50 protein-coding genes (1 of these 50 cut by a window edge) are annotated in these 57671 nt (G+C 62.8%); 33 read left to right on the forward strand and 17 right to left on the reverse strand.

Going from position 1 to position 57671, the window contains the following annotated elements:
• Window positions 1-3026, forward strand: the 3' portion of a protein-coding gene (gene dnaE, locus FYJ85_RS07710; RefSeq protein WP_106052802.1) for a DNA polymerase III subunit alpha. It extends 538 nt beyond the left edge of the window; the window shows 3026 of its 3564 coding nt (coding positions 539-3564); its start codon lies off the left edge, out of view; the stop codon is at window positions 3024-3026.
• 58 nt (window positions 3027-3084) lie between these two features.
• Here the strand turns inward: dnaE and FYJ85_RS07715 are convergent, their stop codons facing one another.
• Together FYJ85_RS07715 and FYJ85_RS07720 are read right to left on the reverse strand one after the other, a co-directional pair.
• Window positions 3085-3231, reverse strand: a complete 147-nt coding sequence (locus FYJ85_RS07715; RefSeq protein ID WP_154417714.1) for a hypothetical protein — start codon at window positions 3229-3231, stop codon at window positions 3085-3087.
• Between the two features lie 14 nt (window positions 3232-3245).
• The gene (locus FYJ85_RS07720) at window positions 3246-8648 is read right to left on the reverse strand and encodes a hypothetical protein (protein WP_154417716.1); all 5403 of its coding nucleotides are present in this window, start codon (window positions 8646-8648) and stop codon (window positions 3246-3248) included.
• A gap of 399 nt (window positions 8649-9047) precedes the next feature.
• Here FYJ85_RS07720 and FYJ85_RS07725 point away from each other — a divergent pair, with 399 nt between their 5' ends.
• Together FYJ85_RS07725 and hydG are read left to right on the forward strand one after the other, a co-directional pair.
• Window positions 9048-9299: a TM1266 family iron-only hydrogenase system putative regulator gene (locus tag FYJ85_RS07725; protein WP_106052800.1), complete on the forward strand. Its 252-nt coding sequence runs from the start codon at window positions 9048-9050 to the stop codon at window positions 9297-9299.
• A 32-nt stretch (window positions 9300-9331) separates the two neighbouring features.
• Complete coding sequence (gene hydG, locus FYJ85_RS07730) at window positions 9332-10750, forward strand: [FeFe] hydrogenase H-cluster radical SAM maturase HydG (RefSeq protein WP_106052799.1); 1419 nt, start codon at window positions 9332-9334, stop codon at window positions 10748-10750.
• 41 nt (window positions 10751-10791) lie between these two features.
• Here hydG and FYJ85_RS07735 read toward each other — a convergent pair whose 3' ends face one another.
• The 10 genes from FYJ85_RS07735 to amrS form a co-directional block, all read right to left on the reverse strand.
• Window positions 10792-14934, reverse strand: a complete 4143-nt coding sequence (locus FYJ85_RS07735; protein ID WP_154417718.1) for a cobaltochelatase subunit CobN — start codon at window positions 14932-14934, stop codon at window positions 10792-10794.
• Window position 14935: 1 nt separating this feature from the next.
• Window positions 14936-15274: a DUF2149 domain-containing protein gene (locus FYJ85_RS07740; protein WP_106052797.1), complete on the reverse strand. Its 339-nt coding sequence runs from the start codon at window positions 15272-15274 to the stop codon at window positions 14936-14938.
• A complete protein-coding gene (locus tag FYJ85_RS07745) occupies window positions 15271-15861 on the reverse strand; it encodes a MotA/TolQ/ExbB proton channel family protein (RefSeq protein WP_106052796.1) in 591 nt (196 codons plus the stop codon). The genes FYJ85_RS07740 and FYJ85_RS07745 overlap by 4 nt, the downstream gene beginning before the upstream one ends.
• Window positions 15836-16546, reverse strand: a complete 711-nt coding sequence (locus tag FYJ85_RS07750) for a hypothetical protein (protein WP_106052795.1) — start codon at window positions 16544-16546, stop codon at window positions 15836-15838. The genes FYJ85_RS07745 and FYJ85_RS07750 overlap by 26 nt, the downstream gene beginning before the upstream one ends.
• A gap of 7 nt (window positions 16547-16553) precedes the next feature.
• Window positions 16554-16979, reverse strand: a complete 426-nt coding sequence (locus FYJ85_RS07755; protein ID WP_154417720.1) for a hypothetical protein — start codon at window positions 16977-16979, stop codon at window positions 16554-16556.
• Between the two features lie 13 nt (window positions 16980-16992).
• Window positions 16993-17808, reverse strand: coding sequence for a type II secretion system protein (locus tag FYJ85_RS07760; protein WP_154417722.1), 816 nt, complete (start codon window positions 17806-17808; stop codon window positions 16993-16995).
• A gap of 25 nt (window positions 17809-17833) precedes the next feature.
• Window positions 17834-18526, reverse strand: a complete 693-nt coding sequence (locus FYJ85_RS07765; RefSeq protein ID WP_106052792.1) for a hypothetical protein — start codon at window positions 18524-18526, stop codon at window positions 17834-17836.
• Entirely contained in the window at window positions 18523-19476 is a 954-nt protein-coding gene (locus tag FYJ85_RS07770) for an FMN-binding protein (protein WP_106052791.1), read from the reverse strand. The genes FYJ85_RS07765 and FYJ85_RS07770 overlap by 4 nt, the downstream gene beginning before the upstream one ends.
• A gap of 133 nt (window positions 19477-19609) precedes the next feature.
• Complete coding sequence (locus FYJ85_RS07775; RefSeq protein WP_206213036.1) at window positions 19610-20320, reverse strand: SanA/YdcF family protein; 711 nt, start codon at window positions 20318-20320, stop codon at window positions 19610-19612.
• A gap of 1 nt (window position 20321) precedes the next feature.
• Window positions 20322-21200, reverse strand: coding sequence for an AmmeMemoRadiSam system radical SAM enzyme (gene amrS / locus FYJ85_RS07780; RefSeq protein ID WP_106052790.1), 879 nt, complete (start codon window positions 21198-21200; stop codon window positions 20322-20324).
• A gap of 196 nt (window positions 21201-21396) precedes the next feature.
• On the opposite strand from amrS, the gene FYJ85_RS07785 reads away from it, so the two are divergent.
• Genes FYJ85_RS07785 through FYJ85_RS07825 form a run of 9 tightly spaced genes read left to right on the forward strand, consistent with a single transcriptional unit; the run spans window position 21397 to window position 28282 of the window.
• The gene (locus FYJ85_RS07785; RefSeq protein WP_106052789.1) at window positions 21397-21660 is read left to right on the forward strand and encodes a phosphoribosyl-ATP diphosphatase; all 264 of its coding nucleotides are present in this window, start codon (window positions 21397-21399) and stop codon (window positions 21658-21660) included.
• 21 nt (window positions 21661-21681) lie between these two features.
• Window positions 21682-22530, forward strand: a complete 849-nt coding sequence (hisG, locus tag FYJ85_RS07790; RefSeq protein ID WP_106052788.1) for an ATP phosphoribosyltransferase — start codon at window positions 21682-21684, stop codon at window positions 22528-22530.
• A 28-nt stretch (window positions 22531-22558) separates the two neighbouring features.
• On the forward strand, window positions 22559-23536 hold the full coding sequence (locus FYJ85_RS07795; protein ID WP_106052787.1) for a KpsF/GutQ family sugar-phosphate isomerase: 978 nt from the start codon (window positions 22559-22561) through the stop codon (window positions 23534-23536).
• A 23-nt stretch (window positions 23537-23559) separates the two neighbouring features.
• Window positions 23560-24663, forward strand: coding sequence for an outer membrane protein assembly factor BamD (gene bamD, locus FYJ85_RS07800; RefSeq protein ID WP_106052786.1), 1104 nt, complete (start codon window positions 23560-23562; stop codon window positions 24661-24663).
• Window positions 24660-25181 (forward strand): LPS assembly lipoprotein LptE, encoded by a 522-nt coding sequence (gene lptE / locus FYJ85_RS07805; RefSeq protein WP_106052785.1) that lies wholly within the window; start codon window positions 24660-24662, stop codon window positions 25179-25181. The genes bamD and lptE overlap by 4 nt, the downstream gene beginning before the upstream one ends.
• 39 nt (window positions 25182-25220) lie before the next feature.
• Entirely contained in the window at window positions 25221-26522 is a 1302-nt protein-coding gene (locus FYJ85_RS07810) for a TrkH family potassium uptake protein (protein ID WP_106052784.1), read from the forward strand.
• An 11-nt stretch (window positions 26523-26533) separates the two neighbouring features.
• Window positions 26534-27190, forward strand: coding sequence for a potassium channel family protein (locus tag FYJ85_RS07815; protein WP_154417724.1), 657 nt, complete (start codon window positions 26534-26536; stop codon window positions 27188-27190).
• A 3-nt stretch (window positions 27191-27193) separates the two neighbouring features.
• Window positions 27194-27625: an HIT family protein gene (locus FYJ85_RS07820; RefSeq protein WP_106052782.1), complete on the forward strand. Its 432-nt coding sequence runs from the start codon at window positions 27194-27196 to the stop codon at window positions 27623-27625.
• 15 nt (window positions 27626-27640) lie between these two features.
• Window positions 27641-28282, forward strand: coding sequence for a hypothetical protein (locus FYJ85_RS07825; protein ID WP_154417726.1), 642 nt, complete (start codon window positions 27641-27643; stop codon window positions 28280-28282).
• Between the two features lie 16 nt (window positions 28283-28298).
• On the opposite strand, the gene FYJ85_RS07830 is transcribed toward FYJ85_RS07825, so the two are convergent.
• From FYJ85_RS07830 to FYJ85_RS07850, 5 genes are all read right to left on the reverse strand, one after another.
• Window positions 28299-28541, reverse strand: a complete 243-nt coding sequence (locus FYJ85_RS07830; RefSeq protein ID WP_106052780.1) for a hypothetical protein — start codon at window positions 28539-28541, stop codon at window positions 28299-28301.
• A gap of 77 nt (window positions 28542-28618) precedes the next feature.
• Window positions 28619-29101: a hypothetical protein gene (locus tag FYJ85_RS07835; RefSeq protein WP_154417728.1), complete on the reverse strand. Its 483-nt coding sequence runs from the start codon at window positions 29099-29101 to the stop codon at window positions 28619-28621.
• The gene (locus FYJ85_RS07840) at window positions 29098-30417 is read right to left on the reverse strand and encodes a tetratricopeptide repeat protein (RefSeq protein WP_154417730.1); all 1320 of its coding nucleotides are present in this window, start codon (window positions 30415-30417) and stop codon (window positions 29098-29100) included. The genes FYJ85_RS07835 and FYJ85_RS07840 overlap by 4 nt, the downstream gene beginning before the upstream one ends.
• 91 nt (window positions 30418-30508) lie before the next feature.
• Window positions 30509-31297: an amidohydrolase family protein gene (locus FYJ85_RS07845; RefSeq protein ID WP_206213037.1), complete on the reverse strand. Its 789-nt coding sequence runs from the start codon at window positions 31295-31297 to the stop codon at window positions 30509-30511.
• A gap of 69 nt (window positions 31298-31366) precedes the next feature.
• On the reverse strand, window positions 31367-32527 hold the full coding sequence (locus FYJ85_RS07850; RefSeq protein ID WP_106052776.1) for an SDR family oxidoreductase: 1161 nt from the start codon (window positions 32525-32527) through the stop codon (window positions 31367-31369).
• A gap of 194 nt (window positions 32528-32721) precedes the next feature.
• Between FYJ85_RS07850 and FYJ85_RS07855 the strand changes: the two genes are divergently transcribed.
• From FYJ85_RS07855 to FYJ85_RS07955, 21 genes are all read left to right on the forward strand, one after another.
• Window positions 32722-33741, forward strand: a complete 1020-nt coding sequence (locus FYJ85_RS07855; RefSeq protein WP_154417734.1) for a metal ABC transporter substrate-binding protein — start codon at window positions 32722-32724, stop codon at window positions 33739-33741.
• A gap of 6 nt (window positions 33742-33747) precedes the next feature.
• Window positions 33748-34542, forward strand: coding sequence for a metal ABC transporter ATP-binding protein (locus FYJ85_RS07860; protein WP_154417736.1), 795 nt, complete (start codon window positions 33748-33750; stop codon window positions 34540-34542).
• Window positions 34539-35378, forward strand: coding sequence for a metal ABC transporter permease (locus tag FYJ85_RS07865; protein WP_106052773.1), 840 nt, complete (start codon window positions 34539-34541; stop codon window positions 35376-35378). The genes FYJ85_RS07860 and FYJ85_RS07865 overlap by 4 nt, the downstream gene beginning before the upstream one ends.
• Before the next feature lie 31 nt (window positions 35379-35409).
• On the forward strand, window positions 35410-36174 hold the full coding sequence (locus FYJ85_RS07870; protein WP_154417738.1) for a tetratricopeptide repeat protein: 765 nt from the start codon (window positions 35410-35412) through the stop codon (window positions 36172-36174).
• A gap of 21 nt (window positions 36175-36195) precedes the next feature.
• A complete protein-coding gene (gene dnaG, locus FYJ85_RS07875; RefSeq protein WP_154417740.1) occupies window positions 36196-38001 on the forward strand; it encodes a DNA primase in 1806 nt (601 codons plus the stop codon).
• 49 nt (window positions 38002-38050) lie between these two features.
• Window positions 38051-38653 (forward strand): lipoprotein, encoded by a 603-nt coding sequence (locus FYJ85_RS07880; protein WP_106052770.1) that lies wholly within the window; start codon window positions 38051-38053, stop codon window positions 38651-38653.
• Window positions 38640-39176 carry an acyltransferase gene (locus FYJ85_RS07885; RefSeq protein WP_106052769.1) on the forward strand — a complete coding sequence of 179 codons (537 nt, stop codon included), beginning with the start codon at window positions 38640-38642 and terminating at the stop codon, window positions 39174-39176. Before FYJ85_RS07880 ends, FYJ85_RS07885 begins: the two co-directional genes overlap by 14 nt.
• A 54-nt stretch (window positions 39177-39230) precedes the next feature.
• Window positions 39231-41345 carry a DUF4962 domain-containing protein gene (locus FYJ85_RS07890; RefSeq protein ID WP_154417742.1) on the forward strand — a complete coding sequence of 705 codons (2115 nt, stop codon included), beginning with the start codon at window positions 39231-39233 and terminating at the stop codon, window positions 41343-41345.
• Window positions 41339-43087, forward strand: a complete 1749-nt coding sequence (locus FYJ85_RS07895) for an ABC1 kinase family protein (protein WP_106052767.1) — start codon at window positions 41339-41341, stop codon at window positions 43085-43087. The genes FYJ85_RS07890 and FYJ85_RS07895 overlap by 7 nt, the downstream gene beginning before the upstream one ends.
• 230 nt (window positions 43088-43317) lie before the next feature.
• Entirely contained in the window at window positions 43318-43635 is a 318-nt protein-coding gene (locus FYJ85_RS07900; RefSeq protein WP_106052766.1) for an NHLP leader peptide family RiPP precursor, read from the forward strand.
• Between the two features lie 16 nt (window positions 43636-43651).
• Window positions 43652-43969, forward strand: coding sequence for a nitrile hydratase (locus FYJ85_RS07905; protein WP_106052765.1), 318 nt, complete (start codon window positions 43652-43654; stop codon window positions 43967-43969).
• An 18-nt stretch (window positions 43970-43987) separates the two neighbouring features.
• The gene (locus FYJ85_RS07910) at window positions 43988-44299 is read left to right on the forward strand and encodes an NHLP leader peptide family RiPP precursor (RefSeq protein WP_106052764.1); all 312 of its coding nucleotides are present in this window, start codon (window positions 43988-43990) and stop codon (window positions 44297-44299) included.
• Between the two features lie 26 nt (window positions 44300-44325).
• Window positions 44326-45621, forward strand: coding sequence for a radical SAM/SPASM domain-containing protein (locus FYJ85_RS07915; RefSeq protein ID WP_154417744.1), 1296 nt, complete (start codon window positions 44326-44328; stop codon window positions 45619-45621).
• Window positions 45593-46645, forward strand: coding sequence for a GNAT family N-acetyltransferase (locus FYJ85_RS07920; protein ID WP_154417746.1), 1053 nt, complete (start codon window positions 45593-45595; stop codon window positions 46643-46645). The genes FYJ85_RS07915 and FYJ85_RS07920 overlap by 29 nt, the downstream gene beginning before the upstream one ends.
• Entirely contained in the window at window positions 46569-46910 is a 342-nt protein-coding gene (locus tag FYJ85_RS07925; protein ID WP_158703841.1) for an NHLP leader peptide family RiPP precursor, read from the forward strand. Before FYJ85_RS07920 ends, FYJ85_RS07925 begins: the two co-directional genes overlap by 77 nt.
• A 19-nt stretch (window positions 46911-46929) precedes the next feature.
• The gene (locus FYJ85_RS07930; protein ID WP_154417750.1) at window positions 46930-48297 is read left to right on the forward strand and encodes a hypothetical protein; all 1368 of its coding nucleotides are present in this window, start codon (window positions 46930-46932) and stop codon (window positions 48295-48297) included.
• Entirely contained in the window at window positions 48270-50201 is a 1932-nt protein-coding gene (locus tag FYJ85_RS07935; RefSeq protein WP_154417752.1) for a RiPP maturation radical SAM C-methyltransferase, read from the forward strand. The genes FYJ85_RS07930 and FYJ85_RS07935 overlap by 28 nt, the downstream gene beginning before the upstream one ends.
• Window positions 50202-50213: 12 nt before the next feature.
• Window positions 50214-51539: an NHLP bacteriocin system secretion protein gene (locus tag FYJ85_RS07940; protein ID WP_154417754.1), complete on the forward strand. Its 1326-nt coding sequence runs from the start codon at window positions 50214-50216 to the stop codon at window positions 51537-51539.
• Window positions 51540-51542: 3 nt separating this feature from the next.
• Entirely contained in the window at window positions 51543-53705 is a 2163-nt protein-coding gene (locus tag FYJ85_RS07945; RefSeq protein WP_154417756.1) for an NHLP family bacteriocin export ABC transporter peptidase/permease/ATPase subunit, read from the forward strand.
• 7 nt (window positions 53706-53712) lie between these two features.
• On the forward strand, window positions 53713-56433 hold the full coding sequence (locus tag FYJ85_RS07950) for an NHLP bacteriocin export ABC transporter permease/ATPase subunit (protein WP_106052756.1): 2721 nt from the start codon (window positions 53713-53715) through the stop codon (window positions 56431-56433).
• Window positions 56430-57659, forward strand: coding sequence for an ABC transporter substrate-binding protein (locus FYJ85_RS07955; RefSeq protein ID WP_154417758.1), 1230 nt, complete (start codon window positions 56430-56432; stop codon window positions 57657-57659). Before FYJ85_RS07950 ends, FYJ85_RS07955 begins: the two co-directional genes overlap by 4 nt.
• Window positions 57660-57671: the final 12 nt, after the last annotated feature.

Consider the following 57671-nt stretch of genomic DNA (forward strand, 5'->3'; position numbering starts at 1 on the left):
ATCACTATATGGACGAGGAACGGCGCTGCAACCGGTTCCTGATCGATCTCGCCCGCCGCAACAATCTCCGGATGATCGCGACCAACGACGTCCACTATATGCGCAAGGAGGACGCTGAGGCGCATGAAATCATGCTCTGCATCCAGACCGGAGCGCGCCTGGCCGAGAAGCATTTCAAATTTTCGGGTCCCGACTACTACTTCAAGACCGAGCAGGAGATGAAGGAGCTGTTCCGGGAAGTTCCCGAGGCGGTCACGAACACCCGGCTCGTCGCCGAGCGCTGCAGCATGAAGTTCCACTATGTTCCGGAGGTCAACCACTATCCGAAGTTCTACATGCCGGACGGCCGCCTGGCGGACCGCAACGACCTGCGCGAGGTCTGTTTCGACAATATGGAGTACCGTTACGGTTTCGACCCGCGCAAGCTCGACAAGCTGACCGACGAGCAGCAGCAGATCATCGACCGCATGGATTACGAGCTCGGCGTCATCGAAAAGACCGGGTTCATCAGCTATTTCTTCGTGGTGTCGGACTTCATCCGCCATGCGAAGGACGAGGACATTCCGGTCGGTCCGGGGCGCGGCTCCGGCGCGGGTTCGCTCGTCGCCTACCTGACGCGGATCACCGACATCGATCCGCTCCGGTTCAACCTCTTCTTCGAACGTTTCCTGAACCCCGAGCGCGTGAGTCCGCCGGACTTCGACATCGACTTCTGTGAAAAACGGCGCGGCGAAGTCATCGACTACGTGCGCGGCCGCTACGGTTTCGACAGCGTCGCCCAGATCTGCACCTACGGTCTGCTGAAGCCGAAGGCGGTTGTGAAGGATGTCGCCCGCGTGCTCGGCCATGATTTCGATTTCGGCAACCGGCTGACCAAGCTGATTCCGGAGGACCCGAAGATGACGCTCGACAAGGCGGTCGAGCAGTCGAAAGAGCTCGCCGCGCTGATCGAGAGCGATCCCGACGTCGCGCGGGTGTTCAAGTTCGCGAAGGTCCTCGAGGGGCTGAACCGGCAGACCGGCATCCACGCCGCGGGCGTCATCATCGGCGACCAGCGGCTCGACAACCTCGTTCCGCTGGCCCGCAGCGCCTCCGACAGCATGGTCGTGCCGTTCCCGGCCCACCCGTGCGAGGAGCAGGGGCTGCTGAAGATGGACTTCCTCGGGCTGCGGACGCTGACCATCATCAAAAACGCGCTGAACATGATCAAGAAGAATCACGGCATCGACATCGACATGATGAAGATTCCGCTCGACGACCCGAAGACCTTCGAGATGCTCCAGCGCGGCGACACGGTGGCGGTGTTCCAGCTGGAATCCGGCGGCATGCAGAATCTCTGCCGCTCGTTCGGCGTGGAGACGCTCGAACATATCATCGCGCTTCTGGCCATCTACCGCCCGGGCCCGATGCAGTTCATCCCGGACTTCATCGCCCGCAAGAAGGGCGAGGCGCAGATCATTTACGACCACCCGCTGATGGAGGACTGCCTGAAGGAGACTTACGGCATCATGCTCTATCAGGAACAGATCATGCAGGTCGTGCAGGTGCTGGCCGGCTTTACGCTCGGCGGCGCGGACATCCTGCGACGGGCCATCGGCAAGAAGAAGGTCGATGTGCTGGCCAAGCAGAAGGAGAAGTTCTTCAAGGGATGCAAGGAGACGAACAACATCGACGAGGCGCTCGCCGACCAGATCTGGGAGAAGATCAAGTTGTTCGCCGGTTACGGCTTCAACAAATCGCACTCGGCGGCTTACGGCTTCGTCTGCTACCAGACCGCCTACCTGAAGGCGAATTATCCGGTCGAATTCATGGCGGCGGTGCTGACGAGCGAGCTCGAGTCGGCCGACCAGATCGCATTCCTGATCAACGCCTGCAAGGAGATGGGGATCAAGGTGCTGCCTCCGGACGTGAATTCGTCGGACATCAGCTTTTCGGTCGACTCGGGCTGCATCCGTTTCGGGCTCGGCGCGATCAAGGGGGTCGGCGAGGTCGCGGCATCGAAGATCATCGAGAGCCGCCGGAACGACGGCCGGTTCGAAAGTTTCCTCGATTTCTGCGAGCGGTGCGGAACCGACGTGAATTCGCGCATGCTCGAACACCTGACCCGGGCCGGGGCGCTCGACACGCTCGGGCTGCGGCGGAGCCAGATCCTCGCGATCGCCGAGCCGATGATGACCTTCGCGGCCGGGCGCGCGAAGGACAAGGCGGCCGGGCAGGGGTCGCTGTTCGACCTGCTCGGGGAAGAGGATGCGAGCGAGGCGTGTTCGGTGCCGATCCCGGATATCCCGGAGTTCGATCAGGAAGAGATTCTCAAGAGCGAGAAGGAGCTGCTCGGTTTCTACGTGACCGGTCACCCGCTCGACCCGTATGCGGAGCTGGTCAAGACCTATTCAAGCTGCCCGATCCGCCGGATCGACGAGCTCTCCGACAATTCGCAGATCCGCATCGCCGGCATGGTCGGCAGCTTCACGAGCAAATTCAGCAAGAAGAGCGGCAAGCCGTTCGGAATCATGCTGCTTGAGGATCTCGATTCGTCGGTCGAGTGCATGCTTTACGAGCGGGCGCTGAGTGATCTCGCCCAGCAGGAGATCGAGCTGGTTCCGGGCATGGCGATTCTGGCCAACGTGACCGTGAGCAAGCGCGACGAAGCCGAAAAACCGCGCGTCATCGTGGACAGGATCGTGCCGCTGGCCGATGCTCCGGCCGAGCTGACCGAGGAGCTGCACATCCATCTTTATGCCGACAAGCTCGGACCGGACGCTCTGAAGCGGGTTTCCGAGGCGTGTTTCCGGATTCCGGGCCGCGCGATGGTCGTGCTCTGCCTGGTCGGGCTGGACGACTCGGTGACCTTTATTGAGGCGCGGAAGAGCAAGATCACCGTGACCCGCGAGCTGCTGAACGAGCTTGACGCGATCCTGACCCCGGGCCACTGGCGGCTCAAGGCGACTCCGTATGCGCCGCCGCCGCGCCGCTCCTGGAACCGCGATAAAGAGAAGGAGAAGGAGCCCGCCGCCGCTTCGAATTGATCAAGGGCGCAGAAAACGGTTCCGCGGGCTGCGGCAGTCTGCGGAACCGTTTTGTCTGTTACGCCGGTTCTCCGCCTCCGCCTCCGCCGTCGTCGCCGTCGCCGCCCGGATTGTACGGCCCGGAGTCTCCCTCTGTTCCGAAGGCGATGCCGCTGCCGATGTAGGATTCGAGCTCCGGGGGTTCATACGAAAATCGGTCGTCCATGATGAGTTGTCTCCTTATGCCGGAAGAACGGCGAGGGAACCGCCGCTGCGTTTCAGTTCTTCGCTTTCGGACAGGTAAGCCGCCGCGGCCGGCGGGGCTTCGGTGTCCGCCGGCTGCCAGTGCAGCGAGAGCTGCCCGTTGTCGATGCCGAGTTTCCATTCGCGGTCCCGGAACGCGGTCCAGCTCGCCGCCCCGGCGAACAGGGTGTCGGACTCGGCGCTGTAACGGAGGGTGAAGCCGCCGTCGTCCGCGAAATTCAGCAGTTCCGGCGTCGCGTCCACGAGGAGGAGGCTGCCGCTGCCGGTGAACAGGGCGCCGTCTCCGAGGTCGATGATGCGGGCGGCCGAGGCTCCCGTGAAGTTCCAGCTGCCCGACAGCCGGGAGACCATGGCGGTCGACAGCTCCGAGGAATTCCGGCCGGAGAGGTTGAAGGTGTAGCTGTTGACCGCCGCATCCGCTTCCCGCTTGGTCAGCGTTACCGACGTGCCGCCGCTGAACTCGATCGCGTCGAAGTTCCGGACGGCGGCGTTGAAGTCGCCGGTGTAGTCCGTAAAGGCGAGCGTGCTGATTCCCGCGACGACGGCGGAGGCGTTTCCGCCGCTGCTGCGGCCGGTGCCGTAGAGATTGCCGTCGAAGGTCAGGTTCGCGCCGCTGCCGGTGAAGGTGACGCGGGCGCCGCCGGAGACGTCGGCGTTTGCGCCGTCGAGCGCGTATCCCCCCGCATAGACGGCGTCGAGGAAGGTCGTCCGGTCCTGCGACGTGTCGACCGTGATCGAAACGTCGCCGAGCACCTGCGCCGTGCTGCCGGATGAATTCGCGAAGCCGCCCCCGTGCAGCCGTTTGCGGAAAATCCCGCCGGAGATGGAGATGTTTGCGCCGCCGGCGTTGGCCGTGCCGCCTTTTTCGGCGCGGCCGCCGCCGAGGACATAGTTGAGGTCCGAGCCGCCGGAGATGTTGACCGAGCAGGTTCCGCCGACATAATCCTGCGCTCCCGCGCCGTTGGCGAAACCGCCGCCGAACAGCCAGCCGGTCGAGCCGGCCTGATGGGTGGCGCCGCTCACATTGATCGTGATGTCGTTGGTCACCCGCGAGACGAGCGCGGCGACCGACGAGTTGTAGCTGCCGCCGTGTACGAGTCCGAACAGCGAAGCGCCGGTGAGGTTCATCGTGATGCTGCCGGTGACGGTTGATCCGGTTCCGGCGGCGGTGACGGCCGCCTGTCCGCCCTTCGTGCTGTTCAGCGCTCCGGTATAGCCGTTCAGCGTGCCGCCGTAGATGTTCGGCCGGGCGGAGAAATCGACTCCGCTGCCGATGTTCAGGACGATGTCGCCGGTCACGCTGCCGATGCCGCCGCCGTAGAGGACGCTGGTGATGCCGCCGCCGGAGAGATCCAGCGAGATATTGCCGGTCACGTCTCCCTCCGCGCCGCCGCCGAACAGCTTCCAGACGCTGCCGGAGCGCATGGCGATCCCGATGTCGCCGTTCACATTGCCGCGGAGACCGCCGCCGTACAGGTAGTTGACGTTCCCGTCGCGGAATTCGAGGTTTACCGCTCCGGTCGAGGCGTTGTCGCCGCCGCCGAAGAGATTGTAGATGCGGGTTCCGGCTTCGGCTGTCAGATTGACCGTGCCGGTCATGGCGCGGTTGTCGCCGCCGCCGAACATGGTTCCGGCCTCGTGTTTCAGGACGAGCCAGACGTTTCCGGCGAAGTCTCCGGTTCCGGGGCCGCCGTGCAGGACCTTTCCGGCATACGAGGCGTCGCAGACCACGCTGACGTTGCCGTCGGCGATAAAGCCGCCGTGGTCGGCCAGCGAACTTACGTCCGCTCCGGTGGAAAGCAGCGAAACGATGGTCGCGGAGCCCCAGTCGGCCGGGGGGACATATGCCGCCGAAACCGTCAGCACGAGTTCGTCTGCGGCATTGCGGGCGAGATCGTAATAGTTTCCGGCCGCATCGGCCAGTGTATTGTACCCGGTTCCGTTCCAGACGAAGTTTCCCGAAAGGAAGGAGGCGGCCGTGACCGTTCCGGTGAAGTCCGCCGCGTTCCCGGCGAGTTTGTAGGAGCCGAAAGCGGGCGTCGCTCCGGCGGCCAGCGTCAGGGACGCACCGGTAATCGCCGCGAGGTTGTCGATCATGACGGTGTCCGTGTCGGCGGCATAGCCGGAGACGTCGATGGAGAGGACTCCTCCGGCCGTCATGGTGACGGCGCCGAGCACCTTCATGGTTCCGCCGGTCAGGAACACCGTGTTGAGCCGGGTGCGTTCCCCCATCATGATCGTGCCGCCCGCTTCGGCGGTGAGACCGGTCGCCGTGACTGCGGACTGGACCATGATCTGGTCGAACCGGTTCTGCACCGCGGCTCCGACGGTCTGGCCGCTTTGGGCGGTCTTGACGAAACTGAGCGTCATATCCCGGTTTTTATCGCTGCAGATGCCGTAACCGTAGTCGAAGTCGATGTACAGAATCCGGTCGGTCAGCGCGACGCTCCCGCCGCCCCGGTTGATGGGCGCCTTGAGCGTCATGACCGGAATTTCCTGATTCAGAGTTCTGGCCGCCAGGCGGTAGACGCCCGCCGCCTGATTGTAGGAGGTCCGGATTTCATAACTTCCCCCGGTGATATAGCCGAGCCCCGTCAGCATCGGCTGCTGATACTGGGAATTCGGAGCGAGAGTGCGCAAATCAAAACTGATCACACCGTTCTCGGCGACGGTCGCGCCCGTTCCGGTGACGGTCATCCTGCCGGCGATCTCGGTTCGGCCGCTCAGAACCGTATTGCTGTAATAGATATTCATGATGCCGCCGGATTCGATGACGGTATCGGTTGCGGTCGTTACCGGAGAAGTGCCGGAAACGTATGAGTTGTCGAGGATCATCATGCCGCTGTTCCGGATGATTGTTCCCACGGCAGTACCGCCGGCCCTCACCGTCTGCTGGGTTCCGCGGCCGCTGAGGACAGTGCCGACGGCGGTTTGTCCCGATGAAACAAGCTGATAGGATTTCCCCCCACACAGATGCAGGTTGTAGCTGTTCGATGTCGTTTCATAGGAAAAGGCCGAACCATTGCTGGTTCCGGCGATCTGCGTGTTGAAATCGAGTCCCCATATTGCGCCGTTTTCCAGATTGACTCCGGTCATGGCTGCCCCGGAACCGGCCATGAACATGCCGCCCGAGGCGACTTCCGTTCCGTCTGCGATTCCTTGGAGATATTGATAACCGCCGGAAAGAATGCGGGTGTTGCTGACCGTGCCGCCGGAACTTATGAGCATGGTTCCGCCCGCGGCGATCTCGGTTCCGTCTGCGGTTCCGCCGGAGTAGACGTTTACGACGCCGCCTTCCGTGATCCGGTTGCCTGAGCCGTGTTCGCCATTGCCGAAATAGTGGTTCATGGTGTCTCCGCCGCTGCCGATGACCAGATCGCTGAAGCTGTCCCGCAGCGTGAAGACCAGCGTCGAATTCTGGTTTTTCAGCAGGTAAACCGATGACCCCTCGGAACCCGCATGCCGGAACACGGCGGTGTAGCCGCCCAATTGCCGTTCGTCCCAGACGAATGACTGCAGCTGCCGGGTTCCGAGATAGAGGTCGATCTGCCCGGTATAGCCGTCCGCGCCGTCCGCGATCCGGAAGGAGCCGCCCGCCGCAATCATGCTTTCGGTGACGGTGATGCGAAGCCCGCCGGAGGTCGCGGCAGTGATGTTGCCGATCGAATTGATTATCGAAGAGGCCGCCGGGCTCCTGCCTTCCAGCTGGAGGTCGATTCTGCCGCCCGACTGCACGGTGACGGCTCCGTGGGCGGCCAGAAAGCCGGCGACCCGGATTACGCCGCCGAGCTCCGCTCCGGACGCAAGCGAGAGAAGCGCATGGTTGCTGATGCTTCCGTCCCGGAGAAGCCCGCCCGACTGAATATTCAGGGAACCCTTGTTGAGCGTGGTGTTCGAAGCGATTCCGCCGTTCTCGACGACTTGCACTCCATGGTCGATGACCGTATTGACCGCGCTCCCGCCGGAGGAGACGATCTGCGTGCCGCCGGAGAGCCGGGTGTCGGATACGGCGATCCCGCTTGAGACGAACTGCGTGCCGCCGGAGAGGACTGCTCCGTTTTCCGCCGCCCCGGCGAGGATCTGGCTGCCGCCTCGCAGGATCGTCCCGGTGGCAACCGCTCCTTCGAGCAGCACCATGCTGCCGCCTTCGACGATGGTGTCGAACGCTCCGTTGCCGCTGCCGCTGATATTGCGGAGATTGAGGACTCCGTCCTGAAGAACCGTGTCGCGGAGTGCGGTCCGGCTCTCGATCAGCGCGGTGCCGCCGGAGATGGTCATCCGATGGAAATCGGTCTGCTCGACATGGAAGATGCTGACGTTGCCGCCGAGCAGTTTCGTGTCGTACAGCGTTCCGGCGCCGATGGTTCCGGTGCCGCCGGAGTGGATGGTCAGGTTATGGATTTCGGCATTGCCGGTTTCGACTCTTCCGCCCGATACGGTAACGCCGTCCGCAATGCAGCCGGTCCGGAACCAGACATAGCCGCTGTGAAGCGTCATATCTTGTACGGTGCCGAAAATCTGGCCGCTGCCGTCGTGGATGACGGCGCCTGAGATCGCTCCGCCGTATGCGGACAGAAATCCGCCGGAAACGATGGTGCCGTATGCGGTCCCGCCGGAGGCGGCGCATTGACTGCCGCCGCTCTGCACAAGAGTGCCTGAGGCCACTCCGCCGGACTGGATGTATTCAAAGCCGCGATAACCGACAACCGTGTTCGATGCGGTTCCTCCTGAGACGTTCTGAGTGGCGGTTTCGCTGTCGAAGAAGCCGCCGGAGAGTATGGTGTTCTGCGCAGTTCCGCCGATTCCCACGACGATCGTGCCGCCGGATTCGACCCGGTTGCCGTGGCCGGTCACGCCGTCCGGAATGGTCAGCGTCGCGCCGCTCAGGACGGTCTGGTTGTCGTATTCGGAGTTGTCGAGGGCGTAATCGAAGAGGGTGCCGTTCGTCTCGGCGTGGGCGTCGCCGACCAGGTGGCCGGTTTCGTGGCCGATCGCGTCGAAAAGCTCGTCATCGCTGCTCGTGCCGTCGAGGAGCACGAACGCGTTGTCGTTCCGGTTGCGGTTGCCGGTGTCGACGGTTTCGGAGAGCCCGGTGAAGTTGCCGAACGGAGTGAACGCATCCGTTTTTCCGACATGGATCGTCGAATAGGCGTCCAGCTCCGGGCGGTTTGTGACGAAACGGATTCCGCGCGCGGAGAATGCGGAATTCAGCCGTTTGACCAGACGGTCGATCCGTCCGGCGGAGAGCCCGGAACTTTCGATGCTGATGCCGTCGAGCGAAAGAAGTTCGCCGCGGTAGGAGAGATTGTCGCCGCCGTTGAACTCAAGATAGATGAGCTGCTCGGACGACAGAGGACCGCTTCCTGGTGATTCGTTCATTTTCCCTGTATCCTTTTTCTGGTGCTGCAGGTGATCCCGCTTTGCGGTATGATACTTTGAGCGCGTATTAATTATACTGGATTTTATGGAAAAAATGAAATTTTTTTTGGATTTTTTTTATACCGATATCTTTTTTTCATCATTTACGAATGAAATTTTGTCGCTTTAATGAGAACCATTCTTGAAAACTTCGGAAATCATGCTATATTCGAAAATGAAAGTCCGATTCCAAAGGCGCCGCCTGCGGTTGAGGATTGCAAGGTTGAATGTGTCGTTCTGAATGCGAGGGTTCGTCCCGGGCGGAAGAGGCAGGTTTCGGCGGTCGGTTTGCAGGGAAGGTTTGCATATCCTCCGTGTTTCCCCCCCCTTTTGGGCCCGGGAAGCACGGAGGATTTTTTTATGGATGCGGAGAGCCGGATTGCGATCGTCAGCATGATCGTCGAGGATACGGAAATGAGTGCGGAAATCAACCGGATTCTGCACGAGTACCGCGACTGGCTGGTCGGCCGCATGGGAATTCCCTACAAGCAGCAGAACGTGGCCGTCATCTGTGTCGTGGTGGATGCCCCCGCCAACGTCACAAGTTCGCTCTCCGGCAAGCTCGGCATGCTGCCCGGCATCAGCGTCAAGACGGTTTACTCGAAGAAATAATTCCAACTGGAATCATCTGGAGAACTTTGAAAATGTACGATCCGAAATCCCCCAAAGCCGAGGAGTTCATCGATGACGATGAAATCCAGGCGACCATCCGCTTCGCGCGGGAGAACCGCGGCAACCGCGAACTCATCGAAGCCGTCCTCGAGAAGGCGAAGGAGTGCAAAGGGCTGAACCACCGCGACGCCCTGCTGCTGCTCGAGTGCGACCAGCCCGACCTGAATGAGAAGATTTTCGCCCTGGCGCGGGAGATCAAGCAGAAATTCTACGGCAACCGCATCGTCATGTTCGCGCCGCTCTATCTGTCGAATTACTGCGTCAACGGCTGCACCTACTGCCCGTACCACCACCAGAACAAGCATATCCGGCGCAAGAAGCTGACCCAGGACGAAATCCGCGCCGAGGTCATCGCGCTGCAGGACATGGGCCATAAGCGCCTTGCACTCGAAACCGGCGAGGACCCGGTCAACAATCCGATCGAATATGTGCTTGAGAGCATCAGGACCATCTACTCGATCAGGCATAAGAACGGTGCGATCCGGCGGGTCAACGTGAATATCGCGGCGACTACGGTCGAGAACTACCGCAAACTCAAGGACGCCGGGATCGGCACGTATATCCTGTTTCAGGAGACCTACAACAAAAAGGCGTACGAGGAGCTGCACCCGACCGGGCCGAAGCACAACTACGCCTACCATACCGAGGCGATGGACCGCGCGATGGAGGGCGGCATCGACGATGTCGGCTGCGGCGTACTTTTCGGGCTGAACCTCTACCGCTACGATTTCGTCGGGCTCCTGATGCACGCCGAACACCTCGAAGCGGCGAAGGGAGTCGGCCCGCACACGATCAGCGTGCCGCGCATCCGCCCGGCGGACGACATCGACGCCGGGGCGTTTTCGAATGCGATTTCGGACGATATCTTCGAGAAGATCGTCGCGGTGCTCCGCATCGCGGTGCCGTATACCGGGATCATCATTTCGACCCGCGAATCCCAGGCGGCGCGCGAGCGTGTGCTGCGGCTCGGCGTGTCGCAGATTTCGGGCGGTTCCCGCACCAGCGTCGGCGGCTATGTGCAGGAAGAGACCGAGGAGGAGAATTCCGCGCAGTTCGACGTCAGCGATACGCGCACGCTCGACGAAGTCGTGAACTGGCTGCTCGGGCTCGGCTACATCCCGAGTTTCTGCACCGCCTGCTACCGGGAGGGGCGCACCGGGGACCGTTTCATGTCGCTCGTGAAGAGCGGGCAGATCGCGAACTGCTGTCTGCCGAACGCACTGATGACCCTGAAGGAGTATCTCGAGGATTACGCTTCGGACGACACGAAGAAGAAAGGCGAGGCCGTGATCAGGCGGGAGCTCGGCCATATCACGAATCCCAAAGTGCATGCCGTCGCCGCCGAGCATCTGCGGGAACTGCACGACGGCAAGCGGGATTTCCGTTTCTGATTCCGGAATCGGCGCCCTCCGGAGGGAGGACGCCGGCCGGTTCAGAGTGATGATTTCCGGCGCCGGTGGCCGAGGATGACGGCGAGCAGCGCGACGATGATGATTCCGAGAATCACGCGCAGCGCGGCACGGTTGCTGCCCTCGTCCTGCTTCGGCTGTTCGACGGTCTGCTCCTTCAGCTTCCGGCCGCTGACCTCTTCCGCCTTCTTCCGTTCCTCGGCCAGCCGGCGCTGCTGCTCGAGAGTTTTGGCGATCTGCCGCTCATACTCCCTGCGCAGTTCGGGGTCCCTGAGCTGCTCCCTGATCATTTCACGCAGCTTTTCGTTGCGGGTCGGCGGTAGGTCGAACTTCTTCATGAGTTCGACGTGGGTTTCGGCGATCTGGCGGACGGTTTCGGCGTCGGCCTTCCAATATCCTTTGCGGACGGTTTCGAGCATGACGGCGGTCATCTCCTGAAGCGCCGCGGGATTGTTCTCCTCGAAGTATTTTCGTATTTCGAGATTCAGCTTGTCGTCAACGTAGACCTCCTTGTACTCCTGCCAGAGATGGTCTTCAAGCATATCGGGCTTCATGACCTCCCAGCCGAAGCTGTTGTGGAAGGTCTCCACGAAACTGCCGGTCGCGGCGGCGCCCTCCTTCATCATCTCTTTGATGTACTTCGGATTCAGCACCGTGCTGCGCGCCTCGACCATGGCGGCTTCGCCGGCCTCCTGCACTTTCGGGCGGCCGGGGGTGCGCAGGTCGTTGAAGTAGGCGCCGGGGTCTTTTCCGGTCACGTGCCGCGCCGCGAGGCTGAGCCCGCCGGTGAATTCATAGACGTGGTCGAGCGACAGCGGCCCCCAGCTGTTGGAGGAGCGGGACTGCACGACCGTATCGGTGTTGACGAGCGCCGCCTTGAACACCCCCTCGACATGTTCGCCCCAGTGGTCTTCGGTATAGAGCGCGCCCATGTTGTTCAGGTAGGTTTCGGCGATTCCCTTCGTATCTTCCCAGCTGCCGCTGTTCTGCACCATGCCGGTGACGCCGGTGCCGAAGTTGCCGTTGACGCCGCCGAAAAGGCGGGCGTTGCTGAGCGACTTGGCCTGTTCGGCGGACATGCCGCCGGCGATCAGCGCCTTGATGATTTCAAGCGAGCCTTCGCGGACGAAGTTGCCGAATTCTCCGTCCGGATCGGTCGCGGCCAGGCGCACCGCCTTGTCGATGAGCCGCATGCGGCTGGTCGCGGCTCCCCGGAACTGGCCGGAGGTCTGGATGACGACGTCGATGCGCGGACGCTTGAGTTCCGAAGCCGGAATCAGCTTCACATCCTGCACCCGGCCGCGCGAATCCCAGACCGGTTCGACGCCGAGCAGATAGAAGATTTCACCGATGTTCGTTCCCTGGGTCCGGATGAATTCGCCGCCCCAGAGCGAGAAGCCGACTTTCTTCGGATACTCGCCGGTCGATTTGAGCTTGGCCTGGATCAGCGCCTCGGCGAGCTGTCTGCCGACGGCGTAGCTCTCTCTGGTCGGCGTGCGCTCCGGGTCGATGCCGTAGAGGTTTTTGCCGGTCGGGACGGTATCGGGATTCAGCACCGGGTCGCCGCCGGGCGACGGGTAGAGGTAGCCGCCGTTGAACGCATTCACGATGGAAGCCAATTCCGCTTCGGTGGATTTGAGCAGGTCCGCCTTGGCCCGGAAGGTGATCTCCTCGGGAGCCGGTTCCGGTTTCGGCGCCCGCTGCTGCATACGATCCGGCATTCCCATCCCGCGCGGCGGGCCGGCGGGACGCGGCTGCTTCATCTGGCCGGCCATCTGCTGCATCGCGGCGGCCATCTCCGGCGGAATCGCGCGGCCGTCGGGCAGCTTGCCGGACCCCATCATCTTGCGCATATCGTCAGCGGAAGCGGACATCCCCTGCGGATGGCCCTGCGGACGCGCCGGAGCGTCCTGCTTCTTTTTGAACTTCTCCGGGTTGACCAGCGCCTCCTTCGCCCGGGCGTGCGCTTTGGAGAGGTAGTTCTCGGTGAAGAAATGGAGGTCTTCACGCTGCTCCTCTTTCACCTTGCCCGCTTCGAGATCGGCTTTGAACAAGGCGTCGGCGATGGCGTCGACGGTCATCAGCCGGGCGGTTTCGTTCGCCTCGTCCTCGGAATAGGGGCGGCCGATCACATACAGTCCGCGGTTGACCTTCGAATCCTGGATTTCATGCAGGAAGTTATGCAGCTTCCCGAGGTCCTCTTCGTTGAGCTTGCCCGCCGCAAAGTCGGGCGAGAGCTTGAGGTCGCGGTCGTAATGCTCCTTCGTCGCGATTTCGACAATCGTCCTGGCGTATTCGGACTTTAGCATCGGATTTTCCGCCGCTTCATAGTTCTCCAGCTTTTCGTGAAGCTGGGTGAGCGCGCCGTAGCCGTCCGCCTGCATGAAGGGGGCGGTCAGGTGGCTGACCATCGTGGCGTAGCTGCGGCGCTTGGCGATCTGTGCTTCGCCGACGTTGTTGATGATGTAGAGATAGTAGTGCGGCATCTCGCCGACCAGCACGTCCGGCCAGTCGTAACTCGACAGCGCGACCTGCTTCCACGGGGTGAATTCGAGGCTGCCGTGGGTGCCGAAGTGCATCATCGCGTCCGCCTTGAAACCGTGGCGCAAGTAGAGGTAAGTCGCGATATAGGTGTGCGGCGGGGCCATCTTGACGCCGTGGACGAGTTTGTTCTCGTCGCTCCCTTCGCCGGGGAGGGACTGCGGCATCAGGATGACGTTGCCGAACTGAATCCGGCCGATGGCCATATTGCCCTCCGGCGTGCGGAAGGATCTGCCGGGGAATTCGCCGTAACGCTCCGTCACCGTCCGGTAGAGGTCGGCGGGCATGCTCTTTTCGACCCATGCGTGGTATTCGCCGGGAGTGATGGTGACGGTCTGCACGCGCGGCACGGCTTTTTCGCCCGCGCTGTTGCCCGCGTTGGTGCCGAAGGCGGCGTTGTTCGCTTCGATCTCCTCATTCAGCTGTTCCGCCGTTTCGGGGAGCGGGCCGGTCGTGTAGCCGGCCTTCTGCAGACGCTTGAGCACGTTGAGGATGGATTCCGAGACACCGAGCCCGCCGGTGGCGGCCTCCCTGCCGATGGAGCCGTAATAGATGATCGCGATCTTCTTTTCGGAATTCGGCTTGCGCTTCAGGTCCGTCGTCTTTCTGACCAGTTCGGCGAAGCGCTCGAGACGGTCGGGAATCGTGCGGAATTCGAGCAGCCCGCGGTTGTTGCGGTAGAGCGCCGAGAGCACGAAGGGGACCGCTCCGCCGTCGAGTTCCGGCATGGTGACGCTCTGGCTCAGCATGCCGCCGGTCATGCCGCGCTGGTCGCGCAGGTACTCCCCGTACGGCTGGCTGACCTTGATCGGGCAGAAGAGCGGGACGTTGTATTTCTTCAGGAGTTCGACCGCCTTTTCGCCGAGACGGCCGTGCGGCTGGTAGACGACCAGGTCCGGCCTGACCTCCTCGAACATCGGGAGCAGGTTCCACATGCCGTTGGCGGCGACGACGTTGAGCCCTTTCTTCTCAAGCGCGCCGATCAGCTCTTCCAGAGCGCCGCCGCCGTTGCCGGAGAGCAGGCAGACGGTCGCGGCATTCTCCTTGTAGCGGCCGGTCTTTTTGTACCAGGCCAGATACTCCTGATAGGTCTTGAAGGCGTCGTCCTCGCTGATATGGAAGAACGGATGGCGTTCGATTTTTTTCGGAGGCTGCGGTCTCGCGGCGCGGAGCCGTTTCCCGTCGACCTCGTAGCGGATATAGTCGAGCATGCGCCGGAAGTTCTCCTTTCCGCCGTTGCCGAGGTAGGCGGCGATCTCCTCCCGCTGTCTGCCGGTCAGCGTGTTGAGCGCGGTTTCGGTGCGGGTCGAAGCGGTGACGTAGAGCGGCTTCTTCAGCGTAGCGAGGAGCTGCTGCTGCTTCTCCGTGAAGTTGAGCCCCATGCCGAAGAAGATGATCATGTCATAATTCTTCAGCTCCTCGCCGCTGGTTTCGGTCCACCTGAGCGGAGTCGCTTCGATGGCCGGATTCAGCTCCTGGTTCATCAGCGGCGCGAGCAGATATTCGGGGTAGTTCACGAAGGCGACCCGGGTGTTCGAGCCGTAACGGTGATAGAGGCCGACGGCCGCGGCGACGGCGGCGATGATGAGTGCGGCGATCAGGTATTTGGGCGGCAGTTTGCGCATTTCAGTTTTCTCCTTCGGGAACGTAGATGATTTCGCCGGATTCGAGGCGGTAGGCGATGCCGACGCGCTGTCCCTTGCCGGTGCCTTCGGCTTTTTCGGACTTGTAGCGGGTCACTTTGTTGTCTTTCTTGATGATGATCTCCATATCCGGCTTGCCGGCGTTCTTGACGAACGTCGCGTCCTCGGCGGTCAGGAATTCGGTCATGCGGCTCTGGATCGCGAAGGCGACCATCAGCGCCACGGCGAACACCATCGCCACATCGAAGAGGTTCATCAGGCTGGAACGCGGATCGACCTCGTCCTCGTCTCGAAACAGATCGTCATAGCGGCGTTTTCTCATTTCGCGGCCCTTTCGAGGTGGCGATCGAGGACATACTGGAGATTCGAAATCTCCTCCGTATACCAGTGCCGCTTGACGGAGTAGACCAGCAGCCCGACTCCGGCGACGAGACAGCCGACCACGGTGGTGGCGAAAGCGATCTGCATGTTGTAGGCCATTTCGCCGATGTTGCCCGAGGCGAGGCCGGCCAGCGCGGGGCCCATCGGGATCAGTGTGCCCATGAGTCCGAGCATCGGGCCGACTTTGGTCAGGAACTTGGCGCGTTCGAGTTCGCGTTCGTATCCCTGCCGGATTTCGGCGATCCGTTTTTCGCATTCGAGCTCGTCCCAGCCGAGTGCATTGAGTTCGGCGAGGTGGCAGCCGAAGATGCTCCCTTCATCAAAGTCCGCCGGATCGAGTTCGGGTGACCGGCGGATCTTTTTCAGGAGCTCGCTCCGTTTCCGGCGCTGCTGGAGCAGCACGAGATAGGTCGAGAAGAATCCTCCCAGCGAGACCAGCGAGGCGACCATCGCCGCGAGCAGCAGCACGATGACCGGCAGGAGCAGGCTGTTGGAGATCCAGTTAAGAATTTGGGTGACGGTGGACATGGCACTTCTTCCTTTTATATGTTAAATAGACCGTAAAGAAAATCATACTCAGAAAAACCGGGACGGCGAGCAGCCCGAATACGCACAGCGAGTCGAAATGATTCTCGTCCCCGGCGGCGGGAATCAGCCGCGCATTCGCCGCGACCGGCAGGAAAATCGCGCCGAGGATCAGAACCCATTCGACGTGCAGGACGGAGAGAATCCGCGCTTCGCGGTCGCGCCGCAGCAGCCGGGTCAGCTCCGACACCGCGATTCCGGCCGCGGGCAGCAGAACGGCAAGCCAGACGGTGATGGTCCGGAACTCGAAGTTCGGAAATTCGTTGAAAAGCCGCATCTGCAGATAGAACACGCCGGCCGGAAGCAGTGCGGACGGCAGAAACACCGCGTATTTCCACCGCTTGACCCGTTCGCCGGATTCGTGTTCCGCGAGAAGCGAGAATCCGGCCATCAGCGAAAACAGCTCCTGGATGACGACGAGCGCACACCAGCTTTCGAGCGTTTCCGCGCCGGAGAGGGCCGTGTCGATCCCGACGAGACTGGTGCGTGCGATCCGCCCTTCGAAGAAGAAGGGCAGCGGCATAAGCAGCAGGGCCGTCAGGAGTTCCCAGCGGCGCGGCAGAAGCGCGAGCTTGCAGAAACTTTGAAAAGCCGCCGCAATCAGCACGGCGGAGATGAAAAGCGTCATGATGGGATCACTCTTTATAAATGTAGCAGGTCAGGAAGCGGAACCGGCCGCCGTCGCCCCTGCTGTCGATCGTGTAGTGAAAGCGTCTGCCGTCCGGGTTCCGGAAATAGACGTTCAGGATGCAGGGATCGGTCTTGTTCGCTTCGGCTTTGAGAAATTCCGCCGCGGCATCCATCGACTGTACCGAGCGGTAGTAGTCCGGCATGTTCACGTCGGACCGCCGGGCGCAGAGGGCGCCGAACTCCTTCGAGTCGTCGCGCGAAGCGATGTCGCGGAGTTTCTGTGCAAACTCCTTCGCGGCGCTTTCGGTGCCCGCCGCAACCGCCACGGTCCGCGCCTCGTCCGGCACCGTCGGGGAGAAGTGCCGGCAGAACAGGACCACCGCCGCGGCGAGGAGGACGACTCCGAGAATCAGTTTCGCTTTGCTGTTCATGGCCGGATCTCCATTACTGTTTCGGTACTTCCCTGTACTCCCGCAGGCCGTCGGTGCGATAGAAATCCTCGTCTTTTGTGCCGAAGAAGCCGATCAGCAGGCTTTTGTGGGTCTCGGAGCTGCCGAGGAAGCCGTGGCTCAGGTTTTCGACCGTGGCGTGGCCGTCGACCCAGCCGAGGTTCGCGGCGCGGGCGTGGCGGAAGTGGATCGAACCGTCGTCGCCGTAGGAGGCGCCGTTCGAGCCGAGCACGCGCGGATACATGATCGAGGCCGGATTGAAGCCGCTGCCCATGCTGCCGCCGGAGAGCACGCGGCCGTTGTCGCCGAAGGCGATGACCTTCGACGGATCCCTGACCGAACTCAGCTTCGGCTGCGGCATCTTCGGTTTCGAGGTTCCGACGCCGTATCCGCCGAGCCAGTAGCCGTTGTAGCCGTATCCGCCGCCGGTCTGGATTTTCGTGATGTCGCTCACATCGACGTTCTCATACGCCTTGATGTTCGGGCAGACGAAAACGCGGCCGTTGCCGCCTGCGTACGGTACGAGGAAGCCTTCGCGGTCGGTGTAGTCGTAACCGCCGGAGACATATTTGCCGCACCAGTAGGTTCCGGCTCCCATCGAGCCGACGCTGTACGGGCTGGAGTAGCCGCCGTTGTCGCCGGCGTACTGGGTGTTGGCCAGCGCGATCTGTTTGACGTTCGAGATGCAGCTCGCGCGCTTGCCGGTTTCGCGCGCCTGCGCCAGCGCCGGCAGCAGCATCCCGGCCAGGATGCCGATGATCGCGATCACCACCAGCAGTTCGATCAGTGTGAATCTGATTTTTTGTGACATGGTTTTTCCTTTATGTAAATGATTGTTAAGGTTTCCGGGCAATTTCGAACAGATGCTTCACTCTCTGCTCGATGATTTCATTTTTCCGCGATTTCAGATATGCGAGGCGGGCGCCGGCGCGCTCGGCCGCCTTGCGGAGCTCCGGCAGCCGCCGCGGCGTCTCTTCGGCCCGGCGCTCCATTTCGCGGCGGATGTCGCTGCGGAGTCGGCCGAGAAGCGCTTCATCGCCGGTTTTGCGGTATTCTGCGGCGGTTTTGCGGAAGCTCCGCTCCGCCTCGAGCGTCTCTGAGTTGTGAACCGGGCGCCGGACGCCGGGAACCGCCCTGCCGTGTCCGCCGCCGCTCATGGCGGCGGAGGCGAGGACCGTTTTCAGGTGATTTTCGACAACGCGATCAGGGTCGCTCTTCCACGCCTTCACGGAATGTTCGGCCCGCTGGCATTTGGCTTCGAAGTAGGTCCGGCGAGCGGCGGTGAAGGCGATTTCGCGTTCGAGCTGCCGGGTCAGGATCGCGCGGAGTTCGGCTGCCGACTCCGGCGTATCGTTTTCGAGCAGCTCCTTCATCCGGCGGAATTCGTTCTGCTCTTCCTCTTCGCGGAAGTCGTACGGCCTGTGCGCGGCCGCCGGCGCGGCGGCGAGCTTTCCCGCATCGGTTTCAGGACGGGCGGGGGCAGGGGCGGCGGCGACGGCGGCGCCGATCAGCAGCGGCAGAAACATCATTGGTTCACCTCCCGGGTCAGGTATCGTTCGGCGATCCGGCGGACTCCGGCCCGGATCGCGCGGCTGCTGTAAGTCGCGCCGGTCACCGCATCGACTTCGCGGAACAGCGCCTGCTTCGGCGTCAGGCCGTTCCAGCTGCTGAAGAACGGGTCTTCGCGGACGAAATCCAGATAGGCCGGCGTCTCCTGATTGGCGCCGATCAATATGCCGGCGACGGTGCCGTCCGCCCGGAGCGCGAGGGCGAGCTCGATGGTGTCCGCGAAAGCGGTGGTGCGTTCCGTATCGCCGTTTTCGAGCAGCAGCATGCCGAGTTCGGTTCCGTCGGCGGCGAGAATCCGGCAGTCGGGGCCGCCGCACGGCAGCAGTTCCGCGTAATCCGGGAACAATTTTTTCAGTTGGCCGTCGAATTGCGGCAACCGCATGGCCGCCGGGTTGCTCTGCGCCGCCGGTTTCGGGGCGAGCGCGGTCCTGGCGGCATTGCGGACTCCGGCGATGACGGCGCGGCTGCTGTAAGTCGCACGGGTCACGGTGTCGACTTTCTTTTCGGCGGCTTCGGCGAGTTTGAGGCCGTTCCAGCGACGGAAGAACTTCATGCGGGACAGACGGGCCAGATAGGCGGGCGTTTCGCGGTTTTTGCCGGGCAGGACTCCCGCAATCCGGCCGTCCGCGCCGGTGACGACGCCGACCTCGATGCTGCCGCCGTAACCGTCGGTGCGCGGAAAGCGCGCGGCGTCCTCGAGGTGGAGTTTTCCGAGCTCTTTGCCGGAACCGTCGAGCAGCCGATATGTGAATGCGTCGGCGGCAGTGACGGATTCGCAGGCTGGAAACAGCTTGAGCAGTCCGGTGCGGAATTCCGCCGGTACGTCGAGTGACGGCCCGTTACCTTTCGTTCCCGCGGTGGCGAACAGCAGTGTCCCCGCGGCCAGCAGCAATGTCGCTTTATGCTTCATCAACCCGGTTCTTTTGGCTTTTGTATTAGTTTGGTCTAATTTTGTTTGCGTTAAAAAAACAGTCGTTCTTCGACTGCTTCTGCATAATATAGTTGCGGAAGAGAAAAATGCAATAGCGTATTATTAGATTAATCTAATTTTCTTTGAGGCCGTTTTTCGCGGTGCTCACCGGAACTGGTTCGCCGAGAAAATGCGGTTCTCGTCCGATGGCGACGTCGAGGAGCGCGAGCACACGGGAAAAGGCTTCGCGCAGGTGGTTGCGGAGCCGGAACCGCTTCTGTGCGACGTCGCGCGCGGCGAAGCCGATCGCGTCGATGCCGTGGTGCCCGGCGAGATACAGCGCGCGTTTGCAGTGGAACTCCTGGGAGATGATGGTGAGCCGGGTCTGCCCGAACACCCGGCGGGCGCGGCTGACCGAATCGAGGGTGCGGAATCCGGCGAAATCCTCGAAGATGTCTTCCGGCTTCACGCCTTTTTTCTCGAGCGCCCGGCGCATGGCGGCCGGTTCGTTGTACTCCTTCCGGCTGTTGTCGCCGGAGACGATGATCTTGCGGACCTTTCCGGCGTGATAGAGTGCGGCAGCCGCTTCGATGCGGTATTGGAAGTAGGCGTTCGGTCCGTAACGGCCGTCCGGTGCGGTGCCGAGCAGGAGGCCGACTTCGCGCGGCTCGATTGCGTCGATGCTGTCGCTGACCCGGCTGCCGCAGCGTTCGACGACGGCGTGCGCATGAAGAATCAGCGATGCGGCGCCCAGGCAGAGGAGCGCTGCTCCCGCCGATGCGAAGCGGATGAAGCGGCGGCGCGGAAGGCGCCGGAGCTGTTCGCGGATGCCGCGCATCGTCATCTCAGATATTCCCGAGCCGGACGTTCCGGAAACCGCGTTCGAGCGCCCGGTCGCGGAGTGCGTGCAGAAGCGCGGCCGGAGTCCGCGGGCTCTGCCGGTAGTGGTAGGCCGGAAAATATGCGTTGAAGTGCAGCGGGGTATCGGTCCCGAGGGCCGCTTCGACCCAGTCCAGATACGCCTCCTGCTGCTCCGGCGAATCGTTCCGCCCCGGAATCACGAGATTGGTCAGCTCAAGGTGGCCGCCGGCCTCGTTTTTAAAGATTTCGCAGGCGGTTCTGACCGGCGCGAGCGATCCGCCGCACATCGACTCGTAGAACTCCTCGCTGAACCCCTTGACGTCGATGTTGGCGGCATCGACGAGCGGATAAAGCGCGCGTGCCGGTTCCGGCTCGATGAAGCCGTTGGTGACCAGTACGGTTCTGAGACCCGACGCGCGCGCCAGCTTCGCGATATCCATCGCGTATTCGATCCAGAGGGTCGGCTCGTTGTAGGTCAGCGAGATCGACGGGCAGTCGTTTGCCGCCGCGAGCGAAACCGTCTCGCGCGGCGTCAGGATTCTCCAGTCGCCGTTCGCGTTGTAGGTTCCGTGCGAAAGCGAGCTGTTCTGGCAGAAGCAGCAGTCGAGGTTGCAGCCGAATGCGCCGAGCGAAAGCGTCCGGGTGCCGGGCAGGAAGTTCATGAGCGGTTTCTTCTCGATCGGATCGATTGCGACGGCGGCCGGCCGGGCGTAGGAGAGCGCATGCAGTTCGCCCGCCGCGTTGCAGCGCATCCGGCACCAGCCGGCGCCCCCGGGCGTGATTACGCAGCGCCGCGGGCAGAGATCGCAGCGCACCGCTCCCTCCGGGAGCCGGGTGTAGAATCTGGCGGGATTGTCCGGCATCGGGTGTCCTCCGTATCTGAATCATCCCGGAAAATAATCCGGCTTCCGGTTTTTTTCAACCCCCGGGAGCCGGAAAAGAGGAAAAATGTTGCGCTTTTCGGAAAGTCTCGACGGATGTTGTTGCTTTTTGGATGGTGCGGGGCTATATTATCCGCCGTGACGGAACCATATATTTTGAGACAGGGAAATACCGCAGATGAAAACATTTGATGGGTTGTTCGAAGAGCTGAAAGCGAAGGCCGCCGCCGCCGATCCCGAATCCGGGACGGTCAGGGAGTTGAACCGCGGCAAGCATTTTATCGGGAAAAAGGTGGTCGAAGAGGCCGGAGAGGTCTGGATGGCCGCCGAATACGAGGGGCGCGAAAAGACCGCCGAGGAGATTTCCCAGCTGCTCTACCACCTGCAGGTCATGATGATCGCGAATGATCTCGAGCTCGAAGACGTTTACAGATACCTCTAAAACCCAGGATACTGCTTTATCATGCTGAAATTGGCGATACCGAACAAGGGCGCTCTTTCCGAGGACGCCGTCCGCCTGCTCGGCGAAGCGGGCTACAAGTGCTCCCGCTCCGGCCGGGAGCTCGTGGTCAGCGACCGCGTGAACGACATTGATTTCGTTTTTCTGCGTCCGCGCGACATCGCGCTCTACGTCGGCGACGGGGTCCTCGACCTCGGCATTACCGGGCGCGACCTGAAGGAGGACAGCGGCGCCGACGTCATCGAGCTCTTTCCGCTCGGCTTCGGCCGTTCGCGCTTCTGCTTCGCGGTCCCGAAGGAGTCGGGGCTGACCGTCGAAAAGCTCGGCGGGCTGCGCATCGCGACCTCGTATCCCGAGCTGCTGCGCCGGAACCTCGAGAAGCGGAATCTGAAGTGCCCGATCGTCCGTCTCGACGGTGCGGTCGAGATTTCGATCCGCCTCGGCGTGGCGGATGCGATCGCCGACGTGGTCGAGTCCGGCGCGACGCTGACCGAGGCCGGGCTGGTGGTGACCGGAGAACCGATGCTCTGCTCCGAAGCCGTCCTGATCGGGCGCTCGCCGGAGCTGCAGGAGTGTCACGAGGTGAAAAAGCTCATTGCGCGGCTGCGCGGCATCATCGTCGCCGGCAGCTATGCGATGATGGAGTACGACATTCCGCGCTCGGCGCTCGAGGCGGCCTGTTCGATCACTCCCGGAATCGAGTCGCCGACCGTCGCGCCGCTGTCGAATCCGGACTGGGTCGCCGTCAAGTCGATGGTGCTCCGCAAGGAGTGCAACCGGATCATGGACGAGCTTTATGAAATCGGCGCGCGCGGAATTATCGTGACGGATATCCGCTCCTGCCGGCTTTGAGCATATCGGGAAGGAAGACGGTTCGAAAATGAAAAAGACGATTCTTGAGCGGGCCCGCGAAGTGTTCGATACCGAAGTCTGCGGCGTCAACGCGGTGCGGGACAATCTCGGCGAATCCTTCGAGGCGCTGGTCGATCGCTGCATGCGGACGCTTTCGTCCGGCGGAAAGCTGGTCCTGACCGGCGTCGGCAAGAGCGGGTATATCGGCAAGAAGATCGCGGCGACGCTGTCGAGCGTCGGCTCCCCGGCGGTGTTCATGCACCCGGTGGAGGCGCGTCACGGCGACCTCGGCATCATGCAGAAGAACGACCTCCTGATCGCGCTGTCGTATTCGGGGGAGACCGAGGAGCTGCTCGTTGTGCTGACTCCGGCGAAGCGGCTCGGGGTCGAGCTCGTTTCGATCACCGCCAGCCGGACGTCGAGCCTCGGCCGGATGAGCGACCTCGTGGTCGAAATGCCGGTGCCGAAAGAGGCTTGTCCGTTCAATCTCGCGCCGACCACGACGACGACCGCGCTGCTGGTGCTCGGCGATGCCCTGGCCATGGTGCTGCTCGACGAGCACGGTTTTACGAAGAGCGATTACGGCCGGCTTCATCCGGGCGGGGCGATCGGCCGGATGGTGACGCTGCGGGCGGGAGATATCATGCGCGGGCGCGACCGTTCGGCGATCGTCTGCGCCGAGGCGACGGTCCGCGACGCGATCATCCGCATGAGCGGCGCGCGCTGCGGCTCGGCGATCATCGAGGATGGCGATCGCCGGCTGCTCGGAATCTTCACCGACGGCGATTTCCGCCGCTGGGCCGAGAAGGATATGTCGGTACTGGAGCGCGCCATGAGCGAAGTCATGACGCCGCACCCGGTGGCGGTCCATGCCGGACAGCTGGCGGTTGAGGTGCTGAAGGTGCTCGAGAGCCGCCATATCGACGATATCGTGGTTCTTGACGACGACGACCGTGTCGCCGGCTTTATCGATGTGCAGGATCTGCCCGGCTTGAAACTGATGTAAATTTTCCGGAATTCGGAGGCAGCATGGACAATTGCAGACGCTGGATGCTGGTCGCGGTTTTTCTGGTCGGTTCGTTCGCGCTGCGGGCGGACGACCGGGAGGCGACCGACAGTTACCGGCTCGGCCGCGAGGCGTATGAGAAGGAGGACTACCGCACGGCTTCGAAGAGATTCGAAGACGCCGAATTGTACGCCGATTCGGCGGTGGTGAAGTCCAACGCGCTCCGCGCCCGGATCGCCGCGCTGCAGATGTGCGGGCTGCCGTACCAGGAGTTCGAAGCGATTGAGCGGATGCTGACCGAGTATCCGGAGTATGCCGATTTCGTTTCGCTGATCGACCGGGAGTATGCGCTCGCGAAGATGTACGACGACGGCGTCCGCGAACCGGCGTTCTGGAGTTTGCGCTGGATTCCGTGGCTGGTCGGCGACGACAAGAGCATCGAGATTTACCGCAAGGCGCTTGAGCGCGCGCCGTTTTCGGAGCGCGCGCCGCAGGCCCGGCTCCGGCTGGCCTATCTGCTCGACCAGAAAGGCGAGGTGAAGGAGTCTCTCGCCGAGCTGCGCCGGATCATTCAGGAGTTTCCGGATTCGCCCGAGTGCGAGCTGGCCTACCTTGCGCTCGGCAACGGGCTTTTCGAGCTCTCCCGCCGCGGCGACGGCGACGCGCGCTATGCGCGCGAGGCCTACGACGTGTTCCGGGAGTTCCAGAACAAATATCCCGATGCGCCGGAGAATGACTTTGTGCGCACGATCCTTGCGCAGAGCCGCGACATTCAGGCGGAACGGCTGCTGACGATCGCCGATTTCTATGAAAGTTCCGGGCGCAGGGAGGCGGCCGAACGTTATCTGGCCCGGATTCTGAAGGAGTTTCCCGACACCGGGGCCGCCGCGGATTCCGAACGCCGCCTGGTGGAGCTCGACAAGAGCTTCGTCCCCGACGATTTCCAGGTCGGCGCCGAGCCGCGGCTGCAGCGCTATCCGGCCTACAAACTGCCGGAGGAGTCCGGCAAGCTGCTGATTGTTCCGGGCCGCGGAAACCGCAAATATCTGCTGCCGGTCTACGATCTCGGGCTCGGGAAGAAAGATGATCCGCCCGCCGTGGCGACCGGAAAAGGGGAGGCGAAATGAGGAAGATTCATCTGGCCGCGCTGGCGGCGTTTCTGCTGGTTGTCTGCGGCGGATGCGGATACCGGGTCGGGAGTCTCATGCATCCGCAGATCAAAACCGTGGCGGTCGCTCCGGTCCAGAACGAGACGGTCGAATACAATCTGACCGCGCAGGTCCGCAATCTGCTCTGCGAACGTTTTATGGTCGACGGTTCGCTGAAGCTCGTCGACGAGAAGGAGGCGGACTGCATCGTCTATGCCCGGGTGACCGACGTGCGTTTCGCCGAGGTGTCGTGGGCGAAAAACGACAAGGACCGGGACGATATTTTCCTGCCGAACGAGTGGAGCGTCACCCTGACGATCGAATATTCGGTCATCATTCCGGGGCGGGTGCAGCCGCTGGTCGCGGCGAGGAAGGTCACCGGCACCGCGAATTTCGAGACCGGCCCGGACCAGATGATCGGCCGGCTCAACGGCGTCCGGCAGGCCGCCTACGATGCGTCTAAAAATGTCGTATCCTCGTTTACCGAAGGGTGGTAAAGGCGTTTCCGGCGGAGAGGAAGGGGCGCGTTTGTTAATATGGTGATCGGTTTTGCCAAAAAAGGGCAGTCGCTGTTTATCCTGTCGTTTGCCGCGCTGATTTTCTGCGGAACGCTCCTGCTGAAGCTCCCGTGGGCTTTTCATGGCCATCTGGCCTGGGTGGACGCCTATTTCACGGCCACGAGCGCGGTTTGCGTAACGGGGCTGTCGTCTGTGGCGACCGGTAAATTCACGCTTTTCGGGCAGCTGGTCATCCTCGGGCTGATCCAGCTCGGCGGCATCGGCATCATGACGCTCTCTGCTTCGATCCTGCTGCTGATCGGGCGCGGGCTGTCGTTCAGCAACACGCTGCTGATCTCGAACCTCTCGGACAATTTTTCCCTGCGCGGCACGGAGGGACTGACCCGGACGGTCATTCAGTATACGCTGGTCAGCGAAGGCATCGGTTTCTTTCTGCTGCTGCCCGGTTTCTGGGCGAAGTATCCATTGCCCGAAGCGGTCTGGTACTCTTTTTTTCATGCGGTCTCGGCGTTCTGCAACGCCGGGCTCTCCCCGTTCCCGGACAGCCTGATCGGACAGACCCGCTGGACTCAGATGACGGTTGCCGGGCTGATCATCCTCGGCGGACTCGGCGTCTATGTGATTTACGATTTGCTGATGGTGTTCCGGCACAAGCAGTACCGGCTCCGGGTCCATTCCCGGGTCGTGCTTGTCGCAACGCTGATCCTGATTGCCGCCGGAACCGTGCTCCTGTGGCTGAACGGCTATGTGCGGGAGACCGGCCTCAGCTGGTACGACGCGTTTTTTCAGTCTGTCACGGCGCGGACCGCCGGATTCAATTCGGTGGATATCGGTGAACTGCCGGCGGAGAGCCTGACGCTGATCATCATCCTGATGCTGATCGGCGGCGCGCCGGGGTCGACGGCGGGCGGCATGAAGGTCAGCACCGTCGCTCTGGCCGTCTCTTCGATCATCGGAACCTTCAAGGGCAATGCGGATGTGCAGATGTTCAAGCGGACGATCCCGATTGCGAACGTCCTGCGCGCCTACACGATCATCGTGACCTTCATCCTGCTGACCTGCGCCGGGGCGATTTTCCTGCACATGCTGACGCCGGAACGGTTTGCGATGATGGAGTGCTTCTTCGAATCCGCGTCGGCGATCAGCACGACCGGGCTGTCGACGGGGGCGACTTCGAGCCTGACTTCGTTCGGCAAGATCTATCTGGCGTGTTATATGTTCGTCGGCCGCATCGGGCCGTTCACGGTAATGCTGTTCCTGCTCAGCCGGGAGAAGAAGCGGCGGCTGCGCTATCCGGAAGAGCGCATCATCATAGGTTAGGAGTTTGACATATGGCAAGGAATCATTATGCGGTGCTCGGGCTCGGCTCGTTCGGGGCGAAGCTGGCGGTCGCCCTCGCCAGGGCGGGCAACACGGTTCTGGTGGTGGATATCGACCAGCAGCGGGTGGACGACCTGCGCGACAAGGTGACCGAAGCGATCATCGCCGATGTCAGCAACGAGGAGGTCGTCCGCGAACTCAATGTGCGCAAATTCGATGCGGTGATTCTCGGCATGAGTTCGCACTTCGAGGACCAGGTGCTGGCGCTGACGCTGCTGAAGCAGGAGGGTGTCCGCAAGGTCATCGTCAAGGCGAATACGACGATTCAGGAGCGGATTCTGTTCCGGCTCGGCGCTGACGAGGTGTTCCAGCCCGAGCAGGATGTGGCCGAACGGCTCGCCCGGCGGCTGACCATGGACAACATCACCGACCTGTTTGAATTCAAAGGTTCCGCGATCGCGGAGGTTACGGTGCCGGAGCAGCTCTCCGGCCAGTCGCTGCGCCAGCTGGACCTGCGCAACCGTTTCAACGTGACCGTCCTGCTGATGCGCAAGCCGGGCGGCTCGGCGGAGACGGTCATGACCCCGGACACCCTGCTTGAAAAAGGCGACCAGCTCACCGTTTTCGGCAGTCAGAAATCGATTATCGAACTGTTCAAGGAGAAATGAAAAATGGCTGAATGCATCTTCTGCAAGATCGTCAAGGGGGAAATCCCGTCGTTCAAGGTTTACGAGGATGAGCTTGTATATGCGTTTCTGGATATCGGCCCGATCAATTTCGGGCATACGCTGGTGATCCCGAAGGAGCACCACGAGTCCTCCGCCACGATTCCGGAGGAGACGGCCGGGCGCATGTTCCGCATCGGCGCCCGCATCGGCGTGGCGCTCAAGCGTGAACTCGACTTCGAGGCGTTCAATCTGCATCTGGCCGACGGCACCGCGGCGGGGCAGGTGGTCATGCACGCCCATCTGCACGTGATTCCGCGCGGCGTCGAGGACGGCTTTCACTGGAACTGGCGGCAGCTGCGTTACGAGGACGGCCGGGCGGCCGACTGCGCGGAGAAGATCGCGAAGCGCCTTGCCGCGGCGGCGAAACAGGCCTGACGGCAGGAGGTGCGTATGCGGAGCGCGTGTTTGACGATGGCGGCGCTGCTGCTGGCGCTGCTGCCTTTCGCGGCGAAGGGCGACCGGCTCGACACGCTGGTCGCCCAGCTGGACCGTCTCGAACCGGCTTTCTGGAAGGCGCTGGCGATGAAATCCGATTCGGACTACCGCCGCGATGTGGAGAAACAGCTCAGCGAGACCGTTGCGACGGCCCGCGAAGTGCAGAAAGTCGCGTCGCGTTACGGCAGCCGTCACCCGAACATCACGACCGAGCTGAACAAAATCCGCACCATTTTTCAGGAGGTCGAGCCGTTTTCCGCCCAGAATTACCGCTTCGGCTTCAAATACACTTCCCTGCGCGATTACGAGCAGCAGTTCCGCAAAGACCAGCCGGAGATGAGGAAGAAGCGCGAGAAGCCGACCATGGCGAATGTCAGGATCGCCGATTACGAACGGTGGCTGGACGAGGTCATGCGCGACAATGTGAACCGGGTCCGCCGTCAGCGCGGCGGCAGCAGCGGCAGCGGCAGCGGCGGCGGCGAGAAATCCGACGAGGCGATGAAGGCGCGTACCGTCACCTTCTTTCATGCCGTTGCGACGATCCGCCTGACGCTGATGAAATACCGGCAGGAGGGCAGGCCCGACTTTCCGGAATAACGGTGTCCGCCGGACGCTATCTGGATTTGCGGACGAGAAGCAGCATCATCAGCGCGACGATGACGGCGGCCGCAAAACCGGCCTGCTCGTTGTAGAAATAGCCGCAGGCGCCGCCCGCGATGGCGGCGGGCAGGAAGATCAGCATCAGAGTGAAGATGCAGCCGGCGATCTTGATGCCGAGCGTGATGATGATGACCAGGGTCAGCGCCGCGCCGGCGGCGAGCAGCACGGTCGTCGCGTCGATTGTCTGTAAGTCCATTCGTCCCGTTTTATGTTGCGGATTTCAGTCAGAGACTTACTATACCGCGTCAAACGCCGTTCCGCAAGCGGCGAATCTCAGATCGTCGCCCATATCGCGGTGACCAGGTCGATATAGACCCAGCTCTGAGCCGCCATTGCCGGGACGATCAGCAGGGCCGGGTACCGGACCGGCCGGAGGGGAGGCCGGAAACTCAGTCCCGCCATCACCAGAGCGGTCAGGAGGGTGCCGAGCAGTGCCAGCAGCGTCAGCTGGAGATCGAAGAGGCCGCAGCCGGGAATGAAGTTCAGGCCGAATGACATCAGAAATGTGAAATAAACCGTGATTACGAGCGTCAGGAGCGCATTCGCCGCAGTTCTGGCCGGCGGTTCCGAGCGGACGGCGGCGATTCCGGCCGCAATCATTCCGAGGTAGGCCGGAATCGAGTGAAGCGCCATGACCCAGACCGGCCAGCCGGCAGGATTGAGGCGCCCGACCGGGCCGGGCAGAAAGAAGAAGAGCGGAAGAATTGCCGCTGTCGCGGCGATTGTGAGCGGCGCTGTCTGCCTGGACGTTGTCATTCCGTTTTTTCTCCCATTCTGCTTTGAAAGCGTTTGCTTCTGAGCAGCCGCCGGGCGCAGCCGAGCTTTTTCCGGGCGGCTTCGAGGTGAAATCCGGCTGCGGCGGGGTCGGGGGAGCCGTCGAGTCCGAACAGCCGGATGCGGCCGAGCCGGTAGTGGGAGTACGGGTCTTGGGGATCGATTTCGAGAACGCGGGTGAAGTATGCGGCAGCCTTCCGGCAATCGCCTGCCTGCTGTGCGAGGAGCCCGAGATTGTAAAGCGCATCGTCGTCGTCCGGATTGGCGGCGACCGCTTTTTCAAGCCAGTATTCCGCCCGTTCCGGATTCTTCTCCGTCCCGATGCCTTTCAGATACATATAACCCAGATCGTTCAGATTTTTGCTGTAACCGTGCGTGAAAGCATATTTGGTCCATAAGAATGATTTGCGCAGATTCCGTTTCACGCCGCGGCCGCTGTAATAGGCAACCGAGAGATTGTAGGCGGCATGCACGTCTCGGAATTTCAGAAAATAATTCCGGTTCCATTCGAATGATTTCCGGTATGACTTGCGCACTCCGCCCCAGCCTTCATAGTAAAAGTACGCTATTTTGCCGCAGGCCCAGTGATCGCCCAGCTCAAGTGCGCGCCGGTAAAGGGAGAGCGCTTTTCTGCGGTCTTGCCGGACGCCGCGGCCGTGTTCATAGGAGCAGCCGAGGTTGTAGGTCGCCATGTCATGTCCCTGAGCCGCGGCGATCCGGTAATATTTGACCGCCAGCCGGTGATTCACCGGGACTCCTTTGCCGAAATCATAATGAACTGCCAGGTTGTAACACGCTTCACAATCTCCTTCGTCGGCCAGCTTCCGGTAGAGCTGAGCTGCTTCGGCGAGCTGTTCCGCAGTCGGGGAGGGGAGAAGATCGGACAGCAGGTAGCCCAGATCGAAAATCGCTTCGCGGTGGCCGCCGGCAATCGCCAGCCGGTACCAGCGTTCGGCTTCCGCAAGCCCGGCACCCGGAATCTCTCCCCGTTCGCAGGCTTTGCCGCAGTTGCGCTGCGCGTATTCATCGCCCGCTTCTGCTGCGCGGGACAGCAGTTCCAGCCCGGCTTTGAGATCGGCCGGACCGCCTTCTCCGTTCTTCAGCATAAGGCCGAGGTTGTTCATTGCGGTGAGATTGCCCTGCTCCGCGGCGCGCCGGTACCACTCTCGGGCAGCCGCTTTATCGCATTCGGTTTCGTCGTCTCCGAAATCGAGTTTGCAGCCAAGACGGCATTGGGCTTCGGCATCCCCGCTTTTTGCCTGCCGCATCAGCTCTTTCCAACCGGTTTCCTGATCCATTTTCGAACCCTCCTGCAATTATGACGCCCGGCTGCCGGTTTTCTTAGCGCTTATCCCTAATAAGCTCTAAGCGCTTTTGCGGGATGCAGCGTTACGGGAGGCGGAGGAGCTCCGCGGCGTTCCGGTGGAAAATCTGCTCCTGCTCGGCGGGAGAGAGCGGCAGCGAACGGATGAAGCCGAGCTGCTCTTTCTGGCCGTACCACGGAGAGTCGGTGCCGAAGAGGATGCGTCCGGCGCCGTGGGCGCGAATGATCCGGAGCAGCCGGTCGGCTTCGATATAGTCCGGGGAGGCCATGGCCAGATCCAGATAGACCGGCAGCCCGGTCAGGTATTTTTCGACGTCATCCCACATGGCAAGTCCGCCGAGGTGGGCGAGAATGAGCTTGACCCCGGGGAAGCGACGGTGAAATTCCGCGAGTTTTTCCGGGGTGCCCCGGCAGGGGGAATCGAACATCGCATCCCATCCGGCGTGGGTCACGACGAAGAGCCCGAGTTCTTCGCAGCGCTCCCAGACCGGGAACAGCCGCTCTTCGTCGAACCGGAAATGCTGGTATTCGGGGTGGACTTTGATGCCGGGGAGTCCGGCCGCCGCCACGGTTTCGATGGTCCGGAGCGGTTCCGGCTCGTCCGGATGAATGCCGCCGGTCATGATGAGCGGCCTCCGGTTTTCGCGCACGGCCCAGGCATTGATGTTCGTGCTGTTCCCGGGGGCGTTCACGACGGTCAGGCCGACCGCAAGATCGATTCCGGCCTCGCGCATCGACGCTTCGAGCCCGCTCCGGGTTCCGTCCGACCAGGCCGGAATTCTGGCCGCGCAGACCGCCAGCGCTTTGGCCGCCACTTTTTCGGGATAGAAATGTGCGTGAAAATCGATAACCATTTTAAATGAAAACGGACGGTTCCGGGAATTACCCCGAAGCCGCCCGCAGTGCATTAACCGGAACGTTTCTTATTTGACCGGTTCGTCCATCGGGGTCGCCGCGAGCTTCTGGAGCCATTCGACCTTCGGGAAATAGTCCTTGTAGTACGAGCGGATCAGGATCTCAAGCCCCTTCGTGCCGTACTCCCAGTCGAGGATCTTGTCTCCGAGCGCCTTGCGGACATTGCTCTGGTCGAAGACGATATCCGACGAGAAATACGGGAAAAGGTCGCCGAGGAAGCGGCTCATGAGCTTGTTGTCCATGTTCGGCGAATCCTCGTTCGGGTCGATCGAAACCCCTTCGAGTCGCAACACGCCGCAGACCGCGTCCTGGATCTGGCGGGTGGTCAGCGGGCTTTCGCCGGTGACATGGTAGGCCCGGTTCTCCACAGGCTGCTGGAAAAGCGCCGTAATCGCCTCCTGCACATAATCGATCGGCACGAAATAGACATGCTCGGACGGGATCGTTGCGAAGTTGATGCCGAGATTGACCGGCTGGACGTGCGGAACGCCGAGCTTCGAGCAGCGATGGCTCTTGAGCTTGCCGAGAAATTCGAGAATGCGGTAGAAAGCCAGCGGCTTGCGGATGCGCCCGTCCGAGCGGCGCCCGGTGATGATCGACGGCCGGTAGATCGAAAACGGGATTCCCGAATTCCGGACCAGCATTTCAGCCTTGTACTTGCTCTCTTCATAGGGATTGTTGAAGCCGCTGTCGATCGGATTGTCCTCGATGGCGCGCCCGACCAGCCTGCCCGCGATATACGCGGTTCCGACATAATGGAGCTCCTTGACCTTGAGCAGCTTGGCAAGCTCGACGATGTTTTTGCTGCCCTGGTAATTGATGCGGAACGTCCGCCCGGTCGGGTCCTGTCCCAGATTCACGTCGGCCGCGCAGTGGAAGACCACGTTCACGCCTTCGAGCAGCGGATTTTTCGCCATTTCAACCGGATCGAGGTCGACCACATCGCCTTCGATGACGCTGACCTTCGAGAGAATCCGGTCCGCAAGCTCGGGACAGCCGTCGAATTTGCATTCGTCGCGGATGATCTCCTCCGTCCTCTGCCGGGCGCTCTTTACGGCACTTTTGCGGGCAAGGCAGACAAACTCGCAATCCTGCCGTTCACGGAGCAGCGCAACGACAAAGGCGCTGCCGACGAGACCGGTGATGCCGGTCAGAAAAATTTTCTTCATAGTCCCTGGTTTTTTCGTTGTGACCCAATCGTTCAAAATAGCAAAATACGTTTAGACTATACACCTGAATCCGTGTGAATTCAAGCAGACCCCCTAAAAAAAGTCCCGAGATCGCCGTCAAAACCGGTTCGGGGCTTGATTTTGGAGGGCGCAAGGTCTATCTTATTACAATAACAGTTTGCCGGGGAGGGTATATGGGGTTACGAAAAATTCATCTGGCGATTCCGCTGCTCGCCGCGCTGATTCTGGCCGGCTGCGGGGAAGAGAAAAAATCCGCCGGCGACGGGCGGATGCCGGTTTACAGCGGGCTGCCGCCGGTCGCGTTTCTGGCCTCGGCCGTCGGCGGGGAGCGGGTCGACTCGCATTCGATGCTGCCCGAAGGGCGCAGCCCGCACGATTATTCGCCGGGCCCGCGCGAGGTTCGCGGCGTCGTGTCGTCCAGGCTCTTCTTCACGACCGGCATGAGTTTCGAGAATACGGTCAGCCGGGCGCTTGCGCCGGAGCGCACGCGCATTGTCGATGTGAGCGCGGGCGTTGAGCGGATCCCGTTCGACGGCGTCGGCTGCGACGACCCGTCGCACCGCCACGAGGGGGCCGCCGTGCACGATCACGACTGCGGACACAATCATAAGCACGGCGAAGTCTGCACGCACGATCACGACCGCGCCGGGGAGGCGCCCTGCGACGACTGCGCGAAGGACCACGCGCACGGCGCCAGCGATCCGCATGTCTGGCTTTCGGCGCACAACGCGGCGGTTATGGCGGAGAATATCGCAAAGGCGCTTTCCGAAGCCGATCCCGCCGGCGCCGCCGTCTACGCCGCGAATCTCGAGGCGCTCAAGCGGAAGCTGCGGGAGGGCGAGGAGTATGCGAAGCGGTCGCTCGCTCCGTATGCGGGGCGCGAATTTTATGTCTATCACCCGGCTTTCGGGTATTTTGCGAAGATGGTCAATCTCCGGCAGGAGGCGATCGAACTCGGCGGCCGCGAGGCGACGCCGAAGCGCCTTTCGGAAATCATCCGGCGCGCGCTGGAGAACCGTGTCAGGGTCGTTTTCGTGCAGCCGCAGTTCAATCCGAACAGCGCCCGGGCGCTCGGCAATGCCATCGGCGGCAAGGTCGCGCCGCTTGACGCGCTCGCCGCGGACATCCCCGCCAATATCCGCGCGATGACCGACGCCCTGATCGAAGGATTCGCATCCGAGGGGAGGAAATAGAACCCGATGGCTTCCTCTCCGCAAATTATCGTTGAACTGTCGGATGTCTGGTTCGGTTACGAGCCGGGCGTCCCGGCGCTCGAAGGCGTGAATTTCAAAATCGAACGCGGCCGCTCCGGCTGCATCGTCGGCCCGAACGGCGGCGGAAAAAGCACGCTGATGCGGCTGCTGCTCGGGCTCCTGACGCCGCAGAGGGGGAAAATCCGGGTTTTCGGCACGACTCCGGTTGCGGCGCGCCCGCATATCGGCTATATGCCGCAGTATCATCAGCTCGACGCGGCGTTTCCGGTCACGGTCTTCGAGGTCGTGCTGATGGGGCGTATGCGGAAGGGGTTCTGGGGGCGCTACGCCGCGGCCGACCGCGAGGCGGCGCGCAGGGCACTTGAGGAGATGGGGATTCCGGAGCTCGCGTCGCGCAGCTTCTCGGAGCTCTCCGGCGGCCAGCGCCAGCGGGTGCTGATCGCCCGGGCGCTGGCGAGCGAGCCGGAACTGCTGCTGCTCGACGAGCCGACCGCGAACATCGATCCCGGCGCCGAAGAGCAGTTCTACGCGACGCTCGATGTGCTGCGGAAGCGCATGACCGTCCTGACCGTGTCGCACGACCTCGGTTTCGTGAACCGCGAAATCGACCTTGTGATCTGTGTCAACCGGCGCGTGACGGTACACGAGGCCGCGGCCTTTTCCGCCGAGACGGCCAACGAGGTCTATCATCATCAGGTGAACCTGATCAAGCATGATCACGCCTGTTTCTGCAACTGCGAGCACCGCCGCACGGAGCCGGAGAGGGAGGACGCGAAATGAACGTTTTCCAGGAGCTGCTGCGTCCGGAGATGAGCGTCTGGCGTTATGCGCTGATCATCGGGGCGCTTTCGAGTGTTTCGCTCGGCATCGTCGGGACGATGGTCGTGACGCGGCGGATCAGTTCGCTGGCCGGGGCCGCGTCGCATGCGGCGCTGGGCGGAATCGGCGTCGCGCTGTTCCTGCAGCAGATGCTGCTGCCGTGGTTTGCGCCGATGCTCGGCGCGGTGATCGGGTCGGTTTCGGCCGCGCTGGTGGTCGGCGTCGTGAATCTGTATGCGCGGGAGCGGGAAGACACGATCATCAACGTGGTCTGGGCGCTCTGGATGTCGATCGGCCTGATTTTCCTGCACTGGACGAGCGGATATGTGGATCTCCAGGGGTATCTGTTCGGCAACATCCTGCTGGTGACCCGGACGGAGATCTATATGACGCTGGGGCTGGATCTGCTGATCCTCATCCCGACGCTGCTGTTTTACAACAACATCCTTGCGATGTCGTTCGACGGCACGTTCGCGGAACTGCGCGGGGTGCGCGTGAAGCTGATCTATTTCCTGCTGCTGGTCCTGACGGCGCTGGCGATCGTGCTGCTGATCAACGTGGTCGGCATCATTCTCGTCATTGCGCTTCTGACGCTGCCCGCGGCGACGGCGGGGTGTTTTACGCGCCACCTGTGGTCGATGATGCTGGGCGCGACGATTTTGAGCGGGGTGTTTCTGGTCGGCGGCCTGTTCGGCGGTTTCTGGATCGACCTGCCTTCCGGGCCGGTGATCGTGGTGCTGGCGGCGCTGGTCTATCTGTGCGGACTCGGATTTACCGCGTGGCGGAAGCGCGGTTGAGGATTTTTTTGAATTTCAGGGGGTGGTGCGAATGAAAAAACGGAATCTGATTTTCTGCGGGGCGGCCTGTTCGGCGCTGCTGCTTTTTGCCGCCGGGTGCGGCCCTTCCACGGCGGAGGAGTGTCTGAAGAACGGCGCCGACCGCGGTGCGAACGGGGACTGGAAGGGTGCGCTTAAAATGGCGGACCGCGCCGCGGAGCTGAGTCCGGACAACGTTTCGGCGCTCGTGCTGCGGGCGGTTGCCTGCGACGCGCTCGGCGAACGCGACCGCGCGCTCGATGCGGCGCGCCAGGCCGCCGTGCGCAACCCGGAGAGCTTTGCGGCGCAGTATACGCTCGGCCGGCTCTATGCGGCCGATCCGGCGCGTTACACCGATGCGCTTCCGGCGCTGACCCGCGCCGCGTCGCTGCGCGGTTTTAAGGACCGCGGCACGCTGGTCATGCTGGCGAATACGCTGGTTGCCCAGCGTTCGCCGTCGGCGATGAGCTGGCTCAATACGCTTGTCCGCATCGCGCCGGAGCTCGAATCCGAGGCGGCGTACCACAATCTGCTCGGCATTGCGCAGGCGCATGCCAGGCGTCCCGACGCGGCGCGTCAGGCGTTCACCCGCGCCTACCAGCTGGGCCGGAACAATCCGACGATCGTCTACAATATCGGCGCCTTTTTCGACCGTTATGCCTCGAATCCGCGCGCGGCGGCGTCGTTTTACCGGAAGTTCCTCGAACTCGCCGGGGAAGATGCGGCCTTTGCGGCTCGGAAGAGCGAAGTCACGGCGCGCCTCGCGCGCATACGGTGAGGCGGGAGGAGCTGCGGTTCGATGGGATTCGGCGTTTCGAAGGATGTGATCGAGGAGATCCGCTCCCGCTGCGATATCGTGGACCTGATCGGGAGTTTTGTGCCGCTCAAGCGGTCCGGAACCAACACCTACAAGGGGCTCTGTCCGTTCCATCAGGAGAAGACGCCGTCGTTCCATGTGGATGCGTCGCGGCAGATGTACCACTGTTTCGGGTGCGGCAAGGGCGGCGACGTGTTCCGTTTCTATATGGATAAGGAGAATGTCGGCTTTTCCGACGCGCTGCATATGCTTGCATCGCGCGTCGGCGTGGTGATTCCGGAGAACTCGGGTGAGAACAGCGATCCTGCCGAGGGCCGCCGCCGGGCCGATGCGCGGGAGCGGCTCTACCGCGTCAACGAGGATTTCTGCTGCTTCTTCGAGCGGACGCTGCTCGGGAACCCTGATTCCCCGCCGACCCAGTACCTGATCAAGCGCGGGATTCCGCGCGACGTTGCGGAGAAATTCCGCATCGGCGCGGCGCCGGATGCGTGGACCGCCTGTCTCGAATACGGGCTTTCGCTCGGTTATACCGAAGAGGAGCTCGTTACCTCCGGAATCGTCCGCCGCAAAGAGGAGACCGGGAGGCTCTTCGACCACTTCAAGGGGCGGCTCACCTTTGCGATCACGAACGAACAGGGCAGGGTTGTCGGGTTTTCGGCCCGCTCGCTCGAAGCCAAGCCGCCGGCCGGCAAATACATCAATACGCCGGAGAGCCCGGTGTTCAAGAAGGGGAATCTGCTTTATGCGCTGCCGCTGGCGCGCAAGATGATGGTCGAGAAGAATATGGCGATTCTCTGCGAAGGCCAGCTCGATACGATCGCCTTCCACCGCGCCGGCTTCGAGTGCGCGGTCGCGCCGCAGGGGACCGGGTTCACCGAGGGGCAGGCGCGGATTCTGAAGCGCTATGCGAACCGGATTTTCCTCGCCTTCGATGCGGATTCCGCCGGGCAGAAGGCGATTCTGCGCGCGGTCGAACTCCTGCTGCCGCTGTCGATGGAGATCAAGGTGATCCGCATACCGGGCGGCAAGGACCCGGACGAGTTGTTCCGCAACGGCGGCCCGGACGCGGTTGCCGCGGCGGTCGATGACGCGATTCCGTGGCTCGACGTGCTGGTCGCTTCGCTGCCGGAACGGTACGATATGGACTCCCCCGCCGGGCGCGGCCGGGCCGCCGGGGAGGTGGCCGGCTACCTGCTGAAGATCACGAGCCAGGTCGAGCTTGAGCTGTATATCCGCAAGGCCGCCACGGCGCTCCAGATCAGCGAGGAGGCGTTCTGGTCCGAGCTGCGCCGGATACAGGCCGGGGCGCGCCGGAGCGATTTTTCGGCGGTTCCCACCGAAACGGCGGTTCCGGCGCCGAAGCCGGAGAAATTCGCATCGGCGCCGGGGCTTTCGGCTGCGCTGCTGACGCTGCTTGAGCTGGCGATTTCGTCCGAGGAGGCGGCGAAGCGGCTGTCGGAACTCTGTTCGCCGGAGGAGCTCGGCAGCGAGGACACGGTCGGCCGGGCGTTGAACGCCGTGATCGACGCGGCCCAGAACGGAGTGCATGCGAACGCGGCTTCACTGCTCGGGGAGATGCTGATCGAGTCGCCGGACCCGGCGGTCAGCCGGGTGCTGGTCGAGCACCGGGAGTTCGCCGATCCGGAGAAGGCGCTGGCCGACTCCGTCGCGCAGCTGCGGCGCGCCCGCAGCAGGGAATCGCGGGCCGAGCTGCTGGTCCGGCTCCGCGGCACGGTCGATCCGGCCGAAAAAATGGCGATACTGAAACAAATTTCCGAATTGCGGTGACACGGTGCGGATTTCCGGCCGTTCCGCGGATGGAACAGGAAGGTGAGAGATGAAACGGTTCTGGTTGATTTGTGCGGCGGGCGCGGCAGCGGTCCTGACCGGCTGCGTGCGGGAGGTCGAGAGCAAGGAGCAGAAGTTCGTGGCGGGGTCCCTGCCGCTGCCGGAGTACGCGCCGCTCGAGCGCTACAAGCTCGGCATCAACCTCGAGGGGGATCGCGAATATGTGGCGGGCGGCGACAGCACGCTGCATTTCACGATCACGAACCTCGATACGGAGCCGGTGCGGATTCCGGAGTGGTATATGAACGAGCCGGACAACCTGCTGCTCTACTGCCAGCCGTGGTTCCCCGGCCAGGAGGAGCCGGATGAAAATCTCTGGGTGCCGATCGAGATCGAGACGAAGAAGCCGGATTTCCGTTTCCCGCTGGAGCTCTCCCCGGAGAGCAAGGTGTTCATCGACCGCGACCTGCGCATCCTGCGCGCCCTGAAGCTGACGCCGGAGGGGGAGCGGCGCTTCTTCATCAAGGTGAAGCTGAATCTGAAGTCGGTCGACGTCGAGAGTCCGGTTTTCGGCATTTCGGTCCATTCGCAGGAGGCCGAGGAGGCGAAGCTCAAGGCGCAGCAGCAGAGGAAACAGCGTGAAGCCCTCTGAGGAGACCGCCTGCGGCGTGACGCCGGAGGAGTTCGAGCGGTTTACGCTCTATTGCTGCCGCTCCGACAACAGCGTGGACAATCTGCGCCGGGCCGAGCTGCTCGGTTTCGGCGGAGGAGTGCGGATCGCGCCGGGGGCGATCGTCCGCATCGGCGCGAATCCGATCGGCGAAAACAGTTTTATCGGGCTTTACTGCTATGTGAACGGCGACGTGCGCATCGGCCGCAATGTCCTGATCGGTCCGTACTGTTCGCTGCCGGCCGGGAATCATAAATTCGACCCGGCGACGCAGAGTTTTGCGACGAAGCGGGATGCCGCGAAGCCGATCGTGATCGGCGACGGCAGCTGGCTCGCGTCGGGATGCACGGTGACCGGCGGCGTGACGGTGGGACGCTGCAATCTCATTTGCGCGAACTCCGTCGTCACGCACGATACGCCGGATTATGCGATCATGGCCGGCACGCCGGCACGCCGGATCGGGGAGATCGACCCGGAGAGCGGCGAGTACCGTTACTGGAAGTGAAACGCGCGTTCCGCGAGCGTTTTCCGCCGGAGGGCGGAGGGAAGGGGGCCTGTCGTGAAGTTTATCGGGAGACATACCGGAAACACGGTTTTTCCGTCGCCGGAGCCGGGGGAGGCGGTCGGTTTGAATCCGCCCCCGCTGCAATGGGTTCCGGAACCGGGGTCCGGTCCTTACCGGGTCACCGTGACCGGCGCGGACGGCGGAACCCTGTTCGATGTCGAAACGGAGCGGAACGTCTTCCGCTTTCCCGCGAAGCTGCCGGCGGGCCGCTATCGCTGGAATGTGCGCCGCGGTGCCGACGAGCGCGGCGAATGGGCGTTCACGGTTTCGCCGGATGCCGTCGAGTTCCTGCCGCCGTCGGCGGAGGAGCTGCTCGCCGCGCTGCCTGCGGAGCGCCCGCGCCACATCTACTTTCCGGAGGAGCTCGCTTCTCTGGCGGCCGCCCATCCGGTCCAGCTGGCAATTCTCGAACGCAATGTGAAGCTGGCTCTGGAAGAGGGATTCATGCGCTACCCCGATTTCTGGCGCGCCGGCGGCCGCACCGATTACCGCAGCGCCCTCGACGAAGTGCGCCGGTTTCTCGACCGTAACACGGCGGCCTGTGCGCTGCTGTGGCTCTTCCGGCGCGAGCGCCGGGCGGGGGAGTATGCCCGGCGGGCGCTGCTGACGGTCTGCGAGTGGAATCCGGCCGGGGCGTGTTCGGTCGCGGGGCCGTGGGGCGACGAAGTCGGGCTCTCGATCGTGCGGATTCTGCCCGCCGTGTTCGACTGGGTTTACGAACTGCTTTCTCCGCAGGAGCGGCGCTGGGCGGCGGAGACGCTGCGGCAGCACGCGCGGCAGGTTTACGGGCTCCTGACGGAGGGCGATTATTTCGGGGAACCCGGCAATTCGCACTCCGGCCGGCTGCCCGGGTATCTCGGGGAGCTTGCACTGGTGCTGCACGGCGAAATTCCGGAGGAGGAGTGCCGGCGCTGGCTCGCGTGCGCGCTTGATCTGTACGGTTCGATCTTTCCGCACTACGGCGGCCGCGACGGCGGCTGGGCCGAGGGGCCGTTCTACGCCTCCAGCTATACGAAGTGGTATCTGCCGTTTTTTCTGGCCGTGGAGCGCATCAGCGGATTTTCATTTCTGGTCAAGCCGTTTTTCCGCCATGTCGCGGAGTTCTTCCTGCATTTCGCCGTGCCGGGAATGGAGTGCCATCCGTTCGGCGACGGTCACTGGCCGACTGAATCCGAGTGGCCCGGATTTCAGGCGCAGAATCCGTTCGGCATTTATGCCGAACGCTTCGGTCCGGAGCTCGCAAGGCGGTTTTCGGCGCGCTGCGACGCCGCGATCGAACGCTATGAGCTGCATCTGCTCGATGTGATCCGGCCGGAGCCGCGCGCCCCGCTGCCGCCGGAGAGCCGGGTCGGTACCGACCGCAGCTATGTTTCGCACGATGCCGGACTGGCGAGCCTGCACACCTGTCTTGCGTGTCCGGAGCGCGATATCGCGGTTTTCGCCCGTGCGAGCCGTTACGGCACGCCGAGCCACCAGCACGCGGACCAGGGGGACTTCGCCCTGCTGATCGGCGGGCAGGCGTTTCTTGCGCCGAGCGGCAGCTTCGGGTATCAGTTCGGCGAGCCGCACCACCGGATCTGGACGCAGCAGACCGTTGCGGCGAACTGCTTCCTCATCGACGGGGAAGGGCAGAAGAAGAACAGCCCCGAGGCGACGGGATGGATGGAGACGGAGCTGGAGCGGGAGGATGTTTCGCGTATCGTCATGCACCTCGAAGAAGCGTATCCGATGCTCGAACGCTGTACGCGCACACTGATTTTCAACCATCGTACCGGCGCTTTGACCGTGACCGATGAAATCCGGGCCGCGAAACCGGTCGCGCCCGACTGGCGGCTGCACAGCTATGTCGCGCCGGAGCCGGACGGAGCAGGATTCCGCATTGTCCGTCCGGCCGGCATCCTCCGTTTCGAGGTGCGCGGCCCCGGAGAAGCGGTCTATTCGGCCGGAAACCGTTACTGTTATCCGAACGGAGCCGCGGAGGAGACGGTTCCGTGCCGCGAGCGCGAGCCCCAGTGGCATATGAACTGGCGCTTCGCTCCGGCGAAGGAGTTCGTGATAGAAGCCGTGTTTCATCCCGATTGCAACCAGAGGAGGAAAGAGGAATGCTGAAACTTATCATGCCGAATGGACTGAGCCGGGACTACCGGACGATCCGGCGATTCATCAAAATCATGGAGACGATGGGCGCCTACGGGTTCCGGGACCTGGCCGAAAACGTCTACCCGAATCACAGATTTTCGTGGATGAAGCGTTCGCCGGGCGGAACGGAGAAGCATTCGCGTCCGCAGAAGCTCCGGCTGATGTTCGAGGAGCTCGGGCCGACCTTCGTCAAGCTCGGGCAGATCCTGTCGACCCGGCCGGACCTGATTTCGAAGCCTTACGCCGACGAGCTGACCCGGCTGACCGAACATGTCGCCCCGTTCCCGGTCGAGCAGGTCGAAGCGATCATCGTCGAAGAGTTCGGCAAGCCGCCGCAGGAGCTGTTCGCGGAATTCAGCAGCCGGCCGATGGCCGCCGCCAGCATCGGGCAGGTGCATGCCGCGAAACTGAAGGACGGCATGGAGGTCGTGGTCAAGGTGCGCCGTCCCGGCATCGTCGAAACGATCAACACCGATCTGGAAATCATGCGTTTCATCGCCGGGAAGATGGAAGAGTATTCGGAGTCCTTCGAGCGGATGGAGCCGACCCGGATCGTTTCCGAATTCGCCTATTCGCTGAGCAGGGAGCTGAATTACCGCGCCGAAGCGGCGAATTTGCTGCTGTTCCATAAAAATATGTCCGGCACGTCGAATATGAAAGTGCCGGCGCTCGTGCAGGAGCTTTCGGGCGAGAAGGTGCTGACCATGGAGCGTATTCACGGGGACTCGGTCACGACGGTGCTGGCCGACCCGGAGAAGGCCGCCCGGTACGACCTGAAGTTTCTGGCGGAGGTCGGGGTGAACTCGATGCTGAGCCAGATTTTCGAATACGGCTTCTTCCACGCCGATCCGCATCCCGGAAATATCTTTCTGCTGAAGGGCAATATTCTGGTCTTTATCGATTTCGGCATGATGGGGCGGGTCAGCATCGCCGAGCGGCACGATTTCGTGAAGGTCATCGACTACATGCTGCGCGGGGAGATTTCGCTGATGACCGACTGCGCGCTGCGCATGACCATCTCCGGGCAGTTCGCCGGCAGCCGTGACGATCTCGAGCGCGACGTTTCGGATCTGGTCGACGAGAACATCAATCTGCCGCTCGACAAGATCAGCGTGGCGCACATCCTCGAACAATTGCTGCAGTTGTTCGAGAAGTATCATATGGCGCTCAAGCCGAATCTCTATATGATGTTCAAGGCGCTCATCACGATCGAGCACATCGGGCGGAGTTTCAATCCGCAGCTGAAGATCGTCGAGATGGTCCGGCCGTTCATACAGCAGATGAAGCTGCGCGGCATGGACCCGCGCGGACACATCCGGCGGTTTCTGGATAATTTCGGCGACAACCTCACGGCGCTCGAGTCGCTGCCGCTGTCGCTGCGCAACGTGGTTTCGAAGTTCGAGGCGGGGCAGCTGACCTTGCGGGTCGAACACCACCGGCTCAACGATATCGAGGAGACGCTTTACGTGACCGGTGAACGGCTGTCGCGTTCGCTGCTGGTCGCTGCGCTGCTGGTCGGTTCGGCGCTGATCGTCGTTGCGAAGATTCCGCCGTACTGGGGGGAGAATACCTCGGTGATCGGCATGTTCGGCTTCCTGATTTCCGGCGGCCTGAGTCTGGTGATCCTGATCGCCGACCACCGCCAGCGCCGCAGCTTCCTGCGCGACCGCGTCAAGCGGCGGCGCGAGGAGGAGATGAAATTGCACAAGTGACCGTTTCTTCCCGGACGGCGGGGGGGCGGGCGGCCGGTATTGCGGGTGGACACGGTGTTTTCACCCGATCGCCGCGGCGCGGTCCGCGATGCCGCCGAATGGAAAATTTTAAAAAACACGGTTCCCCTGTTTGATTTCTGCTGATTGATTAGTATAATATATACGGCAGATTTCCGGGGGGGAACTTCCGGGGCGATGAGTAAGGGATGCAGATGTAAGGAGGTCTGGTGATGGCATGGACTCAGAATGAAATCGAAGCGTGCATTGAGAGCTGCAGGAAAAAAGCGGCGGTTGACGCGGAGTTCCGCAGGAAACTGCTGGCCGATCCCGCTGCTGCCGTGAAAGAGGTTTCCGGCAAGGAGATTCCGGCCGGGTTCAAGATTCGAATTCTCGAAAACGATCCGGCTTACGACGCGACGTTCGTGCTGCCTCCGCTGGTTTCGGGAAACATCTCCGACCGCGAGCTTGACGAAGTCGCCGCCGGCATCTGCGGCATGCAGACCTGTGCGATGGACGCCTGCGGCATAGCCGGGAATGGTTCCAAGTAAATTGCGGAGGGGCTCTATGCAGTGGACGCAGCAGCAGATCGACGAGTGTATCGAAGCGTGTCGCAGGCGGGCCGCCGTCGATGCGGGGTTCCGCGGGAAGCTGCTGTCCGATCCGGCGGCGGCGATCCGGGAACTTTCCGGCCGGGAGATTCCGGCCGGGTTCCGGATCAAGGTGCTGGAAAACGATCCGGCTTACGATGCGACGTTCGTGCTGCCGCCGCCGGTCGCGGGCGGCGTTTCCGACAATGAGCTGGACGACGTGGCCGGCGGCGCAGTTTGCGGCAGTTATGCCTGCGAACCGCACGCCTGCGGCACCCACGGCAAACCTAAATGATTTCGGAGGGATAGAACGATGGCCTGGACTCAACAGGAAATCAACGAGTGCATCAATTTGTGCAAACAGAAGGCGGCGGCGGATGCGGAGTTCCGCAGGAAGCTGCTGTCCGATCCGGCGGCGGCGATCCGGGAGCTTTCCGGCCGGGAGATTCCGGCCGGGTTCCGGATCAAGGTGCTGGAAAACGATCCGGCCTATGATGCGACGTTCGTGCTGCCTCCGGCGGTCTCCGGCGGCGTGTCGGACAAAGAGCTTGACGGCGTGACCGGCGGAAGTGCGCTCTGCGCCTTTGAAACCTGTGCCGCAAACGCCTGCGGGGCGGACAAGTGACGCAGTCGCGCGGCGGATGCTGATTCATGCTCTGGTCGAGATACAACCATCTGTTCCGGTCGGAAGGGCGCGGGTGGCTGCTCTACAATGCGTTGTCCAATTCGTTTCTGGCGCTGCCTGAGCCGTTCGGCGAAAAGTTCGCGGAATTGCGCGCCGGGGATGAGTTCCGGTGCGATGATCCCGGCGTCACGCTGCAGTTGATCGCCGCCAAGGCGGTGGTCGATTCCGGCGAGGACGACCGGCTGCGCGACGTATTGCGCATGAAGCGGCGGCTGGCGGATCTGAGCGAACGCATGCTGCTGCTGACGGTTGCGCCGACGCGGAGCTGCAACTTTGCGTGTCCGTACTGCTTCGAGGCCAACCGGGCCGGAATCGACATGAGCCGCGAGACGGAGGAGCAGCTGGTCCGGTTTGCGGAGCGGTTTCAGCCGGGGCAGTTGTTCGGCGTGACCTGGTTCGGCGGCGAGCCGCTGTTGCGTTTCGCGCAGCTCCGGCGGCTCTCCGAACGGTTTCTGGCGCTGGATTTCCGCCGTTACAGCGCTTCGCTGATCACCAACGGCTACCTGCTGGATGCGGACAAGGCGGCGCTGCTCGACGAACTCGCAATCCGGGAGGTGCAGATCACGCTCGACGGCCCCGAGGAGGTGCACGACCGGCGGCGCACACTGGTCTCCGGCGGCGGGACATTCCGGCGGATTCTGGAAAATATCGACGCGCTGTTCGCCTCCGGATGGACCGGGCGGCTGCTGCTGCGGGTCAATGTCGACCGGACCAATGCGGAGGAGTACCACCGCATCTGCGAATTTCTGTACGGGCGCTATTCCGATCACGCGAAGCGGCTGCATGTCTACCCCGGCATCGTTCATGCGATGGGCAGGGAGAATCCGGATACCGCGTGTCTCTTCGATGTCGACGAGGCGGCGGATTTCCAGATCGAACAGTTCCGCCGGCACGGAGTGCGGAATCACCCGTTCTACCCCGGCCGCAAGCTTTTCAACTGCATCGCCGCGCGGCGGAACGGCTACGTGGTCGGTCCCGAGGGCGAACTTTACAAGTGCTGGAACGATATCGGCATCGCGGAGCGGATCGTCGGCCATATCGACCCGGAGAAGCCGTGGAACAATGCGCTGCTCGCGGAGTGGCTTGAGGGGCAGTGTGCGCTGAACGATCCGGAGTGCCTCTCCTGCGGGCTGATGCCGGTGTGCGACGGCGGCTGCCCCGCGCTGCGGCGGGAGAAGGCCCCGCATTGTTCGCGTTACCGGAACCGGCTGCCTGAATTGCTGGAGGCCCACTATGATGCGACCCGGAGCGGCGACGATTGAGATCGAGCCGGTTCACCTGTTCAACCTGAAGGATTACCGGCTGTTGTTCACGGCGCGCCAGCAGGCGTTTTTCGGGGATTCGGCGCCGGGCGGCGGGCATCTGCTGTTCGGCGCGCGCTGCTGCGGCGAACCGGCGGGCGTGGTGTGGGGCGGGCCGGACCGGAATCCGGGCGGGTTGTTCTTATTCCATTTGTATGTGCCGGAGCGCTTCCGGCGGCGCGGCATCGGGCGGCAGCTGCTGGAAACGGTGTGCGCCGCCGCATCGGAGGCGGGATTCCGCGAGGTGTATGTGCGGTTTCGCCGCCGGAACCGTGCGGAAAACGCGTTGTGGAATTTTCTGGAAAGGGTCCCCGGGCCGTGTGTCCGGCTGGAGACGGCGTTCCGGCTGGAGCTGCCTGCCGGAGCGGAACGCGAACTGCGGGTGCGTTCCCGTTCCGGGCGGTGGCGGCTGCTGCCGCTGGAAGCGGCGCTGGATGCGCTGGGGGAGACGGAGCGCGCGGCGATGGCGGAGCGGGAGCGGCGTTTCCGTGAAGGGCTGGAGCGGCTTCCGCTGACGGATCCGGCGGCGTGGCGGAGATTTCTGCGTGACGGGGTTTTTCTCGCTCCCTTCGGGGAGCATTCGGAGTTGCCGCAGTTCGGGCGGGCCTGCGTGGAACGCGACTCCGGGCGGCTGGCCGGATGGCTTTCCGGCGAGGTGGCCGGCGGCGGACTGCATGTGCGGCGCGCTTTTGTGGAGCCGGAGTTTCGCGGCGGCGAGGTGATGGCGCTGCTGGCGGAGGAAGTCTACCAATGGATGCGGCAAACCGGCGGCCCGGTCCGCTGGGAGGTGAAGTATTGGAACCGGGTGTTTCAGCGGGGCTGCCTGCGGTACGCCGGGCGTTTGAAGATCAGTGAATCGGTCGAAGACTGCGTGAAAATAATACCGGTAACAGATGGAGGCGGTGAAAATGAACAAAATCGAAGAGAATCTGGCGAAGTGGAAGGAGATCGAGGCGAAGGTGATTGCACGGGCGCTGACCGATGAGGCGTTCCGCACCCGCCTGGAGCAGGACCCCCGCGAAACGATCGAAACCGAGTTTCAGTGCAAAGTCAGCGGCGACGTGACTTTCAGAGTGCGTGAGGAGGAGAATCCCGGCGAAATGACCATTCTGCTGCCGAAGCTCCCGAAAAAGGAGATGGGCGAGCAGTTGACCGACCGCGAAATCGACGACATCGTGGCGGCGGGGAACATCGGCATCGCGGTCGGCATCGTGACCACCGACATCGTGCTGGTCAAGGGGATCGCCTGACCGTCGAAGGAGGGCCGGATTGAATTTTGCCGATTACAAGCGGTTTCTGGAATGGTATATGGGGGACGACGAATTCCGGGAACGGTTCGACTGCGCCCCGGCGGCCGCGCTGCGCGAGGCGGCCCTGAGTCCGGAAACCTCCGTGGAGTTCCTGCAGGCGATCGCGGCGGGCTGCCGCAGTTACAATTTCCGTCCGGTTATGGAGCGTTTTCCCGCCGAGCTGGCGGAACTGCGGGGCTTCGCGGCGGCGCTGGAGGAGGCCAACCCGTTCACGGTGCGCTGCCGGAACGCCTGCGGCGGCAATGCGCGCTTCGAGGAGTGGCGGGAGCGCCGGCGCCGGGCGAACCGGGCGGTGCTTCAGCCGCTCTATTTCGACCGCTCTTTCAATATCGCGGTCGCGTATGAATTGGGAGTGGGGTGCTCCGGACAGTGCGGCTTCTGCTGCTTCGACGCGCCGCCGCTGCAGGAGAATTTCCGGTACACGCCGGAGAACCGGGAGCTGTGGCGCGGTGTGCTGGCGCTCTTTTGCGAACTGCTCGGCGACCGGGCGGGGGCGGCGGCGCTCTACTGGGCGACCGATCCGTTCGACAACCCGGATCTGGAGAAGTTCTACCGGGATTTTTACGAATTGAACCAAGTCTGGCCGCCGATCACCACGCGCTGGCCGCTGCGCGACCCGGAGCGGACCCGCCGTTTTGCCGGAGAGGGGCGCGAACACGGCCAGCCCGGCTGCCGCTTTTCGATGACGGAGCGCGGGGAGTTGCGGCGCTTTTTCCGGGCGTTTTCGGCGGAGGAGGCGATGGACTGGAGCCTCGTGCTGAACAACCCGGAATCGCTGAACCGCTATTCGGCCAGCGGCCGGGCGCGGCAGGCGGAGCCGGAGATGCCGGGAAGGTGTCAGGAGGACACCACCAGCTGCTGTCTCTCCGGCTTTCTGGTGAATTTGTGTCGCCGGAGCATCCGGCTGGTGTCGCCTTGCGTGCCGGATGAGGCGAATCCGTACGGCTTTCACCTGTGGAGCGAGGCGTCGTTCCGCGACGCGGCGGAGCTGGAACGGGTTCTCGGCGGAATGCAGGAACGTTTTTTCCCGGAAGGGCCGGAGGCGCTGCCGTTCCTGCGGCTGCCGCCCGTCTGGAATCTGGAGATTTCCGGGGGGCGCGCTGAACTCACTTCCCGCTATCTGGTGCGGCGCTTCGCGGTGTCGCCGCAGGAGGCTGCGCTGCTGGAACGCCTGAAAACCGGTATCTCCCGGCGGGAGTTCGACCGGGAGTTCGGCGGGGAGCTGGCGTTTCTCGGGAAAACGCATGGATTGTTGGAAACGCTGTGGAAATCCGGCATGCTGTCGGAGGAGGAAGAGAATTGGACCGGTTCGATATCACGTTGGTGAATATGCCTTTCGCAATGCCGCTGATCGCGCCGCTGGGCGTCGGCGTGCTGTGCGGGGCGCTGCGCAGGGCCGGCTGCCGCGTCCGCTGCCGGTTTGCGAATGTCGACCTGGCGGAGCGTGTGCCGGAGGAGCTTTATGACTACCCCGCCTCGAACGGCTTGAATGTGGATGTGATGCTGGCGGACTGGCTGTTCGCGGAGCCGTTGTTCGGGCCGGACCCGGAGCGCGACCGCCGTTTCCTTGAAATCCTGCAGGATGAGTGCGGCCACGACCGGGTGGTCTGGAACGGCCGCTACCGCTCGTCCGGCGACCTGCTGCGCGACGTTCCGCTGCTGAAGCGCGAGGCGGCCCGCTGCGTGGAAAAGACCGCCGCCGCGCTGGCGGACGGCTCCACCCGGATCGTCGGCTGTTCGAGCACCTTCTTCCAGCGGCTCGCTTCGCTGGCGCTGCTGAAGCGGGTCAGGGAGCTGAATCCGGAAGTGGTGACCTTTCTGGGCGGTTCCGACTGCGAAGGAGAGGCGGGGATGGAGGCGGTGCGCAGTTTCCCGTTCGTCGATTATGTGTTCTGCGGCGAGGGCGACCTGACCGTGCCGGAGATGACCCGCCGGGTGGTGCGGAACGAGCGTTCGGCGGAGCTTCCCTTCGGCGTGTTCGACCGGGCCAAGGCGGAGCGGGGCGTGCCGGAGGTCGCCTGCGTGCCGGGCGATGCGATCGCCGAACCCGATTCGAGCGACTACTACGAACGGATCAAAGGGAGCCGCCTGCACCGGGCCGCCGTGCGGAAGTATTTTCTGGAAAGTTCGCGCGGCTGCTGGAAAGGGCAGAAGCAGCATTGCAGTTTCTGCGGCCTCAACGGGGAGCGGGTCGCCTACCGGCGCAAAGATCCCGGACAGGTGCTGGCCGAACTGCGCCGCGGCTACCGGGAGTTCGGCTGCCGCATCTTCCTGACCGCCGATACGGTGCTTGACCTGAATACGATGCGCGACACGCTGCGCATCTTCGGGGAGGAGGCTCCCGACGCTGTCATCAGTTATGAGACGGTTTCGACGCTGACCGAGGAGCAGGTGCGGTTTCTGGCCGACTGCGGCGTGATGGTGATCCAGAGCGGGATTGAAACGCTGCACCCGAAGCATATCCGGCTGCTGAACAAGGGCAACGGCACGTTGTCGAGCATCGCGCTGCTGAAATTCGCGCTGGAGAATCGTATCCAGGTGCTGTGGAACATGCTCAGCGGCATTCCCGGCGACTCGCCGGAGGAGTATCGCTGGGTGATGGAGCTGATTCCGAAGCTTGCCCACCTGCCGGGTCCGAACTGGGGCGCGATCCGCTTCGACAAGTTCAGCCTGTACTGGAAGGAGCCGGAGCGGTTCGGCCTGAAGCTGGCTCCGATGAAAGGCTACCGCGTGCTGATGCCGGAAGATTCGGTCCGCCTAGAACGGTGGGCGCTCTTCTATGACAATCTGAATCCTGCCGCCCGCACCGGCCAGCAGGAGATCGCCGAGGTGCGCAAGGCGGTCGATGCGTGGTACCGGGATTCCCACCCCGCGAAGCATCATCTGGAATTCACCGCTCCCGACCGGCTCCGCGACACCCGCCCCGGCGCACTGGCGGCGGAGTACCGGCTTTCCCCCGATGAACAGGCGGTGCTCCGGGCGGCGCGCTCCCCGGCCGACCGGGCCGCAGTGGAGGCGTTGCCCGGAAATCCGGTGCGGGCGATTGAAAATATGAAGGAACACGGCTATCTTATCGAAGTGGAAAACCGGCTGCTGGCGCTGCCGCTGATTCCTCCGGGCGCGGAGCGGATCGAAAAAAGCAGAATGCGCTACCGCAGCCTTTTCCGCGGGCAGACGCTCCCCGCCGCGACGGTGTGGGAGGAGGGCGCTTTCATACAGGTCGGCCGCTGAACAGGGTGATGGATGAACAGGAATCTTTTCCGCAAAAATGCGATGCTCAAGGCCGCTTCGCCGTTTGAGCTGAACCGGCTGGTTTCCATTTTCAACGGGCGCGAGGCGCTGGCGCTGCTGGCGCTGGGCGTGACGGTGATCGCGGCGCTGGCATGGGGGATTTTCGGGGTGATCTACGAACGGGTCAGCGGGAACGGAATCGTGATGCTGCAGAGCCAGTTCGACACGATCCAGGCCCCCGCCGGAGGAGTGCTGATCTCCTTCGACCTCGAAACCGGCGACTTTGTCAGGCGCGGTCAGATGGTCGGGCGGCTTTTCTCGTTTTCAGATCTCGAAAACCTGCGCGAAAGCTATCAGAAGCTGAAAATGCTTCAGGGCAATCTGGAGGAGGTCCGCCGGTACACCGACCGGCTGAAAAAGGGCAAGCAGAGCCATTTTCAGAAAAGTTCCGAAGTGCTGGATGAGACGATCGGCCGCCTGAATGAGGAGCTGGAGTGGCTGAGCCGCTACGTGGACAAGGGCAGGGACCTCTCCGAGCGCGGCACGATCTCGCAGCAGCAGTGGCACGAGGAGCAGGAAAAATACCATGCCAAGCTCAAGAACCGCGCCGACTACCTGCTCAAGAAACTCGAGGAGGAAAATTCGCTCTCCGAAGCTGATTTCACGCTCGCCAAGGAGATCATGTCCGTGGAGGTCGAGGTAAACTCCGCGCTTTTCGAGGTCGCGCTGCTGCGCAACAAGCTCGAATACAACACCCGGATCGTCAGCACCCATTCCGGCACCGTGACCAGCGTGAACTACACTCCGGGGTCGATCGTGGCCGCCGAAGCCAACCTCGCCAGCCTGATCGACCTCGACGACCAGACCGACGAGACGTGGGAGCTGTATGCATATTTCTCCGTTGCCGACAGCAAGAAGATCCGGCCCGGGATGAGCGCGATCGTGACCCCGTCGTCGGTGAAGGCCGAGCGCGACGGTTCCATCCGCGGCACGGTCACCCATGTCGGGACCTATATTCTGCCGGTCGAATCGATCGACCGCACCTTCCGCAATGCCGCATTCGCGCAATATCTGCTCAGGCAGTGTGCGAATATGCCGGTCGAAGTGCGCATTCTGCTGTCGCGGGACCGGAACTCCCCGAACGGTTTCCGCTGGACTTCCGGCTCCGGTCCGGATATCGAGGTCAGCGCCGGGACTCTCTGCGCGGCCAGCGTGGTCGTGGACAGGGAGCCGCCGCTGGAACTGGTCTTTTCCGGATTGCGCAGATTCATGTTCGGCCAGGGCGTAATGGAGGAGTTCCAGTTGAAAAACGCCCGGACCGGCTCCGGAGGCGAGTGACCCATGACGCTGCGGAAAAGACGGGTCGAATGCCCGATGGTGCTCCAGATGGAGGCGGCTGAATGCGGCGCCGCCGCGCTGGCGATGGTGATGTCGTATTACGGCGCGGTCGTGCCGCTGGAGCGGCTGCGCGACGAGTGCGGCGTCTCCCGCGACGGCAGCAAGGCTTCGAGCCTGCTCAAAGTGGCGCGCAACTACCATTTCAGGGCGCAGGGATACCGCGAAGAGGAGCTTGACGGGCTGGAACGCCATGCGCTGCCGCTGATCCTCTTCTGGAACTTCAATCATTTCGTGGTCTATACCGGGCGCTGTGGGCGGAAGTTCTGCATCAACGATCCCGCCCTCGGACCGCGGCTGGTGGATGCGAAAGAGATGGACGAGTCGTTCAGCGGCGTGCTGCTGGAGATCGTCCCCGGCGAAGGTTTCGGGCGGTTCGGGCGCGAACCGTCGCTCGCCGGCTCGCTGTGGCGGCGGCTGGAAGGGTGCCGCGGCACCTTTCTTCTGCTGCTGCTGACCGGGCTGCTGCTGGTGCCGGGCAATCTGCTCACTCCGAACCTGTCGAAGATTTTCATCGACAACTTCATGATGGACCGTTTCTACAACTGGGGGACGCCGCTGATCACGCTGGCGCTGCTGACGCTGCTGGTCACGCTCTTTCTGACCTGGATTCAGTGCAACGGCCTGGTGCGGCTGAATCTGAAGGTGGCCCTGACGGGATCGGCTTCGTTTCTGTTCCGGGTGCTGCACCTGCCGGTGAGCTTTTTTGCCGGCCGCCAGAGCGGCGAACTGGCGACCCGCGTGCAGCTGAACGACCGGGTCGCGGCATTTCTCTCGGAACAGCTCGCCGCGAATCTTCTCAGTTTGATCACGCTCTTTTTCTATGCGGTCGTGATGTTCTGCTACGACGCGGTGCTCGGCACGCTGGCGGCGGTGATGGGCGCGGCGGTGCTGCTTCTGCTCCAACGGAAGCTCAAATCACGCAAGCTGCTCGGGCAGAGCATCCAGCTGGATACCGGCATGCTCTACGGCACCAGCGCCACCGGCGTGATGCTGATCGAGACGCTGAAGGCGTCGGGCGGTGAAAACGACTTCTTTTCCGGCTGGAGCGGATTTCAGGCCCGGAGCCTGCTCGGGCGGCAGAAACTGGAGGCCTCCACCGTGCTGCTCGGCACCTTCCCGAACAGCGTGCAGAAGGTCACTGTGGCGCTGGTCACCGGTCTGGGGGCGCTGCGGATTCTGGCCGGCAGCATGACCGGCGGCGCGTATCTGGTCTTTCAGCTGATTCTCGGTTACTTCTTCGTTCCGCTCGAACAGCTGGTCAACCTCGGCAATTCGCTGCAGGAGATCGATGCCGGGCTGAAGCGGCTCGACGATGTGATGACCTGCCGCGAGGACCCGTATTCGTTCGAAGAGGGGCCGCGCCATGCCGGCGAGCCGGTGCCGAAACTGGAGGGACGGCTGGAGCTGCGCGACGTTGCGTTCGGCTACAATCCGACCGCCGAGCCGGTGCTGCGCAACTTCAGCCTGACGGTGAAGCCGGGGGAACGGGTTGCGATCGTCGGTCCGTCCGGTTCGGGCAAATCCACGGTGGCGAAACTGATCGCGGGGCTGTATCGGCCGTGGCAGGGAGAGATCCGGTTCGACGGTGAACCGCGCGAATATTATTCGCACACGGAGCTTTTCAATTCCTTTGCGATGGTCGACCAGGATATCTTCCTGTTTCGCGGCACCATCTGCGACAATCTGACCATGTTCGACCGTTCCATCCCGATCGCGGATGTCGAGCGGGCCGCGCGCGACGCATGCATCCACGACCAGATCGCGGCGCGCAGTTTCGGCTATTTTTCGGAAGTTGGCGAGGGCGGCGGCAATTTCAGCGGCGGCGAACGCCAGCGGCTCGAAATCGCACGGGCGCTGGTGTCGAATCCCTCCCTGCTGCTGCTGGACGAGGCGACCAGCGCGCTTGATCCGGAGACGGAGTTGCGGATCGACCGCAATTTACGCCGCCGCGGCTGCAGCTGCGTGATTATCGCGCACCGCCTCAGCACGATCCGGGATGCCGACCGGATCGTGGTGCTCGAACGCGGAGAGGTCGTGGAGACCGGAACCCATGAAGAACTGCTGGCGAAGGGCGGCTTCTACGCCCGGCTGCTTGCGAACATATGAAGAAACCATGAGAACTGACCGCATCGGACAACTGCTGAACTCCATCGCGACCGGCGAATACGCCTTTTCCGGCCGTGCCATCCCGCTGGATGATCCGGAGAGCTGCTGGATTGTGCTCTCCGGCGCGCTCGATCTCTTTTCGGCGCGCATGATGCCTGACGGCTCCTGCGGCGCGCGCCTGCCGGCCGGGACGGGCGACTGTCCGCTTCACTGCGTGATTCCGGGCGTCGCTGCCGTTGCGGACGGGGAAGGGCGGCGGATTCTGCTGGCGATGCCGCTGCCCGGCACGCGCTGCGTGAAGGTGCCGTCCGCGGCGCTGGAAGCGCTCTGTCGCCGGGAGCCGGAGCTGGCGGAATTTCGCCGCGCCGGCCTGGCGCTCTGGCTGGAGAGTTTCGGCGGGGAGACCGCCGGGGAGGCGGGAATCGAGGAGCGGGCGGAGGCGTTCCGGCGCTCCCTGCCGGAGCGCTGCGTTGAGGCCGCCCGCCGGTTGCGCGGGCAGGAGCGCGAGCGGCTCCGCGCGAAGTTCCGCGAGAGGGACGAAAGCCGCCGGAACGCGCTGGGCCGCATCTGTGACGTGCTGCGTCCGAAAGCGCGGTTCCGGCTGCCGCCTTCGACCGGCGACGCGCTGTTTGATGCGTGTGCCGCCGCCGGGAGCGTGATGGGGGTGGAGCTGCACTGTCCCGGCCGGCACTTCTTTTCCGGCGGCGACTCGCCGGAGGAACGGATTCGCCGGATCTGCGACTACAATCAGGTCCGCTGCCGCAAAGTGGAGTTGGCGCAGGGGTGGGAGCAGCAGGATTTCACCGCTTTTGTCGCCTTCCGCCGGGAGTCCGGCGAACCGGTGGCACTGCTCGGGCGCAGCGGTGACGAGGCCCGTTTGTTCGATCCCGCCGAAGAACGGCTGCACCGGGTTTCCCGGAAGGAGGCCGCGACACTGGCGGAGGACGGCTGGTGCTTCTATGCACCGTTCCCGCCGGGGCGGATCACGCCGGGGCGGCTGCTGGCGATGGCGTTCCGGGGCGCGCGCGGCGACCTGTCGGCGCTGCTGTGGCTGATGCTGCTCGGAGCGTTGCTGAGCATGGCGGTGCCGATCATCAACGGCGTGATTTTCGGAACCGTGATTCCGACGGCGGACCGGGTGCTGCTGATGCAGCTCTTCGGGATTTCGCTGCTCTTCGCGGTCACCCAGGGGGTATTCGAATATGTGGAGTCGATCGCGATCCTGCGCATTCACGTTCGGGCTGAGTACACGCTTCAGGCGGCGGTCTGGGACCGGCTGCTGAATCTGCCGGCCCGTTTTTTTCGCGCGTTCAGCACCGGTGATCTCGCCACGCGCAGCCTCGGGATCATGCAGATCGGCGAAATCCTGTCGGTTTCCACGGTCAAAGCGGCGGTCGCGGGCTGTTTCTGCTTTCCGTCGCTGATTCTGATGTTCTACTACGATTTGCTGCTCGGGGTGATTTCGCTGCTGATTCTGCTGGCGGTGCTCGGCATCTTCGCGGTACTGGCGGTGATGATGGTGCGCCGCCACACCCGTATCCTGGCCGAAGAGGGGGAGCTGAACGGGGAGCTGGTGCAGTTCTTCAACGGCATCTCCAAAATCCGCACGGCCGGAGCGGAGAATGCCGCTTTCGCGCGCTGGGCCGGCCGGTTCAGCCTCAAGAAACGGATCTACCGCTCTTTCGCAAACTGCCGCAGCTTCGCGACCGTCGTGAATGCAGTGATTCCGGTCGTAACCATCGGGACGGTGATTGCGATCGTGACCTGGCAGTATTTCCACGCGAAAGACGCCGAGTCGCTGATGAGTTCCGCCGATTTCGTCAGCTTCGTGTCTGCGCTGGGGATCGTCAGCGCGGCGGTCGGGCAGATGGTCATGGCGCTGATTTCGGCGGTCGGCGCGATTCCGGTCTACCGGCGGCTGCGCCCGATTCTGGAGGCGGAGTCGGAGAATGACGCGGCCAAGCCTCCGCCGGGAAAACTTTCCGGCGCGATCGACGTCAGAAATGTGTCGTTCCGGTACGGTCCCGATCAGCGGCAGATTCTTTCCGGCCTTTCGATGCAGGTGAAGCCAGGGGAGTTCGTCGCGGTAGTCGGGGAGTCCGGTTCCGGCAAGTCCACGCTGCTGCGGCTGCTGCTCGGTTTTGAGATGCCCGGCAGCGGCAGCATCACCTATGACGGGCAGGACGTCAGCCATGTGAATCTGCAGGCGCTGCGCGCCCGGATCGGTGTGGTGCTGCAGGACAGCCGGCTGCTGCCCGACACCGTGCTGCGCAACATCATCGGCCACTCCGGAAAACTGACCATAGACGATGCGTGGGAGGCGGCGCGCCTGGCGGGCTGCGAACGGGATATCCGCGAGATGCCGATGGGGATGCATACGATGCTTTCCGCCGGGGGCGGTTCCGTTTCCGGCGGTCAGCGCCAGCGCATTCTGATCGCGCGGGCGCTGGCGAAGAAACCGGCGGTGCTGCTTTTCGACGAGGCGACCAGCGCGCTGGACAACGAAACCCAGGCAGCGGTCAGCGCCGGAATCGAACAGCTCAAGGTTTCGCGGCTGCTGATCGCCCACCGCCTCAGCACCGTGATGAATGCGGACCGGATCTATGTGCTGCACGAGGGGCGCATGGCCGAGTGCGGCACCTATCGGCAATTGATGGAACAAGACGGCGTTTTCGCGCGGCTCGCCCGGCGGCAGCTAGCGGAAGCCGGGGAGAAATCCGAGAAATGAAGAAAAAATACGTATGGCTTTTCCTGCTGCTTCTGGCGGCGGCGATCGCGGTCGGTTCCCGGACCGAAGTCGCTGGTTTCCTGCGTCGCAATTTCGCGGCGACCTTCAGCGAAGTTTTGCCGTCCGAACCGACGAAATTGCGGGCGCGCTATTTGAAAAAGCACCCGCAGGAGCTGAATATTGCGGTTTTCGGGCCGTGGGACTATTATGCGCGGCAGGGCTTCATTCTTGATAAGGCGGTTCAGCTGGCGATCGACGAGGTGAACGCGGCCGGCGGAATTCTCGGACGCCGGGTCAATCCGGTCTGGGTGGACAACGGGAATTACAGCGCGATTGCGCAGGAGCAGGCCGAAAAGCTGGCCGCTGATCCGTCTATTTTCGCAGTGCTCGGGCCGGTCACGTCGGGGCGGGTGCTGCAGTTCAACTCCCTGTTCGGGGATGCCGGGCTGCCGGAGGTGGCGCCGCTGGCCCAGAGCGAGCGGATCAACCGCGACAGAACCAATGCGCTGCTGTTCATGCCGATCGCTTCCGACCTGGCCGAAAGCAGGGCGCTGGCAGCCTGGGCGGAGAGGGAGAAACGGAACAATTTTCTGATTCTGAACGACGACAGCCGTTTCCCGATGAGTTACGGCAGCTGTGTGGAGCAGTCATTTTATGAGAAAGATCTGCTGGTGTACGGCCGGGTGCTTTTCGACCAGAGCAGCAAAAAGAATTACATCCGCGATCAGGTGCTGCAATATCTCGACTACTTTCCGGTGCAGAACATCATCTACCTGAGCAAGACCGGAGACGCTTCCGACTATGCGGACCTTGCGGACCGGGTTTTCACGTGGCTGCCGGAGGGAACGCTCTACTTCAATGAATTCACGACGCTTGATCGGCTGCTGAAAATCCGGCTTGACCGCAACCGGGTTTTCGTTCCCGCCGCGATTCCGTTGAATGAGGCGAACCGCGCCGAACTGCGCAAGTTCCTGAAGATGGAGAATTACGAGCGCGATTTCCTGTCGCTGATTGCGTACCGTTCGGTTCACATTTTCGCGGATGCGATTCGGCAGGCCGGGACCCTCGAGCCCGGTAGAATCGCCGAAACCATGCGTACCGGAGTGATGCAGACCCCGCTGGGCGAGTTTCGTTTTTCCGCCGATGGTTTCGAGGCCGACCCGCCGCTGGAGATTCTTTCGCTGGAGGAGCTGGAAAAGCGCTGGCGGGCAATCGCCGCCGAATGAGTTTTCGCTGTA

Source organism: Victivallis lenta (assembly GCF_009695545.1).
GTDB lineage: Bacteria > Verrucomicrobiota > Lentisphaeria > Victivallales > Victivallaceae > Victivallis > Victivallis lenta.

Excerpts from the sequence above, each read along its gene's own strand:
- FYJ85_RS07715 (WP_154417714.1), bottom strand. The coding sequence starts at position 3,231 with ATGGACGACCGATTTTCGTATGAACCCCCGGAGCTCGAATCCTACATC.
- FYJ85_RS07720 (WP_154417716.1), bottom strand. The coding sequence starts at position 8,648 with ATGAACGAATCACCAGGAAGCGGTCCTCTGTCGTCCGAGCAGCTCATC.
- FYJ85_RS07725 (WP_106052800.1), top strand. The coding sequence starts at position 9,048 with ATGGATGCGGAGAGCCGGATTGCGATCGTCAGCATGATCGTCGAGGAT.
- hydG (WP_106052799.1), top strand. The coding sequence starts at position 9,332 with ATGTACGATCCGAAATCCCCCAAAGCCGAGGAGTTCATCGATGACGAT.
- FYJ85_RS07735 (WP_154417718.1), bottom strand. The coding sequence starts at position 14,934 with ATGCGCAAACTGCCGCCCAAATACCTGATCGCCGCACTCATCATCGCC.
- FYJ85_RS07740 (WP_106052797.1), bottom strand. The coding sequence starts at position 15,274 with ATGAGAAAACGCCGCTATGACGATCTGTTTCGAGACGAGGACGAGGTC.
- FYJ85_RS07745 (WP_106052796.1), bottom strand. The coding sequence starts at position 15,861 with ATGTCCACCGTCACCCAAATTCTTAACTGGATCTCCAACAGCCTGCTC.
- FYJ85_RS07750 (WP_106052795.1), bottom strand. The coding sequence starts at position 16,546 with ATGACGCTTTTCATCTCCGCCGTGCTGATTGCGGCGGCTTTTCAAAGT.
- FYJ85_RS07755 (WP_154417720.1), bottom strand. The coding sequence starts at position 16,979 with ATGAACAGCAAAGCGAAACTGATTCTCGGAGTCGTCCTCCTCGCCGCG.
- FYJ85_RS07760 (WP_154417722.1), bottom strand. The coding sequence starts at position 17,808 with ATGTCACAAAAAATCAGATTCACACTGATCGAACTGCTGGTGGTGATC.
- FYJ85_RS07765 (WP_106052792.1), bottom strand. The coding sequence starts at position 18,526 with ATGATGTTTCTGCCGCTGCTGATCGGCGCCGCCGTCGCCGCCGCCCCT.
- FYJ85_RS07770 (WP_106052791.1), bottom strand. The coding sequence starts at position 19,476 with ATGAAGCATAAAGCGACATTGCTGCTGGCCGCGGGGACACTGCTGTTC.
- FYJ85_RS07775 (WP_206213036.1), bottom strand. The coding sequence starts at position 20,320 with ATGACGATGCGCGGCATCCGCGAACAGCTCCGGCGCCTTCCGCGCCGC.
- amrS (WP_106052790.1), bottom strand. The coding sequence starts at position 21,200 with ATGCCGGACAATCCCGCCAGATTCTACACCCGGCTCCCGGAGGGAGCG.
- FYJ85_RS07785 (WP_106052789.1), top strand. The coding sequence starts at position 21,397 with ATGAAAACATTTGATGGGTTGTTCGAAGAGCTGAAAGCGAAGGCCGCC.
- hisG (WP_106052788.1), top strand. The coding sequence starts at position 21,682 with ATGCTGAAATTGGCGATACCGAACAAGGGCGCTCTTTCCGAGGACGCC.
- FYJ85_RS07795 (WP_106052787.1), top strand. The coding sequence starts at position 22,559 with ATGAAAAAGACGATTCTTGAGCGGGCCCGCGAAGTGTTCGATACCGAA.
- bamD (WP_106052786.1), top strand. The coding sequence starts at position 23,560 with ATGGACAATTGCAGACGCTGGATGCTGGTCGCGGTTTTTCTGGTCGGT.
- lptE (WP_106052785.1), top strand. The coding sequence starts at position 24,660 with ATGAGGAAGATTCATCTGGCCGCGCTGGCGGCGTTTCTGCTGGTTGTC.
- FYJ85_RS07810 (WP_106052784.1), top strand. The coding sequence starts at position 25,221 with ATGGTGATCGGTTTTGCCAAAAAAGGGCAGTCGCTGTTTATCCTGTCG.
- FYJ85_RS07815 (WP_154417724.1), top strand. The coding sequence starts at position 26,534 with ATGGCAAGGAATCATTATGCGGTGCTCGGGCTCGGCTCGTTCGGGGCG.
- FYJ85_RS07820 (WP_106052782.1), top strand. The coding sequence starts at position 27,194 with ATGGCTGAATGCATCTTCTGCAAGATCGTCAAGGGGGAAATCCCGTCG.
- FYJ85_RS07825 (WP_154417726.1), top strand. The coding sequence starts at position 27,641 with ATGCGGAGCGCGTGTTTGACGATGGCGGCGCTGCTGCTGGCGCTGCTG.
- FYJ85_RS07830 (WP_106052780.1), bottom strand. The coding sequence starts at position 28,541 with ATGGACTTACAGACAATCGACGCGACGACCGTGCTGCTCGCCGCCGGC.
- FYJ85_RS07835 (WP_154417728.1), bottom strand. The coding sequence starts at position 29,101 with ATGACAACGTCCAGGCAGACAGCGCCGCTCACAATCGCCGCGACAGCG.
- FYJ85_RS07840 (WP_154417730.1), bottom strand. The coding sequence starts at position 30,417 with ATGGATCAGGAAACCGGTTGGAAAGAGCTGATGCGGCAGGCAAAAAGC.
- FYJ85_RS07845 (WP_206213037.1), bottom strand. The coding sequence starts at position 31,297 with ATGGTTATCGATTTTCACGCACATTTCTATCCCGAAAAAGTGGCGGCC.
- FYJ85_RS07850 (WP_106052776.1), bottom strand. The coding sequence starts at position 32,527 with ATGAAGAAAATTTTTCTGACCGGCATCACCGGTCTCGTCGGCAGCGCC.
- FYJ85_RS07855 (WP_154417734.1), top strand. The coding sequence starts at position 32,722 with ATGGGGTTACGAAAAATTCATCTGGCGATTCCGCTGCTCGCCGCGCTG.
- FYJ85_RS07860 (WP_154417736.1), top strand. The coding sequence starts at position 33,748 with ATGGCTTCCTCTCCGCAAATTATCGTTGAACTGTCGGATGTCTGGTTC.
- FYJ85_RS07865 (WP_106052773.1), top strand. The coding sequence starts at position 34,539 with ATGAACGTTTTCCAGGAGCTGCTGCGTCCGGAGATGAGCGTCTGGCGT.
- FYJ85_RS07870 (WP_154417738.1), top strand. The coding sequence starts at position 35,410 with ATGAAAAAACGGAATCTGATTTTCTGCGGGGCGGCCTGTTCGGCGCTG.
- dnaG (WP_154417740.1), top strand. The coding sequence starts at position 36,196 with ATGGGATTCGGCGTTTCGAAGGATGTGATCGAGGAGATCCGCTCCCGC.
- FYJ85_RS07880 (WP_106052770.1), top strand. The coding sequence starts at position 38,051 with ATGAAACGGTTCTGGTTGATTTGTGCGGCGGGCGCGGCAGCGGTCCTG.
- FYJ85_RS07895 (WP_106052767.1), top strand. The coding sequence starts at position 41,339 with ATGCTGAAACTTATCATGCCGAATGGACTGAGCCGGGACTACCGGACG.
- FYJ85_RS07900 (WP_106052766.1), top strand. The coding sequence starts at position 43,318 with ATGGCATGGACTCAGAATGAAATCGAAGCGTGCATTGAGAGCTGCAGG.
- FYJ85_RS07905 (WP_106052765.1), top strand. The coding sequence starts at position 43,652 with ATGCAGTGGACGCAGCAGCAGATCGACGAGTGTATCGAAGCGTGTCGC.
- FYJ85_RS07910 (WP_106052764.1), top strand. The coding sequence starts at position 43,988 with ATGGCCTGGACTCAACAGGAAATCAACGAGTGCATCAATTTGTGCAAA.
- FYJ85_RS07915 (WP_154417744.1), top strand. The coding sequence starts at position 44,326 with ATGCTCTGGTCGAGATACAACCATCTGTTCCGGTCGGAAGGGCGCGGG.
- FYJ85_RS07920 (WP_154417746.1), top strand. The coding sequence starts at position 45,593 with ATGATGCGACCCGGAGCGGCGACGATTGAGATCGAGCCGGTTCACCTG.
- FYJ85_RS07925 (WP_158703841.1), top strand. The coding sequence starts at position 46,569 with ATGAACAAAATCGAAGAGAATCTGGCGAAGTGGAAGGAGATCGAGGCG.
- FYJ85_RS07940 (WP_154417754.1), top strand. The coding sequence starts at position 50,214 with ATGAACAGGAATCTTTTCCGCAAAAATGCGATGCTCAAGGCCGCTTCG.
- FYJ85_RS07945 (WP_154417756.1), top strand. The coding sequence starts at position 51,543 with ATGACGCTGCGGAAAAGACGGGTCGAATGCCCGATGGTGCTCCAGATG.
- FYJ85_RS07950 (WP_106052756.1), top strand. The coding sequence starts at position 53,713 with ATGAGAACTGACCGCATCGGACAACTGCTGAACTCCATCGCGACCGGC.
- FYJ85_RS07955 (WP_154417758.1), top strand. The coding sequence starts at position 56,430 with ATGAAGAAAAAATACGTATGGCTTTTCCTGCTGCTTCTGGCGGCGGCG.